This is a genomic window from Desulfosporosinus burensis, assembly GCF_054657535.1.
On the sequence record NZ_BAAHYN010000009.1, the window covers coordinates 57672 to 115342 of the forward strand.

The window sequence follows — 57671 nt, forward strand, 5'->3', positions numbered from 1 at the left end:
AGGGATTGCCGAGGAACTCGGATATCTGGATATTCCAGAGGGAACCCTTATGGATATCGACGAAATTATCAGTTTACCAGGAAATCAAGCCTGTATATTGACTACAGGTAGTCAAGGTGAACCGATGTCTGCACTGACCCGCATGGCAAACCATGATCATCGGCATGTGGCCATTCAACCAGGAGACACGGTGATTATCTCAGCGAGCCCAATTCCCGGTAATGAGAAATCTGTGGCCAAAACAGTGGATCAGCTTTTCAAGCTGGGTGCCAATGTTATCTATGAATCGGCAGAAGGAATGCACGTATCTGGTCACGCAAGCCAGGAAGAGCAAAAATTAATGCTGAGTATGGTTCGACCCCAATATTTTATGCCCGTGCACGGAGAATATCGCATGTTGATCAAACATGCTCAACTAGCGGAACAACTAGGTATTCCACGGGAGAATATTTTTATCACTGAAAACGGTGGAGTCGTTGAGTTTACCCGCCATGGTGCTGCTCTAGGCGGCAAGGTTATGGCAGGTAAGGTGTTGATCGATGGATTGGGGATTGGAGACGTTGGCAACATTGTGCTTAGGGATCGAAAACAACTCTCCCAAGATGGTATTCTAATCGTCGTCTTGACAATCAGCCGTGCAAGCGGAGCCATTGTGGCAGGACCGGACGTTGTGACGCGTGGGTTTGTGTATGTCCGTGAGTCCGAGACTATGTTAGACGAGGCTAAACAAAAAATAAGGCAGACAATGGCGAGGTGTCGGGAGAATCGCGTCACAGAATGGGCGGTCTTAAAGAACCAAATTCGAGATACTTTGAGTAAACATTTTTACGAGAAAACTCGTCGGAGACCTGTGATTTTGCCAATTATTCAAGAAGTAGAATAGTAGATAGTTTGAGAGCCTTCTCCTTCACGTTTATGTGAAGGGGAAGGCTCTTTTTTGGGGGATTATCAAAAGTGATGACTTGCTCTTCGGAGATATTATTAAAGCTCGGTTCTTGATCTGCTTTCTACTGCAAAGCTCTAGGCAAGTGATAATGTTTCACAATTTCAAGTTCAAAACTTAGAAGACCAAAGATAAGGCTGTATAGGGATAGCCCGAAAACTGCCAGGTAGACAAGGTAAAGGGTTGTGTACTGCCCCTGGATAGTATAGAGCCCTTTGTATGGAATATTTTCCTGGGGGGCTTGCAAAAATAATCGGTGGCGTTCAATATAATCTTAATAAGTATACTTATTTAAGGTCTATCATCAAATTAGCTTTAAGTAGGTTATCTAAATTTGATAGGGGGTAAAATTATGTTGGATCTTCTCTATAGACGCCGAAGTATTCGTAAATATAAATCCACAAAGTTAGACGTTAGCACAGTCCAATTACTTCAGAACGCGGCGTTATTAAGCCCATCCTCGCGAGGATTCCAACCATGGCAATTTGTAGTGGTAGATGATTCAGAGATTTTGGCTCAATTAGCATTGGCGAAGAAGGGCGCTGGGTTTTTGAAGGGTGCCGCCTTAGGCATTGTAATTTTGGCAGACCCAACGATAAGTGATGTCTGGATAGAAGACGCTTCCATTGCTGCAACGATTCTGCATCTAACTTCAGAATCTTTAGGATTAGGATCTTGCTGGATTCAAATTCGGGAACGCCAGTATACGGAAACTGAAACCGCTGAACAGTATGTGCGGAGGATTTTGGGTATTCCTGAGAACCTAAAGGTAGCATCAATTATTTCCATAGGCTATCCCGATGAGGCCAAGACGCCTCATATGGAGGGAGATTTAGGGTTTGATAAGGTTCATCTGAATAAGTTTTAAATAGAACTTTAGAATCTTTTTATAAAATTTTTATAATTGCTTTAAAACGAGTTTAAAACCTCCCGCTATAATCAATTTGTAAGCAAAAAACAGGGAGGTCGTTTAGATGAGTAAACTGAAACTTATGTATGATGTAGTTTCCATAATGAAAGAGAAGGAGGTAATTAGTGGCGTTTTTCAAGCGGAAGCCAAGAAAGATCAACTACAAATAGTTGGCTTTACGAATGAATTTGAAAAGAATCTTTCCAGCGGTGAGACCAAAGTCAAAATTAGTACAGAACTGGACTGTGATGGCAAGAAAGTGAAACATGAAAGCCAAACCGAGTTTACGATGCAGGACTGCTGCGCTGGGCATAGGCATCATGGCTTTATGAAACATATGCATCATAACCACCACAATAATTGTCAAAACAATAGGGATTTAAAATGTGGAGGGTTTAAAGGGAAATTAACGAAACTGGCGTTTGTACTAAGTGTATTTAATCAAATTAAGGTTGATGAGAAAGACGATAAGTCCGATATTACAAGATATGAACGTCTAAAAGGCAAAACAGTAGCTTCTGAAATAATAAACCACAGAGGCTTGGAGATAAATACAGCATCGCATAAAGTCTTTGTTAATGGTAAAGAAGTTCAAATGACGACAACAGAATATGGATTGCTAGTGTTTTTTGCCACAAATCCAAATATTGTTTTTAGTAAAGAACATATTTTCGAGACTATATGGGGGAATGAATACTTTGGAGATAGTGCAACCGTACCTGTTCATGTACAAAAGATAAGAAAAAAGATCGAAAGAGACCCTTCAAATCCAGAATTTATCGAGACTTTATTGGGGAACGGGATACCGATTTAATTCCTAAATATAAAGAAGGGCTTTGCTTGTGTGTGAAGCAAGGCCCCTTCTTTTATACCAGTCAGAAGCATAAGTTTCGGGTGGGTCCCTTCTCGCCATCACGGCGCCTTGCCATCCATGGCGGTGTTCTAATCTCGAACGTCCTTGTTCGAGTCATGGCGGCGCTCTAATCTCGAACGTCCTGTTCGAGTCATGGATTCAAGGACACTCGACCACCCTTGGTCAGCGCTTGGCACTAGCCAAGTTTTCTTTATTCTTTATACTAAAGGTTCTCGAAATCGAGTGAGAGTAGTCGTGCCTCCTGGGGGAGATTGATTTAACATCTCCGTAATAGCCTCGCAGAGGCGGTAAATCCCTTCTCGAATCGTTGTTTCCGAATGACGACAGAAACAAAGTCTAATCCGGTCTTTCCCTCCAGAGTTAACATAAAAGGCATTCCCTGGGACAAACGTCACTTTCTTTTCCGCTGCTTTGGTAAGCAGTGCTGCGGCTTTCATGCCAGGCGGCAGTTCACACCATAAGTAAAAACCACCTTCCGGCACTGTCCAGGATAAGCCCTGAGGCGCAAACTCCTTTAAAGCGGTCACCATAGCATCACGTTGACATCTATATTGTTTTCTTACGATTAGAAGGTGTTCGTCCAGCAGTCCTCGTTTGCAAAATTCTGTCATAACCCACTGAGCGGTTGTGCTAGTATGGAGGTCAACGTGCTGTTTGGCAAGGGATAATTGCTCTAGTACTGGAGTAGGTGCCACACACCAGCCGAGGCGAAGTCCAGGAAATAGTATTTTGGAGAACGTTCCCAGATAGATTACATGTCCATACTCATCTAAAGACTTAAGGGAAGGGAAGGGCTGATTTTCGTAAAACAGTTCGCTATAGGGATCATCTTCCACGATAGGTACATGGTATTGATAGGCCAATTTAAGAAGCTGTTGCCGTCGCGCCAGACTCGTGGTTATTCCGGAAGGATTCTGGAATGTCGGAAGGGTGTAGATGAATTTAGGCCTATGTCGTGCTAAGATTTGTTCTAAGACATCTATTCTTAAACCTTCCTGATCTAATGGTACAGTAAGGATATGGGCGCCTGATGCCTTAAAAACACCAATAGCTCCAAGGAAAGAAGGTTCCTCCATTACGATGTAATCCCCTGGCTCCAAGAAAACCTTAGTTAGAAGATCAAGACCCTGTTGAGAACCGGAGGTCATTAAAACAGTCTGGGCTTGGGTGCGTATGCCCCTCTGACTAAGCCAATCTGCTATATATTGGCGCAGAGGATAATGTCCAATGGTAGGTCCGTATTCGAAGGCTTGCCACTTGCCAGGGCGCATTACGTCCTGGCTTATTTGACCAAATTCCTTAAGCGGATAGTATTCACCTGCTGGCGATCCCAAGGCGAAAGAAATCTGATCCTCTTCACCAATCTCATCCAATATTGACGCCAAGACGGGATTATGCATGCGCTCAGACTGTCTGGTATAAAAATTTTGCCAAGATATTGGCTGTATAGGCACACCTAGTGTCTCAGAATCGTTGGCATTTGTAAAACCGTCATGAGCAGGGCCTACTGGCTGGGGGGGACTTACGATGGTCCCTTTGCCTACGTGTGGCTGAATCAATCCATCGGCTACCAGCTCATGGTAGGCATTGACCACGGTGGTGCGATTGACGCCTAACGTGGTTGCCAGCTTTCGCTCAGGAGGAAGGCGGAAACCGGGAGGAAGATCATTAGCTAGGATGAGCTGACGAATCTGGCTCCTGATCTGTAAGTAAAGCGGCGTCTTACTGGAACGGTCTATGTGCAGTTTCATGATTCGTTTTCCCCCAATTCCATGCACGAAGCGCGATGCGCGATGTGTGAGCCATGATGCATACACGAGGTACGAGGGTGCAGGGCCCTTAATTCGTGCCTCGTGCTTCGCGCTTCGTGCTTCGTGCATCGCATTACAGTATATTTGCCAAGAGTTTAATTCCCTGTTGTATTTGCAGTGGTGTAGGGTTGGAAAAATTTAATCTCATGCTACTGTAGCTTCCTTCATGTGTGAAAAAATGGGCTCCCGGAACATAGGCTACATTACCAGTCAAGACAGAGGGCAGGAGGTTAACCGTGTCATATTTCTCTGGTAGGGTTAGCCAAATAAACATACCTCCGGTTGGCTCGGTCCATATGGCTTGATTGGAGAAGTTCTCCTGGAGTTCGCTGAGCATAAGATCTCTGCGTACTTTATAGGCTTGACGAATCGTTTCGATGTGTTGGTTGGCGTTAAAATGGGTTAGGTAGTAGTGGGTAGCCCTTTGTAAGAGAGTGCTGGTGTGCAAATCAGTCCCTTGTTTTGCTACCACGAGTTTGGCTATCAGGCTCTTTCCAGCAACGATCCAACCGAGTCGAAGTCCGGGGGCTAGTGTTTTAGAAAAGGTACCAAGGTAAATCACCTCGTCCTCGGTCGAGAAAGACCTGATAGCTGGTAAGGCAGAACCTTCATAGCGGAGTTCACCGTAGGGATCATCCTCTATTATGGGAACACCGTACTTACTCGCTACGCGGAGAACTGCCTTTCGTTCTTCAATAGTAAGGGTGGTACCGGTAGGATTCTGATAAGTGGGAGCAAGGTAAATGAGCTTGGGACGGTTCAGCTTTATAGATACTTCGAGAGCGATGTCATCAATTCCTGCCGCATTTGTAGGAATGGTCGCAAAATTGGCCTGGTAACTACGAAAGGTTTGGATGGCTCCAAGATAACTCGGGTTTTGAAGGAGCACTACATCCCCAGGATCAAGAAATAGCTTGGCTATGAGATCCAATCCTTGTTGTGAGCCGTTGGTAAGAAAAATGTTATCTGCTTCGGAGGGGATCCCCTTAGCGCGCATTTGGTGGGATATCTTCTCACGTAAGGGTAAATATCCTTCGGTAGTTCCGTATTGGAGCACAGAAGGGTCGCCTGCTCCAAGAACTTGAGCATAAGACTCCCTGATTTCGGAGAGTGGAAATAACTCTGGGGCCGGAAGACCACCAGCAAAAGAAATGATGTGCGGTTGTTCAGCAAGTTTTAAAAGTTCACGAATCGCTGAATTTTCCATGTGAGTTACCCTTTTGGCATAGGTATGTTGCATAACTAGGTTCCCCCTATCAAGTTTTTAACTTATTATAGGGGCGAGATTGGCACTTGAAAACATCCAATTGGATGATTGTATATAGCATCCAATATTCAGTTCTACTACTAGTTAGTCGATGTTAGGTAGATTAACCCGAATTTTATCATGGGCAGTCGGAAAAAATGGAAGGTATTTGCAGCAGCATGGAGAAATAAGTAGTTAGACTTTTCGGTTATTGTAAGAAAGCAAAGAAAGAAAGTGACGCTGATGATTTTTGAACCACTAGGGATTTATAAAGTGAAATTACCCTTGCCATTTAGATTAAATCATGTGAACTGTCATGCAGTAAAAGGAACACTTGGTTGGTGGCTCATCGATGCGGGTCTCAGCCGGGAGGCTACAGTTGAAGGGTGGATGCAGTTTTTTGAAGAACATGCTATTAAGCCTTCAGATATTAAAGGAATCTATCTAACTCATTTTCACCCGGACCATTATGGATGTGCAGGATGGCTTCAGAATTACTCAGGTGCTCCAGTCTATATTGGGGAAATTGATGCCGATCGGATAGAACGCTACTGGAAAGGTAAATACGCTATCCTAGATGCGCTGGACACCTTGTTTAGAGATAATGGCATGCCTAATGATATCGTTAAAGAGACAATCGGTTCCGTTGATAACCTGATTCGTTATACATCTCCACATGCAGAGCTGACAACCTTAAAGGCAGGCCAGGTGGTGACAATAGGGGATTTCGAATACCAAGTCATCTTGACACCAGGGCATACGGATGGACATATCTGCTTTTATAATGTAGAACAAGGGGTACTCTTATCAGGGGATCACCTCTTGCCTGAAATTTCGTCCAATATTAGTTTGTGGCCCCAAACCGGCGCTGATCCTAACCCCCTAGAAAACTTTCTGCTGGCCATCGACAGTATCCGGAGCTTGAATTGTAAATTAGTTTTGCCCGCTCACGGCAAGCCGTTCTCCACGGTTGAAGAAAGAATCAGTCAATTAGAGGCTCACCACAAAGCGCGCTTGCAAGAAATGAAAGACTGTATTGGCAGTGGTGCGACAGCTTATCAAGTCTGCCAACAGGTTTTTAGACAGGACCTCAGCTTTCATGAGCTGCGTTTCGCCATGGCGGAAACCTTGGCTCACCTCGTGTATTTGACCTATAAAGGTGAATTAAAGGTTTTCACTAAGGAAGGAATCGATAATTATTGCCTTAGTGTATAATTATTTTTTCACACAGAGAATGGTTAGAAAATGCCCTTCATGTTTCACGGACATGAAGGGCTTATGTATTATCTTGAATATTGTTGGCAGGGCAAACTATGCCTTTACGAGCATCTGATTAATTGAAAAGGGACTACAAGCAGCATAACAGATACTATGTTGCTTGATGTCTTCTGATACAAGAATAGAGGGCGTTTTCAAGTGCTATGAAGGTAATATACTGAGGAAAGCGACGTCAATGAATAAATTAACTAGAATGAGTTAAAGAAAGATGTTTTCGAATATGTTTGAATCTGGAGGACATTCTATGAAGATAAAAGTTAATCGCTTTTTTTGTCTTAGGCAAAAACCTTAACATAGAGATAAGATGCTGTTCATCATCTCTACTAACGGAACGCTGGCGCAAGTGGTGTTTGCCAAATAATTCTTCGGATACGATTTCTAGGTTTAGCTTAGGACATCGTTGATAGATAAAAAATCGCTCACCTTGGGAAAATTGGATAAAGAGGGTATTAGGATCTTGATTATGAATGCCAATTATTTGCAGAGGCTGAGTTTTATCGATTTTAGACCACCCTGCGTACAGGTTCTGAATTTCAGTAATAGCTTGTGTAAAACAACTCGGGCAAATTGAATATTGAGCGATTTGAGCTTGATTATCGCTTGGATTAGGGTTCGCGAAGAAGTGCTCTCGTTCATAAACCTTAAGCTTTAAGGCCTCTGAAGTAGAATCCAACTGCGATACAATGACTAAGTCTACAGGACCTAAATCAATAATGCGGTTGGGTACCAATATCTCTTCCAAGCATTTAGCCCCCTTTAAGATTCATTTGTGATTTAGTTATTTCCACATAAAGGTGTCTTTAGCCGGCGAATTGAGTTCCCATAATATATTGTTATAACAAAATTCTTAGCTTAGCACCTAAAGTGAGTAGGAAGATTTATCCGATTTTACTATGCGACAATCATGTTTACTCAGCCGTAACCTTTTTTTAGACTTTAGGGGTCTTAGTTACCACGCAATCTGATTTATAGAACAAGCAATATTATTAGTTCAAATTAAATGACAACGAGCTTATGTAACAAAAGAACGATATATTCCAATCGGTTATTGCTACCATAAGAGAAAATAATTCTAGCGAATCGTATTGACCGCTTGGTCAAAAGAGGTGTATAATCCTATCATCGTTGATCATAAGCGGTTGGTAAAAGGAGTTTTACAAGGAGCGATAACATTGTACCGTAATTTTGAAAATCTACATGAAGATAAAAAGCAAACAATTTTAAAGGCCTGTATCCATGAATTTGCCGATAAAGGATATGATAAGGCGTCAACGAACTCAATTATTAAGGAAGCTGCAATTTCTAAAGGAATCCTGTTTCATTACTTTAAGAATAAACAAAGTTTATTTTTGTATATTGTCGATTACTGTATTCAGAAAATGCTTGATGAGTTTGAAAAATACCCCTTAACTGAGACGAGGGATATCTTTCAAAGATTGAGTGAACTGGGAGTGATTAAGCTTAAAATAGCCCGTGAATATCCATATATTGTAAAGTTGTTTATGGAAGGACTTGTGAATTCTCCTCAGGACCTGCGAGCGGAAATTGAACAGAAATACATTCAAGTCTCCAAGGAATCTATGCCGATGTTTTTTAAGGATATTGATTATTCAAGGTTTCGTAGTGGAGTGGAAACATCTAAGGCCATCGAAATAATTATGCTCTTTTTAGGGGCACTTGGAGAAAAATATCTCAAGGATTATAAAGGTAAGGAACAAGATTTGTTGCAGAATTACGATAAAATCATGGCAGAGTACATGGAGTATTTGGAAATTTTAAAGTATGGGATGTATGATTAGAATTGAAGAACTAAATACAATAACTAGGTACTAAGAAACGTAGAACAAGATAGTTTATATTTTCTGGGAGGTGAGACGTAATGGATGTGCTTATGGAAGGAAAAGATCTCCGCAAGGTTTATCGGACTGGCGAAGTAGAAATTGAAGTCTTAAAGGGGATCAACTTCCAAATCTTCTACAGAGAATTCATTGTCGTATTGGGTCAAAGCGGCTCTGGCAAGACCACGTTGCTGAATATTATCGGTGGAATGACCCAGGCGACAACAGGTGAGCTTTATTACAAGGGACAACCCCTTCATGAGATCGATAACCAAGAACTTACTTTTTATCGACGCAATGAAGTAGGCTTTGTCTTTCAAAATTATAACTTAATGCCAAATCTCACAACTTACGAAAATGTAAGGTTAGCAGTGGAAATCGCTCAAAATCCGCTCTCCGTCATGGATATCTTACGTGAAGTAGGTCTTGATGCTTGGGCGGACCATTTTCCATCCCAGCTCTCTGGAGGCCAGCAGCAGAGGGTTGCTATTGCTCGGGCCATTGTCAAAAACCCAGAGCTGCTGCTCTGTGATGAACCGACGGGTGCCTTAGATATTCAAACTGGGATTCAGGTTTTAAAAGCATTACAGAAGTTAAACCGTGAATACCATAAGACGGTGATGATCATTACCCATAATGTAGAAATCGCCAAAATGGCGAACCGGGTTTTTTATTTAAAAGATGGGCTGCTCGATGATGTTAAAGTCAATGAACATCCACTTTGTCCCGAGGATATATCATGGTGATGCTCAGAAGAAAGACATGGAGAGATATCAAAGAGAATAAAGGGGTCTATTTTGCCTGTATTATGGTCATCGCCCTAGGCTTGCTCATTTATACAGCTATGTCGAACAGAACATTTACTTGCAGCACCAACAGATTCATTAACAACGACAACAGCAACAGCTAGCAATGATCTTACACTAACAGTAAGTGGGACAACTAAGTCAATTAGTTTGGCAAATGCCACATATGATCTAACTACTCCTGGTGCAGGAGGCGGAGCTTTAGATCAAGCTGATTTCTTAGTAGATCTTAATGCAAAATTAGATACAGCTTTCGGTACTGGTAATATAACGGCATCCTTTGATGGATCCGATAAACTGATCTTTACAAATAATGGATCAGGAACATCAAGCACGATAACAAATATTTCTGGTGGCGCAGCAGCAACACTTGGATTAACAAGTACTACTTATGCACAAGGAACTGAAAATAATCAACTTACAGTTACTCTTAACGGAACGCAAAAGACAGTTTCGCTAGCAACAAATGATTATAGTACAGGTGGAACCGATGGTGCTGATGACTTTGCAGCAGACATACAAGCCAAGCTTCAAGCAGAAGGTGGAGCCTTTGCAAACATCACAGTTGGGTTTGATAGTAATAACAAAATGGTATTTACAACAGCTAATAGTACTGATACATTTTCTGTAGATGGTGGCGGTGCAAAAGCTCTTGTTGGAAGTACATTCACGGCTGGAACAGCGGGGACAGGAAACAATGATTTATCTCTGACAGTCGGAGGAGTTACCCAAGGAATTACGTTAGCTGATGGTAACTATGATTTCTCAGTTGCAGGAAATAGAACTACTTTCTTAGCAGATATTAATGGTAAATTAGATACAGCTTTTGGTACTGGCAATGTAGCTGCAAGCTTTAATGCATCTAATAAACTCGTTATTACTGATAATGTAGCGGGAACATCGAGTACTATAACTGATATTTCTGGTGGCGCAGCAGCACCACTTGGATTAACAGGTACTCCTGTACAAGGAACTGAAAATAATCAGCTAACAGTTACTATGAACGGAACTACCAAGACAGTTTCTTTAGATACTGTAGATTATAGTGGTGGCAATGGTGGAGCAGATGCCTTTGCAGCGGACATTCAAACCAAGCTTCGTGCAGCAGATGCAAGTTTTTCAACCATCAGTGTTGGCTTTGATAGTAGTAATAAAATGGTATTTTCAACAGCTAGTAGTACTGATACTTTAACAGTAGATAGTGGGGGAGCGAAAGCACTTGTTGGCACCAGCTTTACAGATGGAACTCAAGGATCTGGTAACAACACGTTAGATGTTACAGTTGGCGGTGTAACTAAATCCCTTACCCTTGCTGATGGAAACTATGAGTTTGCTGATGCGACCACGGGCGCGGCCGATCGAACCGCATTCTTAACCGACCTACAGGGCAAACTTGACACTGCTTTCGGTTCAGGTAATGCTACAGCCACCTTTAAGCCTAGCGGATCTGCCTTTGATCCTAGACAGCAGCTAGTTATCACGAATAATCTGACTGGAGAAAACAGCACAATTGGCAACAGCACAGGTAGTGCATCGTCCGCTTTAGGCTTAAGCTCAGCTACACTAGAGCAGGGCAGAAACGACAATCACACGGGATCAATTGCAATAGACGCGCACACTGTTAATATTAGCTTAACTGCTGGAACATACACAGCAGAGGACCTTGCTACCGAGTTACAAACTCAGATTAGAGCAGCCCACGCAGATCTTGCTAATGCAACTGTAAACTTGGCTGATGGTAAGTTTGAAATAAGTTCTGGTAATACTGGAACAGCAGGTACTGTATCTATCAGCTCTGATGAACTTGCTAAAACCTTAAAGTTGACTGCAGCAGATGGTGCTGTTAGCACTGCAGGTCAGAATGCCGTAGACAACGGACTTAAGCTACAGGTAGGTGCTAATGCTCAGCAGACCATGGGCGTTGACATTTCCGATATGCGCAGTAAAGCCTTAAGTGTTAGTTCTGATAGCACGGGTACGGTAATCGCTGACGATGGGCAAGTTGCTTCCTATGTAGCTTCGGCCAATGTAACTGATGGTACAAACAATGACACTACCGAATATTCACTTGATGTATCCACTGCCGCTAAGGCGACTGCAGCAATTAGTGTAATTGATGATGCTATTACTAGCGTCTCAGCTGAACGTTCTAAGCTGGGTGCTTTCACGAATCGTCTGGAGCACACCGTCACCAACCTAGGAACTTCCAGTGAGAACCTGACTGCCGCCGAATCCCGCATACGCGACGTAGACATGGCTAAAGAAATGATGCAGTTCCAAAAGAACAACATCCTTTCCCAAGCAGCACAAGCCATGATGGCACAAGCCAACCAACAGCCTCAAGGCGTTCTTCAACTGCTCCGTTAATCGGTGTAGAAGGAAAACACAATACGGGTATTTTGAGAAGACTAAGAGCCAGAGACTTGTTCTCTGGCTCTTTTAATACAATGAGCCTTACATTCCGGAAGGGATCTATGCGGAATGCGAATAGCAACGGCTTGCAGAATGCGCATACAAAAGGAAATGGATAGCATAAAAAACCGTATACAGCGGTGGCTGAAAATATACTTTCCCCGAGCATGGAGCCGTATTTGGAAAGTTCGATGCCATAAGCAGTATGCTGGTGCTGCAAGAGGCCCCGCTGCCCAATGATATCGAAAAACTTGGAGCAGAAGGAATAAACCGAATTTGGAGAGACAACAAACTGAGGGCAGTTGGAATGAAAAGAGCTAAGAGCCAGAGAATTAGTGATGTTGACATTAGCGCCGGTAGTAGTTGGCACAATTAACCATGATAGTACATAGATTAAAATCTAGAAGCTATTTCAGTTAAAGAATGGCTAAAGATTATAATAAGACACTTGACAATAACGAGAAGTAGTATAGAATAGTTAAAAATGCTAAAATGACGATGAGAGGGAATAGTACAGTCCCAGTTTCCATTCTAGAGAGCTGCCGTTTGGTGAAAGGCAGTAATGGAATAGGATTGGAACTCTTCCTCGAGTAGCCGACCGAAATTGGATTAAAGTAGGCTCGGACGGAGCTTCCACCGTTAAAAGGAAGGAGATATCGGAACTTCGATGTTCGAAGTTCGATGCGCGTAGTTCGACCATGAAGTTTTTTCGTGCGAACACGTACAACGAACCACTAGCCTCGCTCAACTCCCGTATCTGCAGAGAAGACAGCTCTTTGTTAGTTGTCAACTTGAGTGGTACCGCGAAACTAACCCTTCGTCTCAAATCAGAGACGAAGGGTTTATTTATTTTTAAGGAGGAAAAGCTAATGCGCAAATTGTATGTTTTTGATACTACCCTCAGAGATGGTGAGCAATCCTTGGGGATAACTCTGAATGTTAAAGAGAAGTTAGAGATTGGCCACCAGTTAGTGAAGCTCGGGGTGGATGTTATTGAAGCTGGTTTCCCGGCTTCTTCGCCGGGAGACATGGAGTCCGTTCGAACGATTGCTAAGGAAGTTAAAGGAGTCATCATCTGTGGTTTGACAAGAGCCGTTGTCCCGGACATTGATCTTTGTGCCGAAGCGTTACGTAAAGCAGAATACCCTCGAATCCACACTGGTATAGGGGTATCTCCAGTTCACATGGCAAAGAAGTTAAAGCTCACCCCAGACCAAGTCGTGGAGCAGGCGGTTGCTGCCGTAAAATATGCCAAGAAATATGTGAGTGATGTTGAGTTTTACGCAGAAGACGCTTTCCGAAGTGACCCAATGTTCTTGGCTAGAGTGATCGAAAACGTGATTTCTGCTGGAGCAACTGTTGTTAACCTTCCAGATACAGTCGGTTATGCTAACCCATGGGAATACGGAGAACTGATTAGTTATGTTATTAATAACGTTCAGAATATTGATAGAGCGGTGGTCAGTGTTCATTGTCACAACGATTTAGGAATGGCAACGGCAAATTCCCTAGCAGGTATCAAGGCGGGAGCTAGCCAAGTGGAAGGAACCATCAACGGGATTGGAGAGCGGGCTGGGAACACATCCTTGGAAGAGGTGATCATGTCCATTTATACCCGGCGAGACGGATACGGAGTTGAGAGCAAAATCAATACCCGTGAGATTTCTGCCACCAGCAGGCTTGTTTCGCGGATAACCGGTGTGACAGTCCCTGACCATAAGGCAATTGTCGGAGCCAATGCTTTCAATCATGCCTCGGGCATTCACCAAGATGGGGTCTTAAAAGATAGGGAAACCTATGAGATCATTCAACCAGAAACGATTGGAGTGGCTCAAAATATCATCAGCCTGACCGCAAGATCTGGACGACATGCCCTCCAACATTGCCTAGAGGAATTAGGGTATACCATAGAAGGTGCTCAGTTAGATGAGGTATATCAAAGATTCTTACAATTGGCGGATCAGAAGAAAGAAGTGTTCGATCAAGATCTCTATGTCCTCATGGGGGATTCTGGTGGATCGGAAAGTAATATTGTGCTACAAAGTATGTCGATCGCCACAAATGGGGTTGAGATGGCGACAGCCACTGTGATCCTGGAAATAGAAGGCATAATGATCACAGATGCAGCTTGTGGTAACGGCCCTGTTAATGCGCTATTCAACACTATTGATAGAATAACAGGTAATACCGCCATCCTCGAAGATTACACACTAAAGTCTGTGACTCGGAGTAGTGAGGCCCTAGGAGAGGCCACTGTAAAATTGCGCTATGAGGATGGTCGTTTGATAGTAGGAAAGGGTTTTTCAACAGATATTATTGAAGCCAGTGCCAAAGCCTATATTAATGCCTTAGATAAGAGAGACTTGAGAGCGGATGTTTAAAAGTTCTAACAGATTAACCAAGCAAACCCTGAATGGAAAAATGCTATCAATTAGGTGCAAACAGCTATATTCAAAAGCCCGTCGGCTTTGAGGGATTCATAAACGCAATCACAAAATTAAAAGAATATTGGTTTGAGATTTCAATATTACCAAAAACTCTATAATGGACATGGATAGAGATTTTAATAATCCTTATAGCAAAAATCGTGTAAAGTACAAGGGCAGTTGACCAGGATTGCTGGTTCAACTGCCCTTGTACTTTTATTATTTATGCATATTAGCTTGCGCTGAAAGAACTCATGAACGCTTTGAAATGAGTTTCTTGTCTTTCACTGCGTGGAGTTCTTTGCTGTCTTCAGTTAAGGTTAATGGAGTTTTAGCTTCTTCAAGAAGCTGGCTCGATCCTGTAAAATGGGCACCCTGTTCCACTTTAAACTGTCGTGTGCAAATATCTCCGACTAAGCGAGCAGAGGCATTTAATTCTAACAGATCCGTTGTTTTAATGTTACCACAGACTTCTCCAGCAAGGCTAACAGTGTTTGCCTCAATATTAGCCTTCAAGAAGGCATTTGCACCAATTATCAAATCGCCGGTAACCTGAACATTTCCATCAACTTTCCCGTCAATTCTTGCATTACCTTTAATAGTCATTGATCCGGTAATTTGGCACTCTGCCGCAATAAAGGTGGTGTCTCCACCGCTGGATTGATTGCTTGAAGGTCTTTTAAACATCCGGTTCCTCCTTTATGAAATTTGTGAAAGTAAGGGGATCGACATTTAGGCCATTAACAATAGCTCCATAATGAAGATGAGATCCCGTACTTCGTCCACTATTACCGCTATAGGCAATTAGATCAGCTTTCTTAACTTGATCCCCTTTTTTCACTAAGAGACGAGAATTATGACCATAAAAGGTTTCAATTCCATGACCATGATCAATAACAACCTTATGGCCATAAATGGGATCTCGCGCAGCAAATGTAACAACACCAGCAGCTGAGGCTAAGACTGGAGTGCCGTAATTACAGGCGATATCAATTCCGTTATGATACTCTGTCGATCGGCCTCCGAAGGGATTGCGACGATAACCGAAAGAAGAGGTGATTTCACCTTCAGCAGGTAGAATGGTCGGTGTCTGATCAAGTTTATCTTTTTGAAGGACTGCTACCTCGTAATAACGTTGTAAGAGGTTTAAATGTTCAGTCACTATTGAGGCTTGATGGTCTAGCGTTTGAATTGTTGGCTTAGATGACCCAAAGCTTTGAACGACGGGGTCAATCCCCCGGCTTACGGTTGCACTTGAAGAGGTCGGATTAATTTTTAGAATCGAGGAAAGTTTCTCCTCTAACTGCTTAATTGTTTGGAGATCGTTGGTTATTTGATCGGACATTGCGTTTAAGCGTGAGATCTCTTGATCACGTTCAACGAGGGTGGTCTCAAGTTGATCAATGTGGTTTATGGTAGGTTGGCGTTCCTTGATAAAATGACTCAAATAGAGGTTTTGAGCAAATAGCCCTATCATCATCACCCCAATAAGGAGCATTCCGCCACCAAGAATCTGTTTGCCTAGTTTGGAGAATTGAAACTGGTGGGTATTAGAATGATCGGGTGGAATGAATATGATGGTGTATTTATTTTTCATTAAATTCCTCCAGAAACTATAGTTAAACGAAGCCTTTTTCAACCTTCGACTTTTGGCATGAGTTTTTAAATATATAAGTGTACAATAAACGTCATTTCGCTGCTTGTCAACAATTCAAACTAAATTTGTCGAATGTATTCAATTCTACATTATTGGGAATAGGAAAAACATGCCCACCACAACAAAAATTGAGGGAGCATGTCTTTTCTTCCATACGCGGAGCTTTAACGAGGAAGGAGTCCAAGTAGTTGGCGAGCTTCTATGGGACTTGCCACTGGGCGATCCAAACTTTCGGAAACCTTAATTAATCGATCAACTAAAGGAGCATTTCCCTTGGCAAGTATCCCTTTGCGGTAATAAATATTGTCTTCAAAGCCCGTTCGCACGTGTCCTCCTAGCAGAATACCGAAGGTGTTCATGCTTAACTGATGCCTGCCAATACCTGAAACGGTCCAGGTCGAAGTAGGCGGGATCAGATCGAGAAGAAAGAGCAGGTTTTTAGCGGTGGCAGGCATTGCTCCAGGAACCCCTAAAACGAAATTAAAGTGTAAAGGGTTGTGAAGCAGGCCCTGCTTCACAAGGGTTAAAGCGTTTTGAACCATCCCGCTTTCAAAGACTTCAAGTTCGGGTTTAACGTGATGGGTCTGACAAACTCGGGCAAACTCTCGAACCATGGGTAAGGGATTACTGAAAGTATCATCCCCAAAGTTAACACTCCCCATACTCAATGAAGCCATCTCTGGGGCCAGGGTTACAGGCTGGACTCGTTCCTCTGCGGTCATTCCGACGGCTCCCCCAGTGGATACCTGGATAATAAGATCGGTTTCGGCTTGAATATAGGAAATCGCCTCGGCAAAGAGTGCTTTATCTTGCGATGGGTTCCCGAATTGATCGCGCATGTGCAAATGGACGATGGACGCTCCGGCATCGCGCACTCTTTTAGCTTCGTCGGCAATTTCACGAGGGGAAAGAGGTAGGTAAGGCGATTGTTCGCGTGTGACTTCTGCGCCAACAAGGGCGACAGTGATAATCAGCTTTTCCATGGATTCCCTCCGATACATGAACATCAGTTTTAGTTTACGAGTTGACTAGGAACGCTGTGGTGGATTATTACGTTGTTTTTCCTTAGGGACCATACAGGTTCCGCTCGCCCGGCAGACAAGGATGGGTTCTTTAAGGATCTCAGCAGCCGAACTGCTGCCGGGGAGGGGAGAGATCACCTTGTTAGCTTCAAAGCGCATTTTGCGCGATGTATTTCCGTAGTGCGTTATAATACCGGTTGCTTCGATATAGTCCCCGGCAAAGACTGGGGTAAGAAACTCAATATTGTCATAAGCCACAAAAAGACCTTCATCCCCATCAGTATAGATGAGTAATTCGGTGGCCACATCTCCAAAAAGCTTGAGCATATGCGCTCCGTCCACTAAGCCACCACCGTAGTGAGCGTCTCCAGCGCCGATGCGTAAACGAATTTTGCTTTCGTACATCGATCTCACACTCCTTGTTTTACGTTTTACTACTTGCAAATATCACAAAAAATATATGAATATCCCAAACTCATACCTTGTTTACTTGCTTTTTATTTTTGCTTTCTAATCCTTGCTGGATCGAGCTAGTACCCGATCTAGGACAAAGCTTGCCACATCTTCTGCATACGTGCCAGGGCCGAAACCCGCATCATAACCTAATTCTTTAGCTAATTCATAGTTAATCCTTGGGCCTCCAGCAATCAAAAGGAAACGGTCCCTTAGTCCTTCTAATTCGAGGAGTTCGACCATCCGAGTAAGGTTGTGGAGGTGGAGGGATTTTTGCGTGACCACTTGGGAGATTAAGATTGCATCGGCGGAGACTTCGTGTGCTTTCGCTAGTAATTCCTCACAAGGAACTTGTGCTCCAAGATTGAAAGCATCAATCTCATGATAACTCTCAAGTCCTTTATGGGAGTTATACCCTTTCATGTTTAGGATGGCATCGATCCCAACTGTATGGGCATCGCTCTCGATGCAGGCACCCACCACGATCAACTTACGACCGAGCAGAGTGCGGATGCGGTTTTCAATCTCCGGCTTTTCTAGGCGTTCATGTGAGAGCTTAGGGATTTCAATGCTGGTATAGTCCACACTGACCGGAGAACGTGCATAAAGTACGAAGAAACTAAAGTCTTCCCCTAAATCATGTGCATGCACTACCTTAGGATCTTGAAAGCCGCTCTGCAAAGCAAAGCGTCGGGCGGCCTCCTGCGCTTCCTCTCCAAAAGGAACAGGTAAAGTAAAGGAAAGCTGTACGATGCCATCATCAAGAGTATCCCCATAAGGACGAACCTGTTTAAGATCAAGCGTAGGCATGAAAATCACCACCTTATTCGCTATTCGTAGTCCAATGTCCAATGTTCGATGTTCGATGTCGTTGTTCGTATCATGAACCGTGAATCACGTATCATTAATTACGAACTACGAATTACGAACCAGAGCGACCTTCCTTAAGTAAATTAAGAAACGGGTTTAAGTATTTAGGATGTTTAGTAAAAACACCGTCAAGCCCTCGGCCGCCGGTTGGCTTTCGAGAAATCTCCGCAAACATACCCTGCTCCAGAGCCGAGAATAGACCTGTTTTTTGAATCTCTTCCAACATGTTAACCGCCTTCTGAAGGGTGATTTGAGCACGTTGTTGTACCAAGCCGTCCGTGACAAAGGTTATTTCTTCATGAAAATGCCCAATTGTCTTAAAAACGAGCTTTGCGGACTCCAGACTAAGAAAGCGGTCTTGCATGAGGGGAGTATGAATGGCTTCAGTAAGCATCCCCAGTAGATGTATGCTTTGACCGGTTAAGACAGAGGCCACATTGAAAAGAGTATCCTGAACATGTCCACGAAAGATGTTTCCGGTTAAATATTTGGTGGGTGGCATGTATTTGATAGGGGAACGGGGGAATATCTCTCGAATCATCTGAGCCTGGGCAATTTCATAGAGGAAAGCATCCGGCACTTCGGGGTTGATTTCCATCGCATGGCCTAGACCCTGTTGTTCTTCTGGAAGCCCAGACAGGAAAGCAAATTGTTCGTTAAGAAAGTTTGAAGCAAGGACGGTGTGCGCTGCTTCCATCGCATCAGCCGTGGTCAGATAATTGTCCTCACCCGTGTTGATAATGATCCCGGCAAAACCATTAATTAAGCGAGAAAAAGATTGATCGATGAAGGTGCGCTGCATGTTGATGTCTCGAAAGATGATGCCGTACATGGAGTCGTTGAGCATTACATCAAGTCGTTCTAAGGCACCCATGGCTGCGATTTCCGGCATGCACAGCCCAGAGCAATAATTTGTAAGACGAATGTAGCGCCCCAGTTCTTGCCCGACTTCATCTAATGCCTCTCGCATAATTCGGAAATTTTCTTGTGTCGCAAAGGTTCCCCCAAAGCCCTCGGTAGTCGGCCCGTAGGGCACGTAATCGAGAAGGCTCTGGCCAGTAGAGCGAATCACAGCGATGATGTCGGCACCTTGCCGTGCAGCAACCCGTGCCTGTAAGATATCTTCATAAATATTACCGGTGGCGACAATGACGTAGAGATAAGGTTCTGGAACTACACTTAAGGTAGAAAGACAGTCCTCACGTTTATGGCGTTGGTTGCGAATGTGCTCTACAGCGGGTCGAGCGAGGTCGAAGGACTTTTTTACGATTTGGTCCTCGGAGAAATCAGGGAGATTCTCGAAGGATATTTCATGGCGTGCCAATCGTTCAGCTAGAATTTGTGGTTCCGATTTGAAGTGGAGGCAGGCTTTGGCGAAGATACGAGCGACCCCTTCATCGAGTAGGAGATGCTCCTTTAAGTGGTCGACAACGTAATTCGGCAAGGGAATCCCCTCTTGGTCAACGCCATTAATACCCAGCAAACGAAGAACTGTGCGTTCGATACTGACCGTACTGTGGGAAAGAATAAATGGGGTAATTTGCTCAACGATGTCCTGGGCTAGTGTTCTTGCCTTCCAAATAAGATCCGGATCCAGATTAAGTTTGTTTTGGACGTATGGGCGAGTCAAGCGGATCACCTCTTCCAGGGGTAGTTTTGAGTGGCGAGTATTAAGTGAAAAGAAATTCAGGGAACTCTACAGACTTCTACAGACTTATGTTAAGGCAACCAGACTTGTTGTTTTTGGATGTCCACCAAGGGAACCCTAGTATAAGGAAGCAAAGCTTCCGCGATCCGCTCAGTTGAGATTGGCGTGATAGGGTGCCAAGAGCTTAACGTGAGCAGCGCAAGCTCGGGACGTTCTAGTAACTTCACTTCGATTCCTCGGGACTTTAAACCATTCCATACACTAGGGGAAAGTAAAATATGAGCAGGAGTTCGAACTATAAACTGACGAGGTAAACGTCCAGCAGTGCGGAGTGCTAAGTAAAAGGAGTCGGTAAGCGCACCTTTGAGGTATACAGCTTCGACTTGGGGTGGAATGAGGGATTTCACGTCTTGGTTCCAGAGAAAACACGGTAAGGGAAACCAGGTGCCTTGTTCAAAAAAGGCGTTGTGATTTATGAGGATGTCTTGAGAAGGGCTTCCAATGGAGAAACCACTCCAGGGTGAAAAGGTAGGAAGTTGTAATAATTCTAGGCTATTTAGCGAGCGTTCGGTCACTTCTTTTAAGGAGTTTCCTAAGGCGGCACCTGTACTTAGAATTACGCTCATATCCTGATTTACGGCTCTCTCAATCTTCTCTCCCCCCTTCAACTTCTTTAACGTGTCAAGGGCGACCGCTTCTTTTGTATTATTAGAAAGTATAAATTTGGAGTAAGCATCAATAAAACTAAAGCGGTCGTCTTCCCCAAGGCTGATAGAATGATTAATACGTGCGAAGACAGTGTCTTCGGGCACCTGCCAAATTTTCTTTAGATTCGCAATAGCGAGCACAGATATATGAGAGAGTCGGTTCAGCGCCCCATCCACATGAATCCGAGTTGCGCCATGCTGACGCAGGCGTGAAATCCCCTCTAGGAGTTCTGATAGAGCTGAGGGACCTGCCATACGAAAATCACCGGGTTCGGTCATTCTGAGAATGAGCCAAGAGCCGAACTGAGGATGGTTTCCCCAGGCTTCAAGAATGTCATAGCCTTTCGGGGTGTCAGGAAGAAAGCGTTCTGCTGTAAGAATGATTTGCCCGAGATGCACTGTAATAGAAGGTTTAGGATGGCGGTAAATGGCATCGAATGTTTCACCATCATACCCAATGGAAGTTATTCCAAGGCATTGATCAGGAAAAAGCCGATTGACGGCATTTAAGGCAGTTGTTTTGCCTGTATTCTTGGCAAGCCCCGCAAAGACTAGGATCGTATAAGGGGAAAGTCTGGAGCGTAACTCAAGTAGCCAATCATCAGACTTAGGCATAGGTTCTCTCATAGAGTTCGCGCAGGCGAGAGTTTTCGCGCATGATCGCCAGAGCAATTTCGGCATGTCCTTCGGTATAGCCGTTTCCAACCAGCATGGTTACGTCCTTACCGATGCCCTCCGCACCTAAAGCTGCTGCTGTAAACGAGGTTGCCATACTAAAAAAATAGACAATGCCTTTATCCTTAGTCGCTAGAATGCTGCCGAGTTCAGTCCGGGGAATGTTGACCATATTTAAAGTAAGATCCGCTAATTTCCCCTCGGTAAGACGTTCGATTTCGCGCAGCACCCATAGTGAGTCACAGGCATCCCCTTGAAGCGCGATGAGCGGGAGACCAGATTCTTTCATCCGCTTTACACCTGCGCTAGACTGACTAATGCCGATCACCTGGCCAGTAACACCTGCCCGTTTGCAGGCTTCGTGAAGGCATAAGAGTCCGGATTTTCCGCCCCCACCGATCACCACGACCGTATCCCCTGGTTTGACAATTTTTGCAGTTTGGGCTGGAGCACCCGCGACATCAAGTACCGCCAAAGCCAGTTTTTGGGGCATGTCATCTGGAAGTTTTACATAAATACCGCTTTCAAATAAGAGCGCTTCGCCTCGAATTTCTACTTGATCGACATCCTTGTGTATGGCAAGGATTTCCTCTATGTGGAGGGGAGTCAAGGATAAGGAAACAAGAGTGGCAATTCGATCCCCTACGTTCAAGGGTCGATTCTGCAAAGCGGATCCGATGGCTTTAATTTTCCCGATCAACATTCCACCAGAACCGGTGATTGGATTGTGTTGTTTGCCACGCTCAGCAACCGTTTTCAAGATAATTTGAGCAATTTTCTCCGGAAGACCACCAGCCTCAGTCTTAATCTGGGTAAACGAGGCTGAGTCGATGTTTAACACTTCTACATCTATAAGGATCTCGTTATCATACAGGGTCGAGAAATCATTGTTGAGGGATTCCGCGGGTTGAGGCAATACCCCTAGGGGTTTAAGGACTCGATGGGTTCCGAAAGGGCATCCTAACGACATAAAACTATCTCCTCTCAGTCTTAATATTCAATTACTAAACCTTACTTAGCGTGGCGATGTCGACGATCAAGATTTTCTGGTTCCAGAGAAAGCTTCTGATGACTTAAGAGTTTTAGAACCCCGACCTGAGGATCGTTTTCTCGGCAGTACTCACATTGACACTCTTCTTGCAAAAGATTGGGCTCATCGTAAACCGTAATCACCCCTTCGTAGTTGCGGAGAACGACTTTATTAGGTCCCATGGAAATGAGATATTGAGGACTGACTGGTATCTTACCGCCCCCCCCGGGAGCATCGACGACATAGGTGGGAACAGCATAGCCGCTAGTATGTCCGCGCAGATTTTCTACGATCTCAATGCCTTTCGATACTGAAGTCCGGAAATGTTCAATGCCAGTCGAAAGATCGCATTGATAAATATAATAGGGGCGGACCCGGTTTTTGACCAGTAGATGCACTAATTTCTTCATTATATTTGGGCAATCGTTGACTCCCCTGAGCAGAACGGATTGATTGCCCAGTGGGATTCCGGCATCTGCCAGACGCGCCAAGGCAGCCTGGGATTCAGGCGTGATTTCTTTGGGATGATTAAAATGGGTGTTAACCCAAATGGGATGATACTTGCGTAGCATTTGGACGAGGCTATCTGTAATGCGCATGGGAAGGACAACTGGAATACGGCTGCCAATCCGGATGATTTCGACATGAGGAATGGCACGTAAATTAGATAAGATGTAATCTAAACGATCATCCGAGAAGGTGAAGGGATCCCCACCCGATATCAAGACATCACGGACCTGCGGGGTGGCTCGGATGTAATCGAGGGCCTGCTGAAAGTGTTCTAAAGGTAGGGCCTGATCGGTTTGGCCCGCCATACGCCGCCTAGTGCAATGCCGACAATACATGGAACATTGATCTGTTACGAGTAATAAAACTCGATCCGGGTAGCGATGAGTTAAGCCTGGAACGGGAGAATCCGTATCTTCGTGAAGGGGGTCAAAGAGGTCATATTCCCCGACATGAAGTTCCAAGGCGGTGGGAATCGCTTGTTTGCGTACTGGACAATGGGGATCATCGGGGTTAATGAGCGAGGCGTAATATGGCGTGACAGCCATACGAAGAGTTTCTAGGCATTGGGCAATGCCCGTTTCTTCAGCTTCTGTCAATGGGATAACCTCTTTTAATTCTTCAACGGTCGTAACCCGCTGAGAGATTTGCCAGTGCCAATCATTCCATTGTTGATCAGGAACTTGAGACCATTTAGAGAGGTCTTGACGAGTGCGCATAAAGGGAACCTCCTCGGTGTTCATTCAATATGATGTGCTCTGTGTAATCTGTAGTGTGTAAACTTCATGCCAAAGGAAAAAAGAGTATTAAAGTTCACGTTGTATCATGAAGCTGGGATCTTAGGCAAAGTACGGATGTCTATATTAGCCTAAAAATGGGCGAATAGATGCCGGTTTTTGGGCTAAATTGTTTTTGACTGATATTGTAAGTATATTCATAAAAGTTAGAATAGATATTAATAATTGAAGGGATTTGTAATAATAGTCTATGCTTTGGTGCATAATTAGCAGGAATACATAATACATTCGCTTAGGGGGTTACATTAAGATTGATTTTTCTTTATAATATAATAAAACAACTACGTAATAAAGGCGCGCTAAGAGAGAATCGATGCGCGCCTTCTGAATGAAGAAAAATGCCCGTCATCAAGAGAATGGGCGTTTTGAAAACGAAATAATAGTTTTGGGAGGTCGTGTTTGGTTATGGAGACGAAGATGCCGATGGTACTTGATATCATTAGTGAAAATATTATTAAGCATGGCAATCCGCTGGCCTTGAAGGGTTCAGAGGTCGCGTCTTGGGCAAAAGAACTTAATTTGCCTGTTAAAGGGGAATTGCTATTCTATACCGGTGGGGAATATCAGTTGTTGCCCTTTATTGACTCTCTGGTTAAAACGATAACCCATCTTGATCAGGGCAGCAAGATGTTTTCCATGATGATGGGCGCCCGAAATATCCTGAATAAGACTGGGATTAACGCGGAGAAAATGTACGCTTCGGTCCTTGCCAAAGACAAGGTAAGGTATAATTCGGTATGTTTGAAAGCTGCCAAGGTGCTCCAAGGACTGGGTTATGAGTTCTGTTACGCCGGAAATGAAGAACTGTATAGTGGTGCTTTGCTCTATGAACTGGGTTATTTAGAGGATATGAAGACCTATGTCCAAAAAGTAGTTGAGGTCATTAGAACGAGTGGTGCCAAAACCATTGTCTGCCTCTCTCCCCATGCGGCAGAAGTCTTTAAATTTGTTTATCCTAAAATGGTGGAAGGGTTTGACTTTGAAATCGTCACCTATGTAGATCTGATCTGGCAACGAAGAGATAAGCTCTCTAAGATCCAATCCACAGGGTCGGTCGTTATTCATGATTCCTGCCGCTTGGCTCGCGAGTTAGGAATTCATCAGGAATTACGAGATATTCTTGAAAGTGTTGGAGCGGATGTAAAAGAGGCGCCTCGCAATCGAGAATGGACCTCATGTTGTGGCGGACCCATAAAAATCCTCTTTCCAGAGTTATCCCATGTCATTGGAGCCCGCCGTGTAAATGAATTGAAGGAAAGCGGTGCTGAGCATATTTTGACATCGTGTCCCTATTGTTTATCAGCCTTAGAGGGCGGCCGCGCCAAGGGAGATTCGGCCATTATTGAAGATTTAATCGAATTCCTATATAGGGGGGTTAAAGCATGACCGTCGATTTAAGAAAGGACTTTGTCGCTTATGCCAAGGACCTAAATAAAGCGAGCGAAGATACAAATATACGAACAGCAATCACTAGAGCGGTCAGTTCTTACCGCAGCACAGTTGCCGAAACGTTAGAGCGTTATCCTCACACTCCTCAATTGGCTGAGGAAGTGAAGGAGATTAAACGCCAGTCAATTGCTAATAAGGATGAATTGCTAAAACAGGCAATGGCTTCTGTCGAGCGCAATAAAGGAAAAGCATTCTTCGCCAAAGATCATCAGACCGCTCTAGACTTGGCCCTCGGAATCATTGGTCAGGGTAAAACTGTGGTCAAAGGGAAAAGCATGTTGGGCGAAGAGCTTCACCTGCGTGAGTATCTAGAGGAAAATGGTAACGAGGTTTGGGAGACAGACTTGGGCGAGTTCATCCTCCAACTGCGCAAGGACCGCCCCATGCACATAGTTTCTCCATCCATTCACGTGCCTCGTGAACAGGTAGCGGAAGTTTTTAGCAAGTTTTTTGGCAAAGAAGTACCCCCTGATATTGCCGAAGAAGTTAAGGTCGTAAGGGAGTTCATGAGGGAGAAGTATTTCTCAGCTGACGTGGGCATGAGTGGAGCCAATGTAGTGGCTGCAGACACCGGTGCGATGGTGATTATTGAAAATGAGGGCAATGTACGCCTTTCTACTGGTGCTCCCCCGGTTCATATCGTAATGGTAGGAACCGAGAAAATAGTTCCTACGTTCCAGGATGCTATGAAAGTTGCTGAAGTTACTTGGCGCTACGCACAATATGGCGTACCAGGGTATGTTAATATTATCAGTGGTCCAAGTAAAACGGGTGATATAGAGAAAGTAACTACCTACGGGGCGCACGGCCCTAAAGAATTTTATGTGATCTTCGTGGACAATGGTCGCAGCGATATGGCTAAGGAGGAAAAGTTTAGTCAGGCCTTGCATTGTTTACGTTGTGGTGGATGTATGTATGAGTGTCCAGTCTTCCAAGTGACAGCAGGTCACTTCGGGCATGTCTATATGGGGGGTATCGGTGCAATCTGGACGGCATTCGCGTCTGGTGGCATGGAGAAAGCGGCTCCGCTCGTTTATTCCTGTCTGCGTTGTGGCAGATGCGTAGAACGTTGCCCGATGAGCATCGAGGTACCAGCTATGGTGGGAGAGCTGCGCGAACGCATCGTTTATGGTAAATACTAAGATTCTAATAGAATGACTATTACACAATCTTGAATTAGGGGGATAGTTTGCACTACAGACTATCCCTCTGTGTTTAAAAGCGCTCAGTGCAGTAGCCATAGTCAAAGCGTCAATAAAACCGAGGTGTAACGATCAGATCATGATCGCTACACCTCGGTTTTTGGTTCGTTAAAAATCATTTGCCAACTCTGAATATCCTGTGTCTATTACTTACTTCGACTCTACTTGATTGGAAACGTTGAGAGAAGAAGGAGCAGTACTCTGCAGCGCTTTGACATTCCTAAGAGCAAACACAACGGTCTTTCTCATGATTCTCTCATTCAAAGAAGACGGATTGTGCAGTTTCATTCTCTTCAGGTGATTGTAAGCTGATTTGGGGATGGGTCTGAATAATTCGCTGACCATCCCTTTGACCATCTTAAGGCGATTTCCCTTGGCCAATGCCTTCAAGGACTTCAAAGCTCCACCTAGTACAACTTCATCTGCCATTAAATCCGTACCAAAGGGGAATTGCTGAAAGAGACCTTGAGACTGATAAGGCTTGAGCAGGTCGGAAATTTTTGGGGGTAGGTTATTTCTGTACTCTTCCGGAATTTCATAATCCAAAGGCAGCTTGTGCGCTTTTTTTGCTTGATCAAGGAGTTGCTTTTGAAATCTAGAGTCAGCGATATTGATCATTTCCATGACAACTTGTTTTTCTGGTTTACCTTTAATATCAGCAATTCCATACTCTGTGACTACAATATCTCTCAAATGTTTAGGGATTGAACAATGTCCGTAGTTGAAGACAATGTTGGACTTAAGGCTTTTACCAGACCCTTTGGTACTTTTGATCATGATCAGAACTCTTGCCTCGGGTAGGACGTGGCCCATAGCAACAAAGTTATATTGACCACCGATTCCGCTAACTACCTGACCATTCTCGAGTTGATCTGAGGCAATTGCCCCGAGAACACTTGCCACCATGCCAGTATTCACAAAGCGGGCATCTTTTCTCTGCAGGGTCCTCAGTTCTTCTCCACCATAAAGTTGGTTGACCTTTTCCACAGCTGACATGACAAAGAGCTGTCTTTCCTCTTCACTCATCTCATTAAGAGCTTGATAAAAGGCCTTTGGGCCTAAAAAGAAGGCACCCTGGACGACAAACCCCTTGAGAAGTTCTTTGCCAAGCAGTTTTCGAATCGCAAGTCTGTTCTTTTCGTCGTTCATATCCGCTGAGTAGCGGATCTCTCCATCTAAAATAGAATAATTTTCATACTTAAGGCCCTTTCTCAAAATTCCATTGTCACAAAGAAAGGAGAAGTCCTTGGCGCTAAGCTTTCTATGGACTGCTTTCATCTCGAGCAGTTGGTCTATAATGTCCAAGGGAATGTTGTCAGCGGAGAGCTTATCGTCATTAATTAGTTTCATGAGAGGGATGCTGTCAAAAACCTTCCTTTTCAAAATATCACTCTTATACATCTGCATAAAGGCATCAACAAACATCTCTGATGAGCCAAAAAGCCCTTTTTGGAAGACGCCTATATCCCCCCATCGAGCAATTAGTTTTTCATAACGTTTTGTCAAGCCAGCCTTGTTCAAGACCTCCTGATAAGTATCATTATGTTCATTGCGCATAATAAGTCCTGAAACAATAGCATCGCCAAGGGCGCCAATCCCTACTTGTATTGTGCCACCGTCTTTGATCAAGGTGCTGACATTGAGACCAATCATGTGATCGGACAAGGCCACAGGATCTTTCGGAGGGCAGAAGAGTTCATAGTCATATTGTGGCCCTTGCAGAATTATGTCATAGCTTTCCGCTTCTACAACAGCATCTCCATACATAAAGGGCAGCTTTTTATTGGCTTCCCCGATAATAACGACCTTTTCACCTTTATCTCTCATTGCACCCATTTTCCGGATTGTTTCAAGACAGATATCCGGGTTGCAAGCCATAGAATAGAGGGTTTTGCCGTTGATTTCTTGGTAAGCGATAAGTTCCCCGAAGACGTTGGTTCCAAGGGCTAAAGCATCACGAACAACATGGGTGTAGTGTGAAGACAGATGGTTTTGTTGGGGCAGTGGACTATTGAGGTTAGAGCCTGCTTTGCTGTAAAACTCAAAAACATCAACATTTTTCGGAAGTTTTCCCTCTCTGAAATCGAGCATGTAGTCAAACTCCGGAACCCCTGCGAAGACTCTATCTGAAAGAGGCTGGAGAAAGCGTTTTTCAAGTTCTGAGTGGCCTTTAGGTTTTTCAAGGGAGAGAGCGGTAATGATTTTAAGCGAGATTTCAGGATCCTCTTTGGCTCGTCTATAGAGTTCATTGAGAAAGAGAACAGGTTTTCCTAGGGCGAGAGTCATAGAGAAGGTGATATCCTTCCCGACATAGTTGATCACCGTTTCGACACATTTTTTCACGTCGTTATAGATCATTCCTGGCTTTTCATTCAACATTCTAGTCGCCTGCCATTTCATCGAAATTTTCTAACAACAGAGTGCGGTTGATGTAAATTATAGCCCCGAACCAAGATGATTCTCTTTGTGAATCATCATTCATTAAGTGAATATTATCATAAATCTGCACATAATGTAATATAAATAATCAAATTTATTCATCTATTATGATTATTTATATTACTTAAATAATAAAAAAACCTATTACAAATTTAGTCGTAATTTAATGTATATTCAGAATTAATAGATTAAATAAATATAAACTACAGATTCTTATTTACGCTCCATCAAGAGTTATGATAGAATGACTAAAAGTGGTAATTAAGAAGAGGGAAAGTACGGGTGAATCAAAATGCGTTATGAAGGAACGGTCTATCGACCACCAAGTGAGGCCGAGAGTTTGCTGATCCAGGCGACCATTGGTTGTCCTCATAATAAATGTACTTTTTGTAATATGTATCGAGATAAGAAATTCCGGATCCGGTCCGTAACAGACATTAAAGAGGACCTTCGAATGGCTAAGGATTATTACGGAAACAAAGTTCAGACAATTTTCTTCCCGGATGGAAATACAATATTAATGAAAACAGACCAGCTCATAGAAATCCTCAACTATGCTCGAGAACTGTTTCCCTTCTTAAAGCGTATGACCGTCTATGGTTCCGCAAAATTTATCAAATTAAAAACACTACAAGAGTTCCGTTTACTGAAAGAAGCAGGCTTAACCCGTATCCATTCGGGAATGGAGAGTGGGGACGACGAAGTTCTGCGCAGGATTCAAAAAGGCTTCACCGCCTTAGAAATGATTGAAGCCGGTCTCAAAGTGAGAGAAGCGGGGATTGAATTGAGCGAGTATATCCTTATTGGAATTGGTGGGCGAGAACGCACCTGTGAACATGCCGTAGAGAGCGCTCGAGTACTGAATAAATTCACCCCAGACTTTGTCCGATTACGGACTTATGTTCCCTATAAAAGAACCCCTCTCTATGAAGAACTACAACAAGGAAGCTTTCAGCTTTTAAGTCCCCACGAAGCTTTAAGAGAAACACGGTTATTGGTTGCAAATTTAGAGGGCCCTTTCGAATTGTTAAGTGATCATTTCTCAAACTTTGCCTGGGTCAATGGAACTATTCCTAAGGACAAGGCAATTATTCTAAATAGCCTAGATCAGCTTTTAGAGGTGCCGGAAAACGAATTTAGAACAAGGTATTAAGTATAAGGGTGACCTTGCTGGCGTCAAGCGTTCGGCGTCGGCGATTGCCTTATTAGAAATAAAAAAGCCAAGGCTGGATTTTAAACCAGCCTTGGCCTTTTGCTTTTATGGAAAGCACGATTTCACTGCGAAAGAGTTATTTACTCAAAGACTTTGCGGTAGTATTAGGCACTTGAGGAGGAGCAAAATCGCGAAGACTGTTGTTGTGCCTTAAGGCAAAGGTAACAAGTTTTCTCAGGATTTTCTCTTGTATCGAAGACGGCTTTTCAAGTTTCAAGCGTTCCATGAAGGGATGAGCGGATCTGGGGATTGGTCTGAACAATTCGAAGAGCACCCCTTTTGCTAGTGTAAGGCGATTTCCAGTCGATAGTCTTTTTAGGGCCTTTAACGCTCCCCCCAGAACCACCTCCGTCTCTGTTAGATCCGTCCCAAATGGAAATGCTTTAAAAACACCATGGACTTGATAGGGTTTTAAAAGGGCTGTGATAGTTTCTGGGGTATTATTTCTGTATTCTGCTGGGATTTGATAATCAAGGGGTATTTTGCCCGCCTTTTTGGCTTGATCAAGCAGCTGCTGTTGAAAACGAGAATCGGCAATATTGATCATTTCGGCAATGACTTGCTTTTCAGGTTTACTGCGAACGTCAGCAATCCCATACTCAGTTACAATAATGTCTCGCAGATGCTTGGGCACTGAGCAATGCCCATAACTGAAGACAATATTGGATTTCAGACTTTTGCCAAATCCCTTGGTACTTTTAACCATCATAATAACTCTAGCATCCGGTAGGGCATGCCCCATAGCTACAAAGTTGTATTGTCCACCAATGCCGCTGATAACCCGACCATCCTCGAGCTGATCTGAAGCAATGGACCCTAGAAGGCTTGCTACCATGCCTGTATTAACAAAGCGGGCATCTTTCCTTTGTAGGGTTCTGAGTTCTTCCCCTCCATAGAGCTGATTAACCTTTTCGACACCAGACATGCCAAAGAGCTGTCGTTCTTCTTCGCTCATGTCATTCAGAGCCTGGTAGAAGGCTTTTGGGCCAACAAAGAACGCGCCCAGAATAACTTGACCACCTCTCAGCTCTTGGCCAAGCAACGTTCGGATCTCCAGGCGGTTTTTAGCGTCATTCATGTCCGTGGAATACTTGGTTCCCCCGTCGATAATAAGTCCCGATTCATAGGTAAGACCCTGTTTCAGGATTCCGTATTCTACAAGAAAAGCAAAGTCTTCTGCATTCAGGTTAGAATGGATTGCTTTCATTTCAATGAGTTGATCTATGATATTTGGAGGAATGTTGTCTTCTGCGAGTTTTCCACCATTGATTAATTTCATGATAGGTATGCTGTCAAAGACCTTTCGCTTTAAGATCTTGCTTTTATACATCTGCATAAAGGCATCCACAAACATCTCGGATGAACCATAAAGACCTTTCTGGAAAACTCCTGTATCTCCCCACTCGCTGATGAGTTTCTCGTATCTTTTTAAAATATTGGCTTTTTGAAGAATTTCCTGGTATAGGTCATTATGTTCATTGCGCATAATCAGCCCTGAGACAATAGCGTCACCAAGGGCACCAATCCCCACCTGAATGGTACCACTATCTTTTATCAAGGTGCTGACATTAATACCAATCATATGATCGGCCAGGGCAACAGGGTCTTTAGGAGGACAGAAGAGTTCATAGTCATATTGTGGGCCCTGAAGAATAATGTCATAAGTATTCGCTTCCACCACAGCATCTCCATACATAAAGGGCATGTTTTTGTTAGCTTCCCCTATGATAGCGACTTTTTTCCCCTTGGCCCTAAGCTCTTTAAGGTTTTTTACAGCTTCAAGACAGACATCTGTATTACAACTCATAGAATACATCGTTTTTCCGTTGATTTCTCGGTAACCTACCAACTGGCCAAAAACGTTACAACCTAAGGCTAGAGCATCGCGATTAGCATGGGTGTAGTTCGTAGCTAAATGGTTTTGCTGAGCCTCGGGACTATTCAGGTATCCTCCCGCCTTACAGAAAAATTCTAAAACTTCAACGTTTTTAGAGAGCTTTCCAGCTCTAAAATCGAGCACATAGTCAAATTCTAGAACTCCCTCAAAAACTCTATCCGCAAGTGGTCCTAGGAATCGTTTTTCAAGGTCACTGTGGCCTTTCGGTTTCTCAAGAGCCAGAGCAGTGATGATTCTAAGTTTTATCTCGGGATCCTCTTTGGCTCTTCTGTAAAGTTCATTAATGAACAGGATGGGTTTGCCGAGGGCAAGGGTCATGCTGAAGGTGATGTCTTTCCCGACATAATTAATGACTTCATCAACACACTTTTCTACATCATCATAGATTGTTCCTGGCTTTTCATTCATGTCATAGTCGCCTGCCATTTCATAATAATTTGATTAAAATAAGACCGCGTTTCTTATACCGAAGTTCATGGACAGATAAGGCTCCCGTTTAAACAATAAATGAATTTTAATTCAGTTAATTGAATATTACCATAAATTAGACAATATTGTAATAACAATAATCAAATTCTTTCATTAATTTTGATTATTGTTATTAGTCTAATAATATTCTTACTAAGGGGACGAATACGGATTTATCAAGTCTAGTTTATGAAACAGCAGTTTATTGCTGGCAGACCATCAGATTTTCCGTAAGATTATGAAAGTGAGTATTTATAGTTAGTATTCATATTTTGTAGACTTTAGAAATTTAGAGGTATAAACGAAAAAAGAGACTGGTAAAAACCAGCCACTTTTGTTTATATTACTCAAAACAATTTATCGTTTTTTAAACATCAGAAATGAATCCTCTAACATAGTTTCTGTTGCACCTAACTCATTCACATGATGGAGATATTTAAAAGCATAAAGTAAAAGTACATGGGAAAAAATTGCAAACATAAACGTTTGCGGGATACTCCATTTCGGAAGGAATATCTGATTAAGTGATAGGGCTGTGTAGTTCATAACAGTCGCCCATAAAATAAAGAACAAGACAATCCATAGCTGATATCTTGGAAAACGCCATAATAAATAGCCGTAAACAGTAGTAACGGCAAACCAACTCAAAGTAAAAAATACGGGAATATTGTAGATCATGAGTATATCTGATTCAAAAATCCAACCTTTATAAATATTGACGGCAACAATTTGAACGATCCATGTATAGACGAATCCACCTAGAAAAGAAAATAGCATAAGTTTTTTAAGATAGTGATGGGGTATTAATAATAAAACCAGAGACCAGTAAGCAACTGCCTGAATAAGCCAATAAAGCTCCATGAGAAACACCTCCTGATTCCTATTATGTAACATGTTGTAGCTTTCTATGCGTTAGACATAAATCGAGAAGGACGTTCGAGATTAGAACACGCCATGGATGGCAAGGTGTCGTGATGGCAAGCTACTTTACTTTGAAATAAGAATCTATCCATCCGTCAGTGATGCAGATTAGCAGATGGAGGATTAGATAGTAAAAAAGCAAGGAGCTCCCCTAAGTGGGAAGCTCCTTACAAAATTGAATGTTATAGGATTTTATTCAAACGTTGTTGAATTTCAACAAGGAAGTCTCGCGTTGAGACGATTTTCTTATTCGGTATCTCAGAGAGTTCTACTAAATCCTTAGTCATAATTCCTTCTTCAATGGTCTTAATGGAAGCGGCTTCTAACTTGTCGGCAAAGACAATAAGCTCTTCGTTTCCGTCCAATTCGCCCCGTTTCCTTAAGGCTCCTGTCCAGGCAAAAATTGTGGCCATGGAATTAGTTGAAGTTTCCTCTCCTTTAAGGTGTTTGTAATAATGCCGAGTGACTGTCCCGTGAGCCGCCTCATATTCATAATTACCATCGGGAGATAATAAAACAGACGTCATCATGGCTAGGCTACCAAACGCAGTGGCTACCATGTCGGACATGACATCACCATCGTAATTCTTACATGCCCAGACAAAACCACCTTCTGAGCGAACAACACGAGCTACGGCATCATCGATGAGAGTATAGAAGTATTCGATCTTGGCTTCTTCAAACTTTTGTTTGTATTCTTGGTCGTATATGTCTTGGAAAATATCCTTGAAAGTATGATCATAGATCTTGGAAATCGTGTCCTTCGTGGAAAACCATAAATCTTGCTTTACTTCCAGTGCGTAATTAAAGCAGGTCCGAGCAAAGCCTTCGATTGATTTATCGATATTGTACATACCCATGATGATTCCTTTATCGTTGAAATCAAAAATAGTCTGGCGGCTTTCCCCGTTCTCGACCGTAAATACAAGCTCGGCTTTACCTGGGCCGCCTACTCTGTACTCAACATTCTTGTAGATATCTCCATAGGCATGCCTTGCAATCGTAATAGGCTTTGTCCAAGTGCGAATAAAAGGCTTAATACCGTCAACGATAATCGGGGCTCTGAAAACAGTGCCATCAAGAATTGCTCGAATCGTACCGTTAGGACTTTTCCACATTTTTTTTAAGTGATACTCTTCAACCCTTTGGGCATTAGGCGTAATCGTGGCACATTTGACCGCCACACCATATTTTTTAGTAGCAAGGGCTGAATCAATGGTAATTTGGTCGTTAGACTCATCCCTTTTTTGTAATCCTAAATCGTAATACTCGGTTTTAAGGTCAACATAGGGTTCAATTAATAATTCCTTTATCCATTGCCAAATAATCCTTGTCATTTCGTCCCCGTCCATTTCTACTAAAGGGACATTCATTTTAATTTTGCTCATTAAAGGTTCTCCTTCCTGATCTTCAGCGGTATTGTACTATTATTCTACACAAATCTTGTTAGTCCTCCATTTTATTGATAAATGGAAATCTGAAATTGCTTAGGGACCCTTAGTCTGATTCTCAGCTACCAGGCGTCCCAGAAATCATACCTAACCGGGAGCCGATAATTATCCTTGACAAATAATCCCGCTACCATTACAATACTATTATACCCCTAGGGGGTATAGAGGGGTAACTAGTTAAGCTTAGTACCAGTAAGCTTAGGTTAATAGTGAATTAGGTAAAAAACTTTGCAGGAGGGTTGTTCGAAAATGAAAATATCAGTCCAGAAAAATCGATGTCCCCAAAATCACTCTTGTCCTTCTATTAGAGTATGCCCCGTGGGAGCGCTAGAACAGAATGGCTTTGATGCACCAGTTATTGACGAGGATAAATGTATAAAGTGCAACAAATGTGTCCAATATTGCCCAATGGGCGCAATACTGATAAAAGACTAAGACGGACAAGGAATCCTATGGCCTAATATGGAAAGCTTGCCCCAAAATAAAGTTGGTTAACCACGAGTAAGTAATATTAAAGACAGCCAGAATTGCAACTATCTGGCTGTCTTTTTATATTCAATCGACATAACCGCTACTGCAAATTTGTTGCAACCTTCCAGAAAACTATTATACTCTAATTATCTTTAAAAAACTACCCTTATCCTATAGTTCAATAGCAGTTCATGGACTGTGATCATCGAGAGGGGGAACCCATTGTGGCTCCATGCATTTTTTGTAGATTAGAAGAGACTGAAATCCTAGTAGAAAACGAACTGTCACAGGCCTTTTTCGATAAGTACCCTGTGAATGAAGGTCATATACTTATTATCCCCAAAAGGCATCTAGCAAATTTGTTTGAGGCAACCTCAGAAGAAGCAATGAGTCTCTGGAAGCTGATCGAAGTGGTAAAAGAGGAGCTTAATAAGAGGTTCCACCCCGATGGATATAACATTGGATTGAATATTGGGGCAGCCGCAGGGCAGACAATTTTTCACGCGCATATTCACGTCATCCCACGCTATGAAGGGGATGTTAAAGATCCACGCGGTGGAATTCGCAAAATTAAGCAGAGTCTAGTGCCGTATGCTGGGGAGGAAGAAGGGTCTGTCTAGAACTTGGCTTGGCGAACAGAGAAGTTTATGGCCAACCGATGCATAGTTTTATTAGATTTAACAGAAGTATAGACTTGGGGTACCAGAGGGTAGCCATTTACTCAAATTAGAGTTATTATAGGTTATGGACAAAATGTTTAAGCCAATTGACTATTTACTAGATTTAATTTATATTTAGATCGGTGGTACGTACGTCGTGACGTTACAACGTATTATTCAAACGATAATGGGAAGATATGGATTTTGTACTGTACTTAATGATTATTTTGATTTTTGATTTTTACCCATCTTTGGCTGTATCAATATTATAATTATTAACTTAACAAAAGGATGCGTTTTAAACATAATTGTATAAGCCCAAATAGCGGAAGTGGAGCGATAAATATTGAAAATAAATACTAAAAGCCAATTACCATTACATGTTCAAATAAAGGATTGTCTCAATGAGGAGATTCGGAATGGGAATATTGAGGGAAAAATACCTAGTGAAAGGGAACTTATGGATATTTTTTCTGTGAGCAGAACAACTGTCCGAGAGGCAGTAGCGACCTTAGAGCGAGAAGGAGTAGTGGAAAAAAGGCACGGTAAAGGGACGTTTGTCTCATTGAGACCGATCCAAGAACAATGGCTGGGCAATATTAGCACTTTTTCAGAAACTATTAAACGTGCAGGAATGAAACCTGGGGCCAAGTTGCTTTCTAAAGGAATTAAGTCTTCGCCGCAAGTAATTTCGGATATGTTTGGTGGACAAGAATTCTATGTAATTGAAAGGTTGAGGTCTGCTAACGACAAAGTAGTGGCCATTGAGAGAAAGTGTTTTGAAACGGAAACTGGACTAAAATTAGCGAGTTATGATTTAAATGATGCCAATATTTACAAGCTGCTAGAATTCGATATTGGAATTACTCCATGGACAGCCCAAGAAATAATCACTAGTAACAAACCTTCAAAGGAAGATGCAGCCTTGTTGGGTATTTCTAAAACGTCGAGCGTACTTGTAATAAAAAGATCGACTTGGGATCCTGAAGGTAAACTAATTGAATTTGTTAATGCAATTTTACGAGCCGATATATATTCAGTAAATATAAGGATGTCACGTCATTAAGTTAGTGTAAAATAAAAAAGTCCTCACCTTGTTAAAAGGTGGGGACTTTTTTTAAAATCTATCTTTTACTCTTTGGTCATTAAAATTATTTATTGACGACAAATTGTTTGATAATTGACTTATCACTTAGTTAACCATATAGTATAAACAACAACTGGTACGGACGTCATGACGTAGGTACGAAAGTTGTAATTAATTAAAAAAGTAATAAATGAGGGAGGGTTAAAGAAAAATGGCAAAAATCAAAATGACACCAAGTGAAGCTATTTGTGAGACACTATTAGCAGAAGGTGTTGACCATGTCACTGGTATTCTTGGTTCTGCATTTATGGATCTACTTGACTTATTCCCGACGGCTGGAATTAAATTCATCCCGGTTCGTCATGAGCAATCTGCGGGTCATATGGAAGATGCTTTCTGCCGCGTTACAGGTAAGTGTGGTGTAATCATCGGGCAAAATGGACCAGGAATCACTAACATGGTTACCTCTGTAGCTGCTGCTAATTCGGCCCATACTCCGATGGTTATCCTCTGTCCATCTGCTGGTACCCCTACTATTGGTTGGGATGGCTTCCAAGAAGCTGATACTGTGCAAATTTTTAAGGCTATCACAAAAGCAACAATTAAAGTTCCGCATCCCAAACGTGCTGCAGATTGTTTAAGAACAGCATTTCGCATTGCATATGCAGAACGTGGACCTGTACTTTATGATATCCCACGAGATTACTTTTACGGAGAAGTTGAAGAACAGATATTAGAACCCCATCAATATCGAGTAGACAACCGTGGTTGTGGTTCTATCGAGTCTCTTGATCAAGCTGCTGAAATCCTCCTTTCCGCTAAGACTCCAGTAATTATTTCTGGACGTGGAGTCGTAGATACCAAGAGCACTGATATTGTTGCAAAAATTTCTGAACTCTTAACTGCTCCGGTAGCTTGTACTTATATGCATAATGATGCCTTCCCATGTGATCATCCTCTCTGGGTTGGACCCATCGGTTACATGGGATCTAAAGCAGCCATGCACTCACTGGCAGAAGCAGATGTGATCCTTGCACTGGGGACTAGATTATCTGTTTTTGGTACTTTGCCACAATACGATATCAATTATTTCCCGGAAAGTTCTAAGATCATTCAAGTCGATATCAACCCAAGGAATATTGCTCGTACACATCCAGTGGAAGTAGGCATTATCGGTGACGCAAAGGAAGCTGCTGTTGAGATCCTTAAGCGTTTGGAAGCGAAAATACCTACTCCGAAAGTCGATCAAGCTCGTATGGGTACAATCGAAGCTCGTGTAAAGGCTTGGAGAGATGAGCTTGTTACATTGGCAATGGTTGATGGGGTACCGATTAACCCCCGGCGTGCATTGTTAGAGATACAAAAAGCCTTGCCTGATAATGCCATTGTAGCCACTGACATTGGAAACGTTGCTTCAACGTCGAATAGTTATCTTGAGTTTAAGGGGGAGGGTAAGCATATTGCAGCTCTCACCTTTGGGAACACAGGATTTTCTTATCCAGCAGCACTAGGGGCGCAAATGGCTAATCCGGACGCACCATGTATATCGATTGTAGGTGATGGAGCTTGGGGGATGAGCTTACATGAGGTAAGCACTGCGGTAGAGCATAACCTACCCGTTGTAGCCATTGTTTTTAGAAATGGAGCTTGGTGTGCTGAAAAGAAAAATCAGGTCGACTTCTATAATAATCGTTTCGTGGGTGCAGACATCCCAAATCCAGTCAGCTTTGTACCAGTTGCCATTGCTATGGGTGCTGAAGGAGTTCGTGTGGAAAAACCAGAAGATGTTGGACCTGCTTTAAAGAGAGCAATAAGCTTACGTAAGCCATTTGTGCTAGAAATCGTTTGTGATGGAACCCAACTTGCTCCCCCATTCAGAAAAGATGCCTTGCAAATGCCTACCCGTTTTCTTCCCAAATACCAGCACCTTGATGTGAAAAACTGGTAAGTTAATTAAAAATAGGGCGTGCGTGAATGATTTCTTGAGGCGACATTTTCACGCCCTCTGAAATTAGTATAGAATTTATTGCTAACACAATAATAAAACTGTTCAAAATTCACTGAATATTCAAAATTAACCATAAAATAATTTTATAGCTAAACCCCCTAAAATTGTGCGAAAGAGAACAACCAGAAAGAGGAAGGAGTCTTAATATGAGTAACATGAGTACTGAATCAGTCGCTGAAACGAAGTTAATTGTTGAAGAGCTAATAACCAGGGGACGCGCGGCCATGGAAGAAATCAAGGATTATACACAGGAACAAGCAAATACGTTAGTTCAAGCAGTAGCTTGGGCTATCTACCAACAGGAACATGCTGAAGAACTAGCTCAGATTTCTGTTCGTGATACGGGATTAGGTAAATATGAAGACAAGGTCACTAAAAATAAGCGCAAAACATTTGGTACATTGCGTGATTTATTGGATAAAGAGGCCAAGTCAGTAGGAGTTATAAATATTGATGAGGCTAAAGGGATTACGGAAATTGCTAAACCTGTCGGCGTCGTTGCGGCAGTAGTACCTTCCACAAATCCTGGTGCAACCCCAGCAAATATTACCATGATGGCTTTAAAAGGGCGCAATGCTACAATCATAGCTCCGTCGCCTAAAGGGTCTACTACGGCAGAAAAACTTGTAGAGTATATTCATGCAGAACTAACAAAAATAGGCGCACCTCTTGATCTAGTACAGACCCTGCCCTTTCCTGTTACTAAAGAATCGACAGGGCAATTAATGAAACAAGCTGACCTCGTGACTGTAACTGGGTCAGGTAATAATGTTAAACTCGGTCAAACCTGTGGCACACCTAATGTATGTGTAAGTGCTGGTAACGTTGTTTCAGTCGTAGATGCAAGCGCTAATTTGCAAGAGGCTGCTCACAAAATTATGTTGAGTAAGACTTTTGACTACGCAACAAGTTGTTCAAGTGATAACGCTGTGGTCATAGAAGCTGCAGTCTATGATCAGATGGTAGAAGCGTTGAAAAAAGAAGGCGGTTATCTCTGTAATGCAGAGGAAAAAGTTCAATTACACAAGGCTATGTGGGATGAAAATGGTAAACGTCGGGGTCTGACCACTGCTAAATCAGCAGAAGAAATGGTTAGAGCCGCCAGCTTAACTACTCCAGAAGCTGAAAATGCCACATTCTTAATGGTTGAGGAAACAGGGGTAGGTAAAGCATTTCCTTTCTCTAGTGAGAAACTTTCTTTAGTATTGACAGTCTATAAAGTAGAAAATTTTGATCAAGCGTTAGCTTTGACTAAGCGTATTTTGAATTTTGTAGGACGTGGGCACTCTTGTGGTTTGCATACTAATGATGAATCCCATATCGAGCGGATTGGCTTTGAGATGGAAGTTTGTCGACTCTTGATTAACCAAGTTCAATGTTTTGGTAATGGAGGAAGCTTCGACAACGGTCTTAACTTTACACTATCCATGGGTGGAGGAACATGGGCAGGCAATAATATCAAGGAAAATCTTTCGTATAAACATTTCATTAATATAACAAAAGTTTCCAGGTTGATTCCAGAAGTAATCCCTACTGAAGAGGAGTTATTTGAGTCATATTGGGCCAAATATGGTCGCTAAAAATGGTCGCTAAAATAGGGAGGGCAGAGAAATGAAACTATTTGAATATCAAGCAAAGGAACTGTTTAAAGAGCAAGGAATTCCCGTTCCGGCCAGCACGCTCATAAGCAGTATTAGCGAATTGGACAAAGCTTTGGATGAGATTGGTCTCCCTTGTGTACTTAAAGCGCAGGTTTTGCAAGGTGGTCGTGGTAAAGCCGGATTGGTCAAATTTATTGCAACTAAAGAAGAGGCAAGTATAGAAGCTGAACGTATCTTTAACATTACTGGTAAGAAATTATTGGTTGAAGGTGCCGTTGAGTTCGAAAAGGAAATGTATATCGCAATCACAATTGACCCGGTCAGTGGATCAGCACTTGTCATGGCATGTCTCGATGGCGGGGTAGAAATAGAAGTAACTGCTCGAACAACGCCGGAAAAAATTATCAAGGAAAAAGTTGATCTTGCAAAGGGTCTGATGCCGTTCCAAGCTAGTAATGTTATGTACTCTCTGGGACTTAACAAAGATCAGACTGCATCAGGAAGTAAAGTTCTTTTGAAACTTTACGAGTTATTTGTAAAATTTGACGCAGAACTTGTGGAGATTAATCCCCTGATGATCCTTAAAGACGGCACCATGATCGCTGCCGACGGAAAGTTCAACATTGACGATAATGCCCTATTTAAACAGAGCCGCTATTCCATCACTCGGGACTATTATAAAAATGACTTTGAGTACGAAGCAGCACAGGATGGCATACCCTATATCCAATTTGATGGGGATATTGGCCTAATGGTTGCCGGTGCGGGACTGGCTAACGTAGTCTATGATTTAATCAGCTATTACGGTGGTACTGTGGCAAACTATCTTGAATTTGGAGGACCTAACTATCATAAAGCCCAAAAATGCATGAAAATGATGCTGGATAGTAAACCAAAGTGCATCCTAATTGCTACTTTTGGAACAATAGCACGTGCCGATATTATGGCTCAAGGAATTGTTGATGCAGTTAAAGAGTTAAAACCAGATATTCCGATTGTGGCTGTTATCCGTGGTACAGGTGAAGAAGAGGCCCAGGAGTTGTTAAGAAGTGTTGGCTTGAATCCACTTAATGATACAGAAGAGGCTGTTAAGAAAGCAGTGGAGTTAGCGGGAGGTGGTTCCAGATGAGTATTATCATTGATTCCAGCACAAGAGTACTTATCCAAGGAATTACAGGTAAAGAGGGAAGCTTTTGGGCTAAGCACATGAAAGACTATGGAACGAATGTGGTTGTGGGTGTTACTCCCGGAAAAGAGGGTCAGGAGGTTGACGGGGTACCAGTTTATCATACGGTTCGCAGGGCGGTGGAACACAAACAAGTCGATGCCTCCTTACTCTTTGTTCCACCGCGTTTTGCAAAAGGTGCGATATTTGAGGCCTTGGACTCTGGTATTAAAACAATTGTAGTTACTGCTGAGGGAATTCCGCTCCATGAAATGGTCCAAATCCGCAAAGCTGCTCTTTCTGAAGGTGCCATGGTTATCGGAGGGAATACGACAGGTATTATCTCCACAGGTAAAGCAATGATGGGCTTTTTTCCATACTGGTTGGAGAGGGTTTATAAACCTGGTCGTATTGGGTTAATGACCAGAAGTGGATCCTTAACTAACGAGGTTACGGCTGAAATTGTTAAGGCCGGCTTTGGTTCTACCTCTGTGATTGGGGTCGGGGGGGATCCTGTACCTTTCACACGTTTTGCGGAGATCTTGCCGCTTTTTGAAAAGGACCCCGATACAGATGCAGTTGTTATGATCGGGGAAATCGGCGGGACAATGGAAGAGGAAGTTGCCGAGGCTATTGGAAAAGGGATATTTACCAAGCCATTAGTTGGTTTTATGGGCGGCAGAACAGCACCGAAAGGACAAAAAATGGGCCATGCTGGAGCAATTATTACAGCTGGCAAAGGCACAGTAGCGGACAAGGTTGAAGCGTTGACTGCTGTTGGCGCTCTTGTGGCCGACCGACCAAGTATGATTGGTACATTACTTAAACAGGTGCTTTAGGGCAACAAGATGGATCATATTCAATTAAAGGATTATAACATTTTTCAATCTAGACAATTGAGATTTATGAAAAACTCTCCATTGGAAATTATCACAAATATAAAAATTATTTGAAAGGATGCTTTTATGGAAAAGAAGAAAATTGGAATATTTGTCGAAGATAATTATAACGAAATTGAGTTTTGGTATCCGTATTACCGTATGCTTGAGGAAGGGTTTGAGGTTGTAGTAATAGGTTCTGGAAGAGCAGATGTTTATACAAGTAAACTGGGGACGCTCACTAGAGGGCTTAATCCTTCGACTATAAATAGTGCTGAATTAGATGGTGTCATAATTCCCGGTGGATTTGCTCCCGATAAAATGCGAATAAGTACGCAAATGCTGGAAATTGTCCGCGAATTATTCAAGAATGGCAAAGTAGTAGCAGCGATCTGCCATGCCGGATGGGTTTTGATATCGGCAGGTATTTTAAAAGGTAAGCAGGTTACTGCCTGCCAATCGATTAAAGACGATTTAGTTAATGCGGGTGCAGAGTTTTTGGATCAAGCAGTTGTAGTTGATGGCAATCTAATCACTTCCCGTGTACCGGACGATGTCCCTGCATTTTCCAAAGAAATTATTAAATTTCTAAATTCTAAATAAGAGCTATGTCTGGTTATTTGGAGAAAGAACATTCTTTTAGACTTTGAAAGGTTGGTGATGGATGGTCTCAAAGTCTGGCTTTCCTAGAAAATTTCAAATGGTAATTTATTCCTAGTGGAAAAAGGGGATTAATTAATCACGAAAATAATATAGGAGGTGCTTAAATATGAAGCGTGTTTTGAGTAAAGATAAGAGCCTGAAAAGGATCGGAGCTTTAATATTGGTCATAGCATTAGTTCTGGCAATTGGAACAGGATGTGGAACAACAAGTGTTAGTCAAAAGCCCGATAATGCTCAAGTAAAAGTGGAAAAATATCCGACTAGACCAGTAAACATCATCGTACCATTTGGACCTGGTGGAGGCGCAGATCAATTAGGTCGTTTACTGAGTAAGGAATTAAGCCAAAAGTTGGGTGTTTCCTTCCCAGTTGTGAATATGGCTGGTGCCTCTGGGAGTGTAGGAATGGCAAAACTAGTAACAGAGCCTGCTGACGGATACAACATATATGTCTATGTAACAGATACCCATGCAACGCTGGCAAGTGCTAAACCTGCTTTTAAATTAGATGAATTTACACCAGTTGCACGCATGCTCAAAGCTCCGTCGTTCTTTTTTGTAGCTATGAATAGTCCTATTAAGACCTGGGCTGACCTTGAAAAGAAAATTAAAGAAAATCCAGGCCAAGTGAAAGTGGCGGGAAATGGAGAAGGATCAATTGATGATGTAGCACTTACCTACTTAGCCCAGAATCATGGTCTTAAAGTAAATAAAGTGCCATATTCCAATCCAGGCGAGCGTTATACGTCGATTTTAGGTGGCCATGCTGAAGTTTTGTATGAACAAGCTGGAGACGTAGCCTCATATCTAGACCAAAAGCAAATGCGTCCGGTTCTAGTCTTTGACGAGAAACGGATGCCAGAATTCCCAGATATTCCATCTACTGGGGAACTGAACATGAAGGTATTCTTTCCGTTTGACCGGACAATTATTATGAAGGCCGGAACCTCTGCTGAGCATATAAAGATTTTAAGTAATGCTCTGAAAGAAATATATGATAAATCACCTGATTTCCAAAAGTTTCTAAAGGTTAACTATACTACAGCGGATAGTTTTATGGGACCTGAAGACGCCAAGAAAGCGTTGGCGGACAGTGTTATGGAGATGAATAAAGCTTTAGGGAAATGAGATTAGGCTAATGATTAAAGGGCGAAGGTATGGCTTTGGTTGGCTGATGCTTTTGCCCTTTAATTTAAATCCTACATTACTAAAGGGATTGGGGGAGTAACAGTGGACAAGAAAAAGTCTCAGCAGCTAATACTCAATGTTCTACTTATACTTTTTAGTGCTATTTGCTATTATCTGGCGACTAAATTTGTTATTACGAGGGCGCCAGGGCGGCTTGGACCGGATTTCTGGCCCAAAATGTTATGTATATTGATCATAGTCTTTTCGGTCGCTGATATTGTAATGTTACTTTTAAATAAGGAAAAGCATGATTCAACAGAAGAAATAAATCCTGCCGAAGATGCCGATGTGGAGTCTTCAATCAAAAAGTATCCGTTATTCTTAATAGGAGGTATGGTAATTACTGGTGTATACATCTACTTACTGCCTATTATTGGATTTATCATTTGCACTGCTCTATATCTTGCCGCCCTAATGTTATTAGGCCAATACCGGAATAAAAAGGTGATTATAAGCAGCAGTTTTGTTGGCTCCTTTAGCCTCTTGATCGTCTTTAGTAAGATTGTCTATATATCCTTACCCGCGGGAATAGGGTTTTTTGGTGAATTTACTTTTTTACTCTATAAAATGCTAGGGGTTAGTTAGCTTTAAGTTATTGGAGAAATTTACTACATTAGAAAGGAGTGAATCAATGGACACCATTATCCAAATTCTATCCAGCTTGGGTCAGGGAATAATTGCGGATTTGAATCTGGTTACGTTACTGATGATTTTGGTCGGGGCGATTGTTGGGATGGTATGTGCTGCAGTTCCTGGCTTGACACTAATTACCGGTATAATCTTAGTGTTGCCATTTACTTATGTTATGGATGCTACAAATGCCATAATTTTGTTAACGTCTATCTATCTGGCGGGTACTTATGGAGGGGCATTTCCGGCGATATTATTTAAGATTCCTGGAGATCCGATTCATGTACCTTTGCTTTGGGATGGTTATCCAATGGCTCGCCAAGGACTGGGAGCAAAAGCGTTGGGTTGGACTCTAGTGGCTACGATCTCCGGTGGATTGTTTTCCGCAATCCTTTTGGTTTTAGTGTCAGCGCCCCTAGCGCAGGTCGCTCTCAAGTTTTCTAGTCCTGAGTATTTTGCTATTGTCTTTTTAGGGCTGACAAGTGTCTTGTTCTTAGGGGATGCTTCAATACGGCATAGCATTGTATCCTTGGCCTTGGGACTTTTGATATCTACAATAGGAGTCGATGCAATGTACGGGGTGGATAGATTTACGTTTAATACTGATCTGCTCCGTGGAGGTATTGATTATCTGAACGTCTTAATAGGGGTTTATGCCGTAGCGGAAATATTTTCCAGAATGGAACGGGGCTTTTCGGCGCCAAGTTTAAAACTGGTAAGTAAAGTTAATACAACATTGCCTTCGTTCGGGGAGTTCAGAAAGCTATACGCTACTTTTTTCAGGAGCAGTATTCTTGGGACCTTTATTGGTTTTGTGCCCGGAGCTGGAGCTACTATCGCTGCATTTCTCGGGTATGGCGTGGAAAAACAGGTTGGGAATAACCGGCAACAAATGGGTGAAGGAGCACCTGAAGGGATACTGTCGAGCCAATCGGCAGCTACGGCATCTGTCGGAGGTGCTATGATTCCGTTACTTACCTTGGGAATACCGGGAAGTGGCGCAACGGCTATTTTAATGGGGGCATTTTTATTGCACGGAATTCAACCCGGACCGGGAATTTTCATGAATAATGGTCCTCTAATCTATGCAATTTATGGTTCAATCTTTATTTGTTTAGCAATGATGATCTTACTTGGCTTTTTGTCCGTAAGACCTCTTATGAAAATATTAAAGGCACCGGAAGCAGTAACATCTTCATTCATTCTGGTGCTCTGTATGTTGGGAGCATATGCGCTCCGCTCGAATATACAGGACGTATGGATATTATTTAGTTTTGGATTAGTGGGTTATCTAATGCATCGGTTTAATTACCCGGCTACCCCATTAGTATTAGGAGCAATTCTTGGTCCGTTGGCGGAGAGTTCCTTTTTGACTACGATGATCAGCTTTCATAATAATTGGACTGTCTTATTTACTCGTCCGGTAAGTGCAGTATTTATGATTTTAGCTTTGATTAGTCTTTTAGTAGCAGTATTATTACCTGTGTTGAAGAGAAAAAAGGAATTAGTCAAGAATTAATCAAGAATTATCAAAACACATGATAAGAAAGTTCTGTCGAGACAACGCATGCAACTACGGCGACGACACATGACACTGCCTAGTGTCGAATACGCCATGAATGGTACGGATTCGACCGGCCGCCTTCCCCAAGGCTTGGCACCAGCTGAAGTTTCTTTTATAGAAGGGAGGCCTTGTCATGGATGAATCGAAATCATGGCAGGAACATCAAAAGTGTGAGAAGGTTATACATTCCCTAGCAAAAAGACAGTCTAGTTGCATCGCTTTTTCTCCAAACAAACACACTCATCTCCAGCAAATTTACCATTTAAATCCTTTGGTCGTTGAAGGTTTTTACTATGACTTTAATCGATTACCACCTTGCTCGGGGATATCATTTCATACTAGTCGGAACTCCTCCTTACGCGAAGGAAGCAGGACCTTACGCGGAACGACAAATGGATCCTTCATTAGTATGGCACGGACTGACTTACTGATGTAAAAGACTTGTAACACGGGTGTAGAAGATCGTTCTCTCTACACCCGTGTCTTTATTCTAGACATGTTTTCGTTAAAATTATAACCTTTGTTGTAATTGGCTAATTAATTTATAATGGTTGATATATGATGCACAGCAATCCTACAAAGAAGTGAGATTACTGACTATTCATAAACTTAGGCTATAAAGGACAAAGGGAGATGGAATGTCAATGAGCAAAATATTACGGGTGAATATGTCAACCTTGAGCCTCGTGACTGAAGAGCCCAAAGAAGAGTATCACCTGCTCGGCGGTAGAGCGTTTATTGCCAAATACATGCTGGCAGAAGTGAAGTCAACCTGTGAACCTTTAGGGCGGCATAATCGGTTAATTTTTACCCCTGGACTTCTCGGTGGGAGTAACGTTTTTAGCTCTGGGCGAATTTCTATTGGAGGTAAAAGTCCGTTAACAGGTGGAATCAAAGAAAGCAATGGGGGCGGGGTCGTTGGCATAAAGCTAGCTCGACTCGGCTATCAAGCGGTGATCATTGAGGATCTTCCTAAAGGTGCTCAGAAATATATCCTTAAAATCACGGTATCAGGCGCAGAACTGCTTCCAGATAATAGCTATTGGGGCTGTGGGGTGTATGAGACTACGGCCCGTTTGAGACAAGACTTTGGCGAGAAGTTTGCCGTTTCTTGTATTGGGCCTGCCGGCGAAAATCGCCTGCTGGCAGCCGGCATTGCTAATACAGACGCTGATGGAGTTCCAAGTCGGTACAGCGGCCGTGGGGGACTCGGCGCGGTCATGGGATCAAAAGGGCTTAAGGCCTTGGTGCTTGATGATACAGGGGCTGGTTATCATGAACCTAAACGACCCGAGGCGTTCAAAAGGGTAATTCAGGAATATGCTCAGCTTCTTAAAACATCTCCTTTAATACAAACCTATGCTGACTTTGGGACGGCTGCGTTGGTAAATGTGACCAATGCTCTTGGAGGGCTGCCGACACGTAACTTTTCCACGGGTCAATTCTCAGGAGTGGACAAGATTAGTGGGGAAACCCTACGTGAAACGATCCTCACTCGCAAGGGAAAGCCATCGCATGCCTGTATGCCGGGCTGTTTGATCAAGTGTTCGAATGTTTATGTTGATGAGCAGGGAAAAGACGTGGTTGCCCCCTTAGAATATGAAACGATTGCCCTAATGGGGTCGAATCTGGAGATCGAGGATCTCGATGTCATCGCTCGTCTCAATTATTTGTGCAACGACTATGGATTGGATACGATAGAAACAGGAGCTGCGCTCGGAGTGGCAATGGCTGGCGGACTGCTTAGCTTTGGAGACCATGAGGGGGCTATCAGTCTAGTAGAAGAAGTCGGCAAGGCAACCTTAACAGGAAGAGTTATTGGTAATGGGGCAAAGCTTGCTGGCAAGATTCTAGGGGTGCTTGAAGTCCCTGTGGTGAAAGGACAGGCCATGGCCGCTTATGAGCCACGAGCCATTAAAGGGATTGGGGTAACCTATGCGACATCTCCAATGGGTGCGGATCACACTGCCGGAAATACCATTCGGGCGAGTTTAAAACATAACGCTCCTGAGGGACAGGCAGCTTTCTCTCAGAAGGCGCAGTATGCGGTACCAGTATATGATGCCCTGGGGTTATGTGTATTTTCCATGGGAGTACTAGGAGCTCATCCGGAAATCCTCTGTCGATTGGTTAGTGCCCAGCTAGGAATGGACTATGTGTTTGAGGACCTGCAAGCGCTTGGGATGAATACTATCCAGTGGGAACGAGCCTTTAATCAAGCGGCAGGGTTTACCAATGTGAATGATCGTTTGCCGGAACACTTTACAGAGATCCCGAATTCTGCGGCTGAGAATGCTGTTTTTGACGTTTCTGAGGAAGAACTAGATAATATCCATCAAATGTCCATCTAGAGAAAAATTTGAAAGCTAGCCGTAAGCTTTGGCTTTGAGTATTGGCATGACTCAACGTTCGCGAAGGGTCGAGTAAAGGGTTCGGGAGGGGATTACTAAATTCCATATGGATAATTTGAATTTTATTTTTAAGCAGGTTTCCCATTGGAAAAGCTAACCGACTGGTTAGCTTTTATACCTTTTCAAGCTATTTTTAGTGCAACTATTTGTCTAAGAAAAGAGTATAATGGAGGCTGTACGATATTAAACAATTGGGAGATTAAGAGCATGAGTAGATTAAAGGATTTAAATTATGGAAATATAGCGGCAGGAATTGCCTCAGGCCTCTTGGCGATAACGGGTCCACCTGCCATGGTAATAGAGGCTGCTTCAAATGGTAACTTTACTACGACACAGACGATTCTCTGGATGTTCGCAGTCTATGTGTTCGGTGGGATTTTTAGCATTCTAGTGCCACTGTACTATCGTATGCCGATTGTGGGGGCCCACTCAATTACGGGTATTGCCTTTCTAACAACAGTTACGGCTCAATTTACCTATCACCAGCTCATCGGTTCCTACCTTTTTGCAGGCCTATTGATGCTGTTGATTGGCTATCTGGGTGTTTTTTCAAAGCTACTTGAATATGTACCCAAACAAATCATTGCAGTAATGTTAGCAGGAATGATCACGAAGTATATGGTTAACTATGTGGGGGCGATACACCAACTCCCGCTGATCGGTGGAATCTCCCTCCTTGCATATTTTATGTTTACCAAATTTCGAACACGGATTCCCCCAATGGTGGCGGCTATAGTGATGGGTTTAATTCTCTTACTTTTAACACAGCCCTTGAAAAGCAGTGGATTAATAACGTCCTTTGTAATTCCGATTCTTCAACTTCCAGAATTTAATCTCATGAGCTTTATTTCCGTTTCGATTCCTCTCGCCCTACTTATTTTAAGTAATGATGCTGCCGTCGGAATAGGCGCTTTGGAGCAAAATGGTTATCGGCCCCCCGTGAATCGAATCATAGCCTTAAGTGGTATTTTTACGATCATTACGAGTTTTTTCGGAGGGCAGTCTGCCAACGTGGCAGGAATGATGTCAGCTATTTGTTCAGATCAAGAGGCAGGGCCGAAAGAGAAACGATATATGGGAGCGGTTATTTCTGGATGCATCATTCTTGTGTTCGGCTTATTTGCCTGGAAGCTGGTTCCTTTGTTTCAGGCTTTACCGAAGGCGTTTATTTCAATACTGGTTGGCTTTGCCCTGTTGGGAGTGTTCGGAAATAGCTTGTCTGTTGGCTTCTCGAAGCCGACGATGAAAATGAGTGCGGCCTTTACCTTTGTCATCGCCGTATCGAGTATCACGATTTTTAATATAGGTGCTCCGGTATGGGCCTTAGTCGTTGGTACTTTCATTGCACGTTATGTTGAGCAAACTTAAGAATCAGCTTTCCGGCTTCATTAGATAGAATTTTTCCATTTGACAGAGCAACCTGACCATTGACTATGGTGAAATTAAGTCCTGTAGGGAACTCGGAGGGCTTATTGTAATCCTCCGGAGCATTAATAGTTTCGGGTTCAAATACGACTAGATCGGCACTATAGCCTTCTCTAATGAATCCTTTAGTAGGTAAGTTTAACCTAGTGGCCGGGTCTCCCGTGATTCTCTTGATACCTTCTGCCCAAGTCATGAGCTTTTTATCTCGGACATATTCTCCCAAGAACTTAGGGTATGTGCCATATAAACGGGGATGTGGTTTGCCCGTAGGAATTCCATCCGAACCTATTTGACACAACGGGTGTTTCAGCAAAGCAACAATATCTTCCTCGGAAAAAAGATTGTGCAGTACCATGGAACACCGACAATCCTCGCTAATCAAAAGTTCAGCGATCTGATCAATTATTTCATGAACGAGTTTGGTTGGTTCTAAGCCTGTTTTTCGGACTACCTGAGTCGCTGTTTGACCTTCAGCCCATTTGTTTCGCTGGTTAAAGGTCGAACTAATCATTATATTTGACCATCCCACCATCCCAACAAAGTTATCCCAACCCGGATAATCTGGCCCGTTATCATTCAATTCTGCCTTTAACCTAGCCCGCTGTTGCGGGTCCTTTAGTCTGCGAATGATTTCAGGACTACCACCTTCCTTGGCCCAAGGGGGTAGAATTTGAGACAAGAGTGTACTGCCGGCCCGATAAGGGTGTTGATCGAAGGTGACATCGACGCCATCCATCCTAGCTTGTTCCACCATTTCTATCAATGCCTGACCAGTAATACCGAACTTTGGATTAGCATAGGAGCGCATATGGGATATCTGCAACTTAATCCCGGATTCTTTGGCTACAGCTAGGGCCTCGGTCATTCCTTCACGGACTTGGCGAGAGTGGCTACGAATATGGATCATCATAATGCCATTATGAGCTGCCACTACCGAACTTAGTGCGACAAGTTCTTGTTTAGAGGCAAACATTCCTGGTAAATAAGCCAAACCATAGGAAATGCCTAAAGCTCCCTGTGACATGGCTTCTTCCACGATCATGCTCATCCTCTCCAGATCTTTTGCTGAAGGTGTGACATTTTTTAAACCTAAAACTTGGGCTCTAATAGCTCCATGCCCGATTAAAGGAGCTATGTTGTTGGGCTTTTTTACTTTATTTAAATCACATAAGAAGGATGAAAAATTGGGCCAATTCCATGTTTGAGGCAGATTTCCTAAGATTGGGGCTAGATAATTGCGCCAATCTTGCATCGTTTCCGTATGGGGAGCTGATCCGAGACCACATTGCCCAATCAGTTCAGTTGTAACCCCTTGTCTTATTCTACTTTCACGGATTGGACCAGACATAAACGGTACTAAGTCACAATGACTATGCACATCGATGAACCCCGGAGCAACCATTTGGTGGGTGGCATCGATGACGATGCTCGCATCAGTTGACAGAGCCTTAGCCACCTCTACAATCATGCCATCCTTGATCCCAATGTCATTATGATTGGGCGTATTACCCGTTCCATCCAACACTAAGCCACCAATTATTGCAATATCTAACATTAATAACAGAACCTTTCAACTAAATATTAACGTCTAATTAATCATCTACTCTACCAAAATAACTTTGATTGTTCAACTTCCGAAAAACACCTGTCCCTCTGTTTCGGGGCGCTTAGGGAATCAATTGAGGTCTATCCTCATCAATAATTTCCGAACTTTCAAAAAATCCTTTAAGTAAAGCGGCCTGAGATTGTAAAGCCATACCGTCAATATGTCTTCTATCCATCATGAGGTAATCGTTTCCGCTTTTTGAATATGGGTTTGGACCGACAGCGCATAAAACTTTGAAACCTTTATCGAGTAGATATTGGAACTTAGGGTCACCGGGTAGGACGGAACTTCCAAAGGGATAAATATATACATCGGTAAGGCCTGTCAAAGGGGCCACTTCCGTTAGCCAGCGCTGGGTATCTCTTGTCAATACAGTGAGAGGGACTTTTCTGGCATCATGGTGACCGTACCCATGGGAAGCAAAGGACCAACCTGTTTCCTTTAAGCGTTTTATGATGGTGAGGGCATGATTTTTTTCAAACTCAAAGTTGGGGGAGTCTAACTGATGGGTTCGGTACCCTAAAATCCCTTCATACCCAGTGAGCGCAAGGATACCTTTGGCTCCATTTAAGGAAAAGTCTTCGTGTTTCTGTACAAATTGATCGAGGATTGGGATGATTTCATTATCTCGAGAAGTAGTAGGTACTCCCTGTGGAGACATAGAAAAGGTGGAAATATTCCCCTGTTCATCAAGGATTAACTTATGGACTGTGCCATTCGGAATCATATATTCGTAGTAATTTAGGTCGTCAATTGAAATAATCAAAGGCTTCTTACCGGCTGGTAGTAATAAATCTTTTCTAACAGTCAGAGGCTTCCCATCTTCCGAGTTGTTGAAAATTGCATGAATATCAATCAGGATATAGTTATTTTTGTATAAAGAATCAAGAATTTTTTTAAATTCCTTGACAGTTATAAACCAGTCATTAAAGCCTTTAGATTGGTGGTCATTATCAAAAGCCAGCTCAGGATAAGCTAGTAAGGGGTGAAAAAATATGTGTTCTATTGGTCCTTGATAGAGAACCATCGCTTGGGCTTTTTTGTAATCCGTTAGCTTGGTCAATAGCTCAGTATCGTTCGGATAGTACTCGGAGATCGTCTGAAGGGCATCGTAAGCTTCTTTGTATTGTTGCTCGCTGGCAAGAGCAGCGGCAATAGCTAGGTACTCTGGGTATACAATAGCTAAACCTTCTTTGATTTTTTCCTGAGCAACTTGAAAGTCCTTTTCATCCTCTGGAATTACTTTTTGGTACAACGGTATGGACTTAAGGTAATCGTTAGTGGCGAAGTATTGATTAGCAGTGGCGAAATTCTGACGGGATTGATAATAAGATTCAAGTTTATTTTGATAGGATTTGACGGAATTTTCAAAGCCAAGTTTCTCTATGTTTTGCAGGTAGTAAGTAATTTTATCGTAATCTGCCCCAGTATCAATATAAACCTTTGTAACCTCCTTTAACTGAGAATCAATGATAGGGAGCAACTCTTTTTGGAATAAAGTAATTCCGTTATTAAATTCATAGGTTTGAAATTCGGATTTCTCCAATAAGATTTGATCTGTGATACTGGCAAATTTATTGGCTAAAATTTCGTTAATTTGAATTGCTGTGGAATCGTTTATACTTCCACGAACTAGGGCATTGATCTCATTTAACTCAGTTCGGGCATTATCATACTGGTTGTTATGAACTAGGTTCGCGAAGTTTTCAAGTTTCAAGGATAGATGGGGGGAGATTACTTGATTACCAAATAAAGTGAGTATGATCAATACGACTTGGAATGAAAGTATAGCAAAGAGGAAAAGGTAAAATCCTAAAGGTTTAAAGCGGTTTATGAGCAGAGCATTGTTGTTAGGATTATGTGGCTTAAAGTTTGGAACGTAATTCATAAAAGTCTCTCCCTCGTGTTAAAAAATACACATTTATAACAAGCTTATTTATTTTCGACAGAAAGCTTTATTTTCCTACCCAAGTCAAACAAGTTACACAAGAAGATTAGAGGAAATTTCAAAATATGTACAGTCAATTTGGGGAACAGGGGGACAAGAGTGTTGTTTCTTCTCTGTTTCTTTGTTTTGTTTCTTCGAAACAGTGTACCTGTTCCCTTGTTCCATTCCCCACTCCTGCATTGGGTGTCTTTGTTATGGATCATTTTAGGCTTGGGGACTGCTTCTTTTTTAGGGGTGGAAAATCTAACACCCGAATGTTTAAAATTGCAAATAAAAAATTCTTAACATTATGCTAATTATAGTGTATTATATAACAAATAATAAATAGGAGGCGTGATATATGAAAGAGAAACACCGTGAAGGGTTACTGGAGGAAAAACGGTTGTTTTTCCCTCCTACAGGGTTTAGCTCAAAAGCCGTAATTCAAAACCCTAATATTCACGAACTAGGACAGGAACGGACGAAGTTTTGGGACGAACAGGGAAAACGGTTGGACTGGTTTAAACCATGGAACACAGTTCTAGAATGGAATCATCCTTTTGCCAAGTGGTATGTCGGCGGAAAATTAAATGCAGCTTATAATTGCTTAGATCGACATTTAGAGGGGGCGCGTCGGAATAAAGCGGCACTAATATTTGAAGGAGAACTTGGAGATCGTAGAGTCTTAACCTATCAAGATCTTCATCGTGAGGTATCCCAGTTTGCGAATGTTCTCAAGTCTTTAGGGGTAGAAAAGGGAGACCGCGTGACAATTTATATGCCCATGATCCCAGAGACTGTGATCGCTATGCTCGCTTGTGCTAGGCTTGGAGCTCCGCATACTGTCGTATTTGGTGGATTCAGTGCGGAAGCTTTGAGGGACAGAGTCCTAGACGCTCAGGCAAAGGTTGTCGTTACATCCGATGGAAGTTATCGTCGTGGAAATATCATTCCGTTGAAAGAAAGTGTGGATCAAGCACTTCGCAATGTTACATGTGTTGAAAAAGTGATCGTTGTTCAACGGACGGGTCAGCCTGTTAATATGCAAGAAGAACGAGATATCTGGTATCACGAGGTCATTAAGAATGTCTCACTCGTCTGCCCAGCCGAACCAATGGAAGCGGATGATATGCTTTTCATTCTTTACACAAGCGGAACAACTGGAAAACCCAAAGGAGTTGTTCATACTGTTGGTGGTTATATGGTTGGAGTTTCAACAACTCATGAATGGGTATTTGACCTCAAAGAAGAAGATGTCTATTGGTGTACTGCTGATGTTGGTTGGATAACAGGACATAGTTATTTGGTGTATGGACCATTATCTAATGGTGCAACGGTTGTTATGTATGAAGGAGCGCCGGATTATCCGGAAAAGGATCGGTATTGGGAAATCATCGAGAAATATAGGGTAACAATTTTATATACTGCACCAACCGCAATTCGCACGTTTATGAAATGGGGGGAAAGTTATCCTTTAGGCAGGGATCTATCGAGTTTACGACTCTTGGGTTCGGTCGGAGAACCGATTAACCCAGAAGCTTGGATGTGGTACTATAAATATATTGGGGGAGAGCGCTGCCCCATAGTAGATACCTGGTGGCAAACGGAAACTGGTATGATTATGATGACACCCGTTCCAGGGATTACCCCTCTAAAGCCAGGATCGTGCACGATCCCGTTCCCAGGTGTCCGTTTAGAAGTAGTGGATTCTGTGGGCGATCCAGTACCGAAAGGTGAGGGGGGGTATTTAGTAGTTCGCGAGCCTTGGCCTGCGATGCTTAAAACGGTGTATGGTGATGACAAACGCTATGAGGACACGTATTGGAGCCAGTTTCCTGGTGTGTATTTTACCGGAGATGAAGCGAAATGGGATGAAGATGGTTATTTCTGGGTGATTGGTCGCGTGGATGATGTCATCAATGTCTCGGGACATCGGATTGGGACTGCGGAAGTAGAAGGTGCTTTGGTTGATCATCCATCGGTTGCTGAAGCAGCCTGCGTGGGTAGAATTCACGAAGTAAAGGGGCAAGCGGTGTTTGCCTTCGTCAGTTTAAAAGAAGGAATAGTAATCCACGATGGGCTAATTGATGAACTTAAAGCGCATGTTGTCCTAAAAATCGGTGCACTCGCCCGACCAGATGACATTTTTTTGACGGCTGAATTACCTAAGACTCGAAGCGGAAAGATTATGAGGCGTCTTCTAAAGGACATCGCAGAAGGTCGGGCAATGGGGGATACCAGCACTCTTGCAGATGTTGCGGTTATTAATTTTCTGAAAAAGAATATTGACGCCCAGAAAATCTTAGATGCGCGGAATGCTTCGATAAAAATAGGGAGGAATATGATTTTAATTCCTGACAATGCCACGTTTAATCATTGTAAGGATGAGTCTTATGATGGGTACAGTTATACAGTATGGTTCTCTACACCTGCTAAGGATGGATCACGTCATCCAGTTACCCATTTTTATTGCTTCCAGTGGATAGAAAGACTAAACTTAGCGGCCCAAGTTGGTTTGGCTATCACAAATATTATGATAAACAACAGTAGTGCTGTCGAAGCAATATTCGGAAGTGGGATGCCAGATTTTAGCCATGCGGTGATCAATGAGGGGAATATTAAGGATGACTTATCAGAGGAAGGACAAGTCTGCTTTTGTGGTTCAGAGGGCTAGGGAGACGAAATTAGAACGACTTAAAGGATACGTCTTAAATATCCAGAAGAAATCGATTGAGAAAAGGAAAGAAGAGGCTAGTTAAATTAAAGTTTGTTAAAGTTGAGAATTTTTTACCAAATTAATTATAATTCTACAATTTATACTGTATACTTTTAACAAATTCCTTGTCAGTTGGTTTATAAAGTGATAATTTATTAATAATTAATATGGAGCAAAGGCGCTCCTTAAAGATTTGGAAACAATCTTTAAGGAGCGCCTTTTTGCTTTCATTAGTTAATTTATGCACTAGAAAGGAGTAGAAAAAGTTTCATTACAGAAGAGTATTATATTGAAGGGGATGTCAAGATGAAGAAGTACAAAAATATTTTAGGCTTAGTATCTATGTTATTAGTGACTATGCTCCTGTTAACCGCGTGCGGACAAGCCACTACACCAACTACAACTACAACTACAACTACAACTACAACTACAACTACAACTACAACTACAGCTTGGAGTAGTATCATTTTAGTTAAGTCAGAAAACTCGTAATTCTGGTAAGAATAGGAAAAACGAAAGAAGGTAAATCCAGATGCGAGAATACGACAAAGACTTCAAACAAGAGGCCATCAAGTTGTCTTACGAATTAGGGACGACGGCTGCCTCAGAGAAACTGGGGATTCCAGTAACAACGCTATACTCATGGAAAAATCAATCAAAACGGTATGGAGAAGTAAGTTTTGTTGGCAGCGGACATAAACGTATTGACCCAAAAACAGCTGAA

General features: G+C 42.7%; 43 protein-coding genes, 3 pseudogenes and 1 other annotated feature (2 of these 47 cut by a window edge). Of the genes and pseudogenes, 28 read left to right on the top strand and 18 right to left on the bottom strand.

The genetic code is table 11. The features are described from left to right. The 3 genes and pseudogenes from ACYQ3Q_RS16640 to ACYQ3Q_RS16650 all read left to right on the top strand — a co-directional run. Positions 1-883: the 3' portion of a ribonuclease J gene (locus ACYQ3Q_RS16640; RefSeq protein WP_459929654.1), read on the top strand. It extends 782 nt beyond the left edge of the window; 883 of the gene's 1665 nt are visible here — the last part of the coding sequence; the start codon falls outside the window, past its left edge; its stop codon occupies positions 881-883. Positions 884-1295: 412 nt separating this feature from the next. Continuing rightward, positions 1296-1811, top strand: coding sequence for a nitroreductase family protein (locus tag ACYQ3Q_RS16645; protein ID WP_459929655.1), 516 nt, complete (start codon positions 1296-1298; stop codon positions 1809-1811). A 106-nt stretch (positions 1812-1917) separates the two neighbouring features. After that, positions 1918-2674 (top strand): annotated as a pseudogene (locus ACYQ3Q_RS16650) (winged helix-turn-helix domain-containing protein). A gap of 250 nt (positions 2675-2924) precedes the next feature. On the opposite strand, the gene pdxR reads toward ACYQ3Q_RS16650, so the two are convergent. Both pdxR and ACYQ3Q_RS16660 read right to left on the bottom strand, forming a co-directional pair. Continuing rightward, the gene (pdxR, locus tag ACYQ3Q_RS16655; protein WP_459929656.1) at positions 2925-4478 is read right to left on the bottom strand and encodes a MocR-like pyridoxine biosynthesis transcription factor PdxR; all 1554 of its coding nucleotides are present in this window, start codon (positions 4476-4478) and stop codon (positions 2925-2927) included. A 133-nt stretch (positions 4479-4611) separates the two neighbouring features. Then, entirely contained in the window at positions 4612-5778 is a 1167-nt protein-coding gene (locus ACYQ3Q_RS16660) for an aminotransferase-like domain-containing protein (RefSeq protein ID WP_459929657.1), read from the bottom strand. A gap of 249 nt (positions 5779-6027) precedes the next feature. Between ACYQ3Q_RS16660 and ACYQ3Q_RS16665 the strand changes: the two genes are divergently transcribed. Beyond that, entirely contained in the window at positions 6028-6999 is a 972-nt protein-coding gene (locus tag ACYQ3Q_RS16665; RefSeq protein ID WP_459929658.1) for an MBL fold metallo-hydrolase, read from the top strand. A gap of 247 nt (positions 7000-7246) precedes the next feature. Here ACYQ3Q_RS16665 and ACYQ3Q_RS16670 read toward each other — a convergent pair whose 3' ends face one another. Further along, the gene (locus ACYQ3Q_RS16670) at positions 7247-7804 is read right to left on the bottom strand and encodes a hypothetical protein (RefSeq protein WP_459929659.1); all 558 of its coding nucleotides are present in this window, start codon (positions 7802-7804) and stop codon (positions 7247-7249) included. 430 nt (positions 7805-8234) lie between these two features. Between ACYQ3Q_RS16670 and ACYQ3Q_RS16675 the strand changes: the two genes are divergently transcribed. The 5 genes and pseudogenes from ACYQ3Q_RS16675 to ACYQ3Q_RS16695 all read left to right on the top strand — a co-directional run bounded on the left by ACYQ3Q_RS16675 (position 8235) and on the right by ACYQ3Q_RS16695 (position 14499). Beyond that, a complete protein-coding gene (locus tag ACYQ3Q_RS16675) occupies positions 8235-8861 on the top strand; it encodes a TetR/AcrR family transcriptional regulator (protein ID WP_459929660.1) in 627 nt (208 codons plus the stop codon). An 80-nt stretch (positions 8862-8941) separates the two neighbouring features. After that, positions 8942-9646, top strand: coding sequence for an ABC transporter ATP-binding protein (locus tag ACYQ3Q_RS16680; protein ID WP_459929661.1), 705 nt, complete (start codon positions 8942-8944; stop codon positions 9644-9646). 2124 nt (positions 9647-11770) lie between these two features. After that, positions 11771-12073 (top strand): annotated as a pseudogene (locus ACYQ3Q_RS16685) (flagellin); the annotation flags it as partial. 76 nt (positions 12074-12149) lie between these two features. Then, a pseudogene (locus ACYQ3Q_RS16690) lies at positions 12150-12443 on the top strand (IS110 family RNA-guided transposase); the annotation flags it as partial. 164 nt (positions 12444-12607) lie between these two features. Beyond that, positions 12608-12946, top strand: a binding site (T-box leader). Between the two features lie 41 nt (positions 12947-12987). Then, a complete protein-coding gene (locus ACYQ3Q_RS16695; RefSeq protein WP_459929662.1) occupies positions 12988-14499 on the top strand; it encodes a 2-isopropylmalate synthase in 1512 nt (503 codons plus the stop codon). A 297-nt stretch (positions 14500-14796) separates the two neighbouring features. Here the strand turns inward: ACYQ3Q_RS16695 and ACYQ3Q_RS16700 are convergent, their stop codons facing one another. The 9 genes from ACYQ3Q_RS16700 to kamA form a co-directional block, all read right to left on the bottom strand. Beyond that, positions 14797-15231, bottom strand: a complete 435-nt coding sequence (locus tag ACYQ3Q_RS16700; protein WP_459929663.1) for a bactofilin family protein — start codon at positions 15229-15231, stop codon at positions 14797-14799. After that, positions 15224-16141, bottom strand: a complete 918-nt coding sequence (locus ACYQ3Q_RS16705; RefSeq protein WP_459929664.1) for a M23 family metallopeptidase — start codon at positions 16139-16141, stop codon at positions 15224-15226. Before ACYQ3Q_RS16705 ends, ACYQ3Q_RS16700 begins: the two co-directional genes overlap by 8 nt. 224 nt (positions 16142-16365) lie before the next feature. Continuing rightward, positions 16366-17184: a 3-keto-5-aminohexanoate cleavage enzyme gene (gene kce / locus ACYQ3Q_RS16710; protein ID WP_459929665.1), complete on the bottom strand. Its 819-nt coding sequence runs from the start codon at positions 17182-17184 to the stop codon at positions 16366-16368. A 45-nt stretch (positions 17185-17229) separates the two neighbouring features. Next, positions 17230-17628 carry a 3-aminobutyryl-CoA ammonia lyase gene (gene kal / locus ACYQ3Q_RS16715; RefSeq protein WP_459929666.1) on the bottom strand — a complete coding sequence of 133 codons (399 nt, stop codon included), beginning with the start codon at positions 17626-17628 and terminating at the stop codon, positions 17230-17232. Positions 17629-17733: 105 nt separating this feature from the next. Then, positions 17734-18486, bottom strand: coding sequence for a lysine 5,6-aminomutase subunit beta (gene kamE / locus ACYQ3Q_RS16720; protein WP_459929667.1), 753 nt, complete (start codon positions 18484-18486; stop codon positions 17734-17736). Positions 18487-18598: 112 nt separating this feature from the next. Continuing rightward, on the bottom strand, positions 18599-20176 hold the full coding sequence (gene kamD / locus ACYQ3Q_RS16725) for a lysine 5,6-aminomutase subunit alpha (protein WP_459929668.1): 1578 nt from the start codon (positions 20174-20176) through the stop codon (positions 18599-18601). 89 nt (positions 20177-20265) lie between these two features. Further along, on the bottom strand, positions 20266-21516 hold the full coding sequence (locus ACYQ3Q_RS16730; protein ID WP_459929669.1) for a hypothetical protein: 1251 nt from the start codon (positions 21514-21516) through the stop codon (positions 20266-20268). Then, complete coding sequence (gene kdd, locus ACYQ3Q_RS16735; protein ID WP_459929670.1) at positions 21509-22546, bottom strand: L-erythro-3,5-diaminohexanoate dehydrogenase; 1038 nt, start codon at positions 22544-22546, stop codon at positions 21509-21511. The genes ACYQ3Q_RS16730 and kdd overlap by 8 nt, the downstream gene beginning before the upstream one ends. A 41-nt stretch (positions 22547-22587) precedes the next feature. After that, the gene (gene kamA, locus ACYQ3Q_RS16740; protein WP_459929671.1) at positions 22588-23832 is read right to left on the bottom strand and encodes a lysine 2,3-aminomutase; all 1245 of its coding nucleotides are present in this window, start codon (positions 23830-23832) and stop codon (positions 22588-22590) included. A gap of 483 nt (positions 23833-24315) precedes the next feature. On the opposite strand from kamA, the gene ACYQ3Q_RS16745 reads away from it, so the two are divergent. Both ACYQ3Q_RS16745 and ACYQ3Q_RS16750 read left to right on the top strand, forming a co-directional pair. After that, entirely contained in the window at positions 24316-25296 is a 981-nt protein-coding gene (locus ACYQ3Q_RS16745; RefSeq protein ID WP_459929672.1) for a (Fe-S)-binding protein, read from the top strand. Continuing rightward, positions 25293-26501 (top strand): LUD domain-containing protein, encoded by a 1209-nt coding sequence (locus ACYQ3Q_RS16750; protein ID WP_459929673.1) that lies wholly within the window; start codon positions 25293-25295, stop codon positions 26499-26501. The genes ACYQ3Q_RS16745 and ACYQ3Q_RS16750 overlap by 4 nt, the downstream gene beginning before the upstream one ends. A gap of 210 nt (positions 26502-26711) precedes the next feature. On the opposite strand, the gene ACYQ3Q_RS16755 is transcribed toward ACYQ3Q_RS16750, so the two are convergent. Continuing rightward, the gene (locus tag ACYQ3Q_RS16755; RefSeq protein ID WP_459929831.1) at positions 26712-28937 is read right to left on the bottom strand and encodes an acetyl-CoA hydrolase/transferase C-terminal domain-containing protein; all 2226 of its coding nucleotides are present in this window, start codon (positions 28935-28937) and stop codon (positions 26712-26714) included. A 355-nt stretch (positions 28938-29292) separates the two neighbouring features. Here ACYQ3Q_RS16755 and ACYQ3Q_RS16760 point away from each other — a divergent pair, with 355 nt between their 5' ends. Next, complete coding sequence (locus ACYQ3Q_RS16760) at positions 29293-30153, top strand: radical SAM protein (protein WP_459929674.1); 861 nt, start codon at positions 29293-29295, stop codon at positions 30151-30153. Between the two features lie 136 nt (positions 30154-30289). On the opposite strand, the gene ACYQ3Q_RS16765 is transcribed toward ACYQ3Q_RS16760, so the two are convergent. The 3 genes from ACYQ3Q_RS16765 to ACYQ3Q_RS16775 all read right to left on the bottom strand — a co-directional run bounded on the left by ACYQ3Q_RS16765 (position 30290) and on the right by ACYQ3Q_RS16775 (position 34887). Beyond that, complete coding sequence (locus tag ACYQ3Q_RS16765) at positions 30290-32518, bottom strand: acetyl-CoA hydrolase/transferase C-terminal domain-containing protein (RefSeq protein ID WP_459929675.1); 2229 nt, start codon at positions 32516-32518, stop codon at positions 30290-30292. A gap of 417 nt (positions 32519-32935) precedes the next feature. Next, positions 32936-33439, bottom strand: a complete 504-nt coding sequence (locus ACYQ3Q_RS16770) for a hypothetical protein (protein ID WP_459929676.1) — start codon at positions 33437-33439, stop codon at positions 32936-32938. Positions 33440-33681: 242 nt separating this feature from the next. After that, positions 33682-34887 carry an NADP-dependent isocitrate dehydrogenase gene (locus ACYQ3Q_RS16775; protein ID WP_459929677.1) on the bottom strand — a complete coding sequence of 402 codons (1206 nt, stop codon included), beginning with the start codon at positions 34885-34887 and terminating at the stop codon, positions 33682-33684. Between the two features lie 312 nt (positions 34888-35199). On the opposite strand from ACYQ3Q_RS16775, the gene ACYQ3Q_RS16780 reads away from it, so the two are divergent. The 14 genes from ACYQ3Q_RS16780 to ACYQ3Q_RS16845 all read left to right on the top strand — a co-directional run bounded on the left by ACYQ3Q_RS16780 (position 35200) and on the right by ACYQ3Q_RS16845 (position 50641). After that, positions 35200-35385 carry a 4Fe-4S binding protein gene (locus tag ACYQ3Q_RS16780; protein WP_459929678.1) on the top strand — a complete coding sequence of 62 codons (186 nt, stop codon included), beginning with the start codon at positions 35200-35202 and terminating at the stop codon, positions 35383-35385. Positions 35386-35645: 260 nt separating this feature from the next. Next, a complete protein-coding gene (locus tag ACYQ3Q_RS16785; protein ID WP_459929679.1) occupies positions 35646-36041 on the top strand; it encodes an HIT family protein in 396 nt (131 codons plus the stop codon). Between the two features lie 385 nt (positions 36042-36426). After that, positions 36427-37146 carry a GntR family transcriptional regulator gene (locus ACYQ3Q_RS16790; RefSeq protein WP_459929680.1) on the top strand — a complete coding sequence of 240 codons (720 nt, stop codon included), beginning with the start codon at positions 36427-36429 and terminating at the stop codon, positions 37144-37146. Positions 37147-37378: 232 nt separating this feature from the next. Further along, the gene (gene xsc, locus ACYQ3Q_RS16795; protein ID WP_459929681.1) at positions 37379-39115 is read left to right on the top strand and encodes a sulfoacetaldehyde acetyltransferase; all 1737 of its coding nucleotides are present in this window, start codon (positions 37379-37381) and stop codon (positions 39113-39115) included. A gap of 206 nt (positions 39116-39321) precedes the next feature. After that, on the top strand, positions 39322-40755 hold the full coding sequence (sauS, locus tag ACYQ3Q_RS16800) for an acylating sulfoacetaldehyde dehydrogenase (protein WP_459929682.1): 1434 nt from the start codon (positions 39322-39324) through the stop codon (positions 40753-40755). A gap of 31 nt (positions 40756-40786) precedes the next feature. Further along, positions 40787-41905 (top strand): succinate--CoA ligase subunit beta, encoded by a 1119-nt coding sequence (locus tag ACYQ3Q_RS16805; protein WP_459929683.1) that lies wholly within the window; start codon positions 40787-40789, stop codon positions 41903-41905. Then, a complete protein-coding gene (gene sucD, locus ACYQ3Q_RS16810) occupies positions 41902-42780 on the top strand; it encodes a succinate--CoA ligase subunit alpha (RefSeq protein ID WP_459929684.1) in 879 nt (292 codons plus the stop codon). Before ACYQ3Q_RS16805 ends, sucD begins: the two co-directional genes overlap by 4 nt. A gap of 126 nt (positions 42781-42906) precedes the next feature. Beyond that, positions 42907-43422 (top strand): type 1 glutamine amidotransferase domain-containing protein, encoded by a 516-nt coding sequence (locus ACYQ3Q_RS16815; protein WP_459929685.1) that lies wholly within the window; start codon positions 42907-42909, stop codon positions 43420-43422. A 166-nt stretch (positions 43423-43588) separates the two neighbouring features. Next, entirely contained in the window at positions 43589-44608 is a 1020-nt protein-coding gene (locus ACYQ3Q_RS16820; protein ID WP_459929686.1) for a tripartite tricarboxylate transporter substrate binding protein, read from the top strand. A gap of 102 nt (positions 44609-44710) precedes the next feature. After that, a complete protein-coding gene (locus tag ACYQ3Q_RS16825; protein ID WP_459929687.1) occupies positions 44711-45253 on the top strand; it encodes a tripartite tricarboxylate transporter TctB family protein in 543 nt (180 codons plus the stop codon). A 46-nt stretch (positions 45254-45299) separates the two neighbouring features. Next, positions 45300-46817 carry a tripartite tricarboxylate transporter permease gene (locus ACYQ3Q_RS16830; protein WP_459929688.1) on the top strand — a complete coding sequence of 506 codons (1518 nt, stop codon included), beginning with the start codon at positions 45300-45302 and terminating at the stop codon, positions 46815-46817. Positions 46818-46995: 178 nt separating this feature from the next. After that, positions 46996-47298: a hypothetical protein gene (locus ACYQ3Q_RS16835; protein WP_459929689.1), complete on the top strand. Its 303-nt coding sequence runs from the start codon at positions 46996-46998 to the stop codon at positions 47296-47298. Positions 47299-47506: 208 nt separating this feature from the next. Then, complete coding sequence (locus ACYQ3Q_RS16840) at positions 47507-49213, top strand: aldehyde ferredoxin oxidoreductase family protein (RefSeq protein WP_459929690.1); 1707 nt, start codon at positions 47507-47509, stop codon at positions 49211-49213. Positions 49214-49480: 267 nt separating this feature from the next. Further along, a complete protein-coding gene (locus tag ACYQ3Q_RS16845; protein WP_459929691.1) occupies positions 49481-50641 on the top strand; it encodes a benzoate/H(+) symporter BenE family transporter in 1161 nt (386 codons plus the stop codon). On the opposite strand, the gene ACYQ3Q_RS16850 is transcribed toward ACYQ3Q_RS16845, so the two are convergent. Both ACYQ3Q_RS16850 and ACYQ3Q_RS16855 read right to left on the bottom strand, forming a co-directional pair. Further along, on the bottom strand, positions 50613-52253 hold the full coding sequence (locus tag ACYQ3Q_RS16850) for an N-acyl-D-amino-acid deacylase family protein (protein ID WP_459929692.1): 1641 nt from the start codon (positions 52251-52253) through the stop codon (positions 50613-50615). The two genes, ACYQ3Q_RS16845 and ACYQ3Q_RS16850, sit on opposite strands and share 29 nt — an antisense overlap. Before the next feature lie 112 nt (positions 52254-52365). Then, positions 52366-54192: a hypothetical protein gene (locus ACYQ3Q_RS16855; RefSeq protein WP_459929693.1), complete on the bottom strand. Its 1827-nt coding sequence runs from the start codon at positions 54190-54192 to the stop codon at positions 52366-52368. 400 nt (positions 54193-54592) lie between these two features. On the opposite strand from ACYQ3Q_RS16855, the gene acs reads away from it, so the two are divergent. After that, on the top strand, positions 54593-56905 hold the full coding sequence (acs, locus tag ACYQ3Q_RS16860) for an acetate--CoA ligase (protein WP_459929694.1): 2313 nt from the start codon (positions 54593-54595) through the stop codon (positions 56903-56905). A 574-nt stretch (positions 56906-57479) separates the two neighbouring features. Next, positions 57480-57671 carry the 5' portion of a transposase gene (locus ACYQ3Q_RS16865; RefSeq protein ID WP_459927235.1) on the top strand. It continues 96 nt past the right edge of the window, so only the first 192 of its 288 coding nucleotides appear in the window; the start codon lies at positions 57480-57482; its stop codon lies beyond the right edge, outside the window.

Coding starts and splice junctions, on each gene's coding strand:
- ACYQ3Q_RS16645 (WP_459929655.1), top strand. CDS start 1,296: ATGTTGGATCTTCTCTATAGACGCCGAAGTATTCGTAAATATAAATCC.
- pdxR (WP_459929656.1), bottom strand. CDS start 4,478: ATGAAACTGCACATAGACCGTTCCAGTAAGACGCCGCTTTACTTACAG.
- ACYQ3Q_RS16660 (WP_459929657.1), bottom strand. CDS start 5,778: ATGCAACATACCTATGCCAAAAGGGTAACTCACATGGAAAATTCAGCG.
- ACYQ3Q_RS16665 (WP_459929658.1), top strand. CDS start 6,028: ATGATTTTTGAACCACTAGGGATTTATAAAGTGAAATTACCCTTGCCA.
- ACYQ3Q_RS16680 (WP_459929661.1), top strand. CDS start 8,942: ATGGATGTGCTTATGGAAGGAAAAGATCTCCGCAAGGTTTATCGGACT.
- ACYQ3Q_RS16695 (WP_459929662.1), top strand. CDS start 12,988: ATGCGCAAATTGTATGTTTTTGATACTACCCTCAGAGATGGTGAGCAA.
- ACYQ3Q_RS16700 (WP_459929663.1), bottom strand. CDS start 15,231: ATGTTTAAAAGACCTTCAAGCAATCAATCCAGCGGTGGAGACACCACC.
- ACYQ3Q_RS16705 (WP_459929664.1), bottom strand. CDS start 16,141: ATGAAAAATAAATACACCATCATATTCATTCCACCCGATCATTCTAAT.
- kce (WP_459929665.1), bottom strand. CDS start 17,184: ATGGAAAAGCTGATTATCACTGTCGCCCTTGTTGGCGCAGAAGTCACA.
- kal (WP_459929666.1), bottom strand. CDS start 17,628: ATGTACGAAAGCAAAATTCGTTTACGCATCGGCGCTGGAGACGCTCAC.
- kamE (WP_459929667.1), bottom strand. CDS start 18,486: ATGCCTACGCTTGATCTTAAACAGGTTCGTCCTTATGGGGATACTCTT.
- ACYQ3Q_RS16730 (WP_459929669.1), bottom strand. CDS start 21,516: ATGCCTAAGTCTGATGATTGGCTACTTGAGTTACGCTCCAGACTTTCC.
- kdd (WP_459929670.1), bottom strand. CDS start 22,546: ATGTCGTTAGGATGCCCTTTCGGAACCCATCGAGTCCTTAAACCCCTA.
- kamA (WP_459929671.1), bottom strand. CDS start 23,832: ATGCGCACTCGTCAAGACCTCTCTAAATGGTCTCAAGTTCCTGATCAA.
- ACYQ3Q_RS16745 (WP_459929672.1), top strand. CDS start 24,316: ATGGAGACGAAGATGCCGATGGTACTTGATATCATTAGTGAAAATATT.
- ACYQ3Q_RS16750 (WP_459929673.1), top strand. CDS start 25,293: ATGACCGTCGATTTAAGAAAGGACTTTGTCGCTTATGCCAAGGACCTA.
- ACYQ3Q_RS16760 (WP_459929674.1), top strand. CDS start 29,293: ATGCGTTATGAAGGAACGGTCTATCGACCACCAAGTGAGGCCGAGAGT.
- ACYQ3Q_RS16765 (WP_459929675.1), bottom strand. CDS start 32,518: ATGAATGAAAAGCCAGGAACAATCTATGATGATGTAGAAAAGTGTGTT.
- ACYQ3Q_RS16770 (WP_459929676.1), bottom strand. CDS start 33,439: ATGGAGCTTTATTGGCTTATTCAGGCAGTTGCTTACTGGTCTCTGGTT.
- ACYQ3Q_RS16775 (WP_459929677.1), bottom strand. CDS start 34,887: ATGAGCAAAATTAAAATGAATGTCCCTTTAGTAGAAATGGACGGGGAC.
- ACYQ3Q_RS16780 (WP_459929678.1), top strand. CDS start 35,200: ATGAAAATATCAGTCCAGAAAAATCGATGTCCCCAAAATCACTCTTGT.
- xsc (WP_459929681.1), top strand. CDS start 37,379: ATGGCAAAAATCAAAATGACACCAAGTGAAGCTATTTGTGAGACACTA.
- sauS (WP_459929682.1), top strand. CDS start 39,322: ATGAGTAACATGAGTACTGAATCAGTCGCTGAAACGAAGTTAATTGTT.
- ACYQ3Q_RS16805 (WP_459929683.1), top strand. CDS start 40,787: ATGAAACTATTTGAATATCAAGCAAAGGAACTGTTTAAAGAGCAAGGA.
- sucD (WP_459929684.1), top strand. CDS start 41,902: ATGAGTATTATCATTGATTCCAGCACAAGAGTACTTATCCAAGGAATT.
- ACYQ3Q_RS16815 (WP_459929685.1), top strand. CDS start 42,907: ATGGAAAAGAAGAAAATTGGAATATTTGTCGAAGATAATTATAACGAA.
- ACYQ3Q_RS16820 (WP_459929686.1), top strand. CDS start 43,589: ATGAAGCGTGTTTTGAGTAAAGATAAGAGCCTGAAAAGGATCGGAGCT.
- ACYQ3Q_RS16830 (WP_459929688.1), top strand. CDS start 45,300: ATGGACACCATTATCCAAATTCTATCCAGCTTGGGTCAGGGAATAATT.
- ACYQ3Q_RS16835 (WP_459929689.1), top strand. CDS start 46,996: ATGGATGAATCGAAATCATGGCAGGAACATCAAAAGTGTGAGAAGGTT.
- ACYQ3Q_RS16840 (WP_459929690.1), top strand. CDS start 47,507: ATGAGCAAAATATTACGGGTGAATATGTCAACCTTGAGCCTCGTGACT.
- ACYQ3Q_RS16845 (WP_459929691.1), top strand. CDS start 49,481: ATGAGTAGATTAAAGGATTTAAATTATGGAAATATAGCGGCAGGAATT.
- ACYQ3Q_RS16850 (WP_459929692.1), bottom strand. CDS start 52,253: ATGTTAGATATTGCAATAATTGGTGGCTTAGTGTTGGATGGAACGGGT.
- ACYQ3Q_RS16855 (WP_459929693.1), bottom strand. CDS start 54,192: ATGAATTACGTTCCAAACTTTAAGCCACATAATCCTAACAACAATGCT.
- acs (WP_459929694.1), top strand. CDS start 54,593: ATGAAAGAGAAACACCGTGAAGGGTTACTGGAGGAAAAACGGTTGTTT.